This is a genomic window from Frigoribacterium sp. 2355 (assembly GCF_054060695.1).
Window position 1 is genome coordinate 1 of record NZ_JBSSDL010000006.1, and the last position, 54,163, is coordinate 54,163.

58 protein-coding genes (1 of these 58 cut by a window edge) are annotated in these 54,163 nt (G+C 73.2%); 36 read left to right on the forward strand and 22 right to left on the reverse strand.

All coding sequences use genetic code 11. The features are described 5' to 3' along the window. Positions 1–151: 151 nt before the first annotated feature. Positions 152–2,032 (reverse strand): DEAD/DEAH box helicase, encoded by a 1,881-nt coding sequence (locus ACVJ1F_RS08865; protein ID WP_456885662.1) that lies wholly within the window; start codon positions 2,030–2,032, stop codon positions 152–154. Between the two features lie 444 nt (positions 2,033–2,476). Then, on the reverse strand, positions 2,477–2,860 hold the full coding sequence (locus ACVJ1F_RS08870) for a hypothetical protein (RefSeq protein ID WP_456885663.1): 384 nt from the start codon (positions 2,858–2,860) through the stop codon (positions 2,477–2,479). Positions 2,861–3,006: 146 nt separating this feature from the next. Between ACVJ1F_RS08870 and ACVJ1F_RS08875 the strand changes: the two genes are divergently transcribed. Beyond that, on the forward strand, positions 3,007–3,339 hold the full coding sequence (locus tag ACVJ1F_RS08875; protein ID WP_456885664.1) for a hypothetical protein: 333 nt from the start codon (positions 3,007–3,009) through the stop codon (positions 3,337–3,339). A gap of 85 nt (positions 3,340–3,424) precedes the next feature. Here the strand turns inward: ACVJ1F_RS08875 and ACVJ1F_RS08880 are convergent, their stop codons facing one another. Then, positions 3,425–4,024, reverse strand: a complete 600-nt coding sequence (locus tag ACVJ1F_RS08880) for a DUF1684 domain-containing protein (RefSeq protein WP_456885905.1) — start codon at positions 4,022–4,024, stop codon at positions 3,425–3,427. Positions 4,025–4,275: 251 nt separating this feature from the next. Here ACVJ1F_RS08880 and ACVJ1F_RS08885 point away from each other — a divergent pair, with 251 nt between their 5' ends. Further along, positions 4,276–4,779, forward strand: coding sequence for a nucleoside deaminase (locus ACVJ1F_RS08885; protein WP_456885665.1), 504 nt, complete (start codon positions 4,276–4,278; stop codon positions 4,777–4,779). 137 nt (positions 4,780–4,916) lie between these two features. Here the strand turns inward: ACVJ1F_RS08885 and ACVJ1F_RS08890 are convergent, their stop codons facing one another. Beyond that, positions 4,917–5,405 (reverse strand): hypothetical protein, encoded by a 489-nt coding sequence (locus ACVJ1F_RS08890; RefSeq protein WP_056043741.1) that lies wholly within the window; start codon positions 5,403–5,405, stop codon positions 4,917–4,919. Between the two features lie 87 nt (positions 5,406–5,492). Here ACVJ1F_RS08890 and ACVJ1F_RS08895 point away from each other — a divergent pair, with 87 nt between their 5' ends. Continuing rightward, on the forward strand, positions 5,493–6,089 hold the full coding sequence (locus ACVJ1F_RS08895; RefSeq protein ID WP_277960164.1) for a hypothetical protein: 597 nt from the start codon (positions 5,493–5,495) through the stop codon (positions 6,087–6,089). 48 nt (positions 6,090–6,137) lie between these two features. Then, a complete protein-coding gene (locus tag ACVJ1F_RS08900; protein WP_056043735.1) occupies positions 6,138–6,443 on the forward strand; it encodes a DUF427 domain-containing protein in 306 nt (101 codons plus the stop codon). A 272-nt stretch (positions 6,444–6,715) separates the two neighbouring features. Here ACVJ1F_RS08900 and ACVJ1F_RS08905 read toward each other — a convergent pair whose 3' ends face one another. The 8 genes from ACVJ1F_RS08905 to ACVJ1F_RS08940 all read right to left on the reverse strand — a co-directional run bounded on the left by ACVJ1F_RS08905 (position 6,716) and on the right by ACVJ1F_RS08940 (position 13,944). Continuing rightward, on the reverse strand, positions 6,716–7,360 hold the full coding sequence (locus tag ACVJ1F_RS08905) for a CGNR zinc finger domain-containing protein (RefSeq protein WP_123571330.1): 645 nt from the start codon (positions 7,358–7,360) through the stop codon (positions 6,716–6,718). Between the two features lie 73 nt (positions 7,361–7,433). After that, positions 7,434–7,889 carry a SprT-like domain-containing protein gene (locus ACVJ1F_RS08910; protein WP_456885667.1) on the reverse strand — a complete coding sequence of 152 codons (456 nt, stop codon included), beginning with the start codon at positions 7,887–7,889 and terminating at the stop codon, positions 7,434–7,436. A 21-nt stretch (positions 7,890–7,910) separates the two neighbouring features. After that, positions 7,911–9,167 carry a hypothetical protein gene (locus ACVJ1F_RS08915; RefSeq protein ID WP_456885668.1) on the reverse strand — a complete coding sequence of 419 codons (1,257 nt, stop codon included), beginning with the start codon at positions 9,165–9,167 and terminating at the stop codon, positions 7,911–7,913. A 151-nt stretch (positions 9,168–9,318) separates the two neighbouring features. Next, positions 9,319–10,527, reverse strand: a complete 1,209-nt coding sequence (locus tag ACVJ1F_RS08920) for a PQQ-dependent sugar dehydrogenase (protein ID WP_456885670.1) — start codon at positions 10,525–10,527, stop codon at positions 9,319–9,321. 198 nt (positions 10,528–10,725) lie between these two features. Then, positions 10,726–11,130 carry a flagellar assembly protein FliW gene (locus ACVJ1F_RS08925; RefSeq protein ID WP_123571326.1) on the reverse strand — a complete coding sequence of 135 codons (405 nt, stop codon included), beginning with the start codon at positions 11,128–11,130 and terminating at the stop codon, positions 10,726–10,728. Beyond that, entirely contained in the window at positions 11,127–12,011 is an 885-nt protein-coding gene (gene flgL / locus ACVJ1F_RS08930) for a flagellar hook-associated protein FlgL (RefSeq protein ID WP_056043718.1), read from the reverse strand. The genes ACVJ1F_RS08925 and flgL overlap by 4 nt, the downstream gene beginning before the upstream one ends. A gap of 3 nt (positions 12,012–12,014) precedes the next feature. After that, a complete protein-coding gene (gene flgK, locus ACVJ1F_RS08935) occupies positions 12,015–13,439 on the reverse strand; it encodes a flagellar hook-associated protein FlgK (protein WP_456885671.1) in 1,425 nt (474 codons plus the stop codon). Position 13,440: 1 nt separating this feature from the next. Next, positions 13,441–13,944, reverse strand: a complete 504-nt coding sequence (locus tag ACVJ1F_RS08940; protein ID WP_056043714.1) for a flagellar protein FlgN — start codon at positions 13,942–13,944, stop codon at positions 13,441–13,443. 468 nt (positions 13,945–14,412) lie between these two features. On the opposite strand from ACVJ1F_RS08940, the gene ACVJ1F_RS08945 reads away from it, so the two are divergent. From ACVJ1F_RS08945 to ACVJ1F_RS08965, 5 genes are all read left to right on the forward strand, one after another. Further along, entirely contained in the window at positions 14,413–15,234 is an 822-nt protein-coding gene (locus ACVJ1F_RS08945) for a sigma-70 family RNA polymerase sigma factor (RefSeq protein ID WP_456885673.1), read from the forward strand. Positions 15,235–15,350: 116 nt separating this feature from the next. After that, positions 15,351–16,277, forward strand: coding sequence for a flagellin N-terminal helical domain-containing protein (locus ACVJ1F_RS08950; protein WP_456885674.1), 927 nt, complete (start codon positions 15,351–15,353; stop codon positions 16,275–16,277). A 189-nt stretch (positions 16,278–16,466) separates the two neighbouring features. Then, entirely contained in the window at positions 16,467–17,855 is a 1,389-nt protein-coding gene (fliD, locus tag ACVJ1F_RS08955; protein ID WP_456885675.1) for a flagellar filament capping protein FliD, read from the forward strand. Beyond that, positions 17,855–18,331 carry a flagellar export chaperone FliS gene (fliS, locus tag ACVJ1F_RS08960; protein ID WP_123571322.1) on the forward strand — a complete coding sequence of 159 codons (477 nt, stop codon included), beginning with the start codon at positions 17,855–17,857 and terminating at the stop codon, positions 18,329–18,331. Before fliD ends, fliS begins: the two co-directional genes overlap by 1 nt. Next, complete coding sequence (locus ACVJ1F_RS08965) at positions 18,321–18,656, forward strand: hypothetical protein (RefSeq protein WP_056043705.1); 336 nt, start codon at positions 18,321–18,323, stop codon at positions 18,654–18,656. Before fliS ends, ACVJ1F_RS08965 begins: the two co-directional genes overlap by 11 nt. Before the next feature lie 30 nt (positions 18,657–18,686). Here ACVJ1F_RS08965 and ACVJ1F_RS08970 read toward each other — a convergent pair whose 3' ends face one another. Next, positions 18,687–20,216 carry a CitMHS family transporter gene (locus tag ACVJ1F_RS08970; protein ID WP_123571320.1) on the reverse strand — a complete coding sequence of 510 codons (1,530 nt, stop codon included), beginning with the start codon at positions 20,214–20,216 and terminating at the stop codon, positions 18,687–18,689. Positions 20,217–20,511: 295 nt separating this feature from the next. On the opposite strand from ACVJ1F_RS08970, the gene ACVJ1F_RS08975 reads away from it, so the two are divergent. Further along, complete coding sequence (locus ACVJ1F_RS08975) at positions 20,512–22,503, forward strand: ATP-binding protein (protein ID WP_456885677.1); 1,992 nt, start codon at positions 20,512–20,514, stop codon at positions 22,501–22,503. Next, positions 22,500–23,237 carry a response regulator gene (locus tag ACVJ1F_RS08980; RefSeq protein ID WP_456885678.1) on the forward strand — a complete coding sequence of 246 codons (738 nt, stop codon included), beginning with the start codon at positions 22,500–22,502 and terminating at the stop codon, positions 23,235–23,237. The genes ACVJ1F_RS08975 and ACVJ1F_RS08980 overlap by 4 nt, the downstream gene beginning before the upstream one ends. A 188-nt stretch (positions 23,238–23,425) precedes the next feature. On the opposite strand, the gene ACVJ1F_RS08985 is transcribed toward ACVJ1F_RS08980, so the two are convergent. The 5 genes from ACVJ1F_RS08985 to ACVJ1F_RS09005 all read right to left on the reverse strand — a co-directional run bounded on the left by ACVJ1F_RS08985 (position 23,426) and on the right by ACVJ1F_RS09005 (position 27,156). Continuing rightward, positions 23,426–23,959 carry a hypothetical protein gene (locus tag ACVJ1F_RS08985; RefSeq protein WP_456885680.1) on the reverse strand — a complete coding sequence of 178 codons (534 nt, stop codon included), beginning with the start codon at positions 23,957–23,959 and terminating at the stop codon, positions 23,426–23,428. 9 nt (positions 23,960–23,968) lie between these two features. Further along, positions 23,969–24,400: a hypothetical protein gene (locus ACVJ1F_RS08990; RefSeq protein WP_402752784.1), complete on the reverse strand. Its 432-nt coding sequence runs from the start codon at positions 24,398–24,400 to the stop codon at positions 23,969–23,971. 122 nt (positions 24,401–24,522) lie between these two features. Beyond that, positions 24,523–26,418: a WXG100 family type VII secretion target gene (locus ACVJ1F_RS08995; protein ID WP_456885681.1), complete on the reverse strand. Its 1,896-nt coding sequence runs from the start codon at positions 26,416–26,418 to the stop codon at positions 24,523–24,525. Continuing rightward, positions 26,415–26,789, reverse strand: coding sequence for a DUF6507 family protein (locus ACVJ1F_RS09000; protein ID WP_456885683.1), 375 nt, complete (start codon positions 26,787–26,789; stop codon positions 26,415–26,417). Before ACVJ1F_RS09000 ends, ACVJ1F_RS08995 begins: the two co-directional genes overlap by 4 nt. A gap of 91 nt (positions 26,790–26,880) precedes the next feature. Continuing rightward, the gene (locus tag ACVJ1F_RS09005) at positions 26,881–27,156 is read right to left on the reverse strand and encodes a hypothetical protein (protein WP_456885684.1); all 276 of its coding nucleotides are present in this window, start codon (positions 27,154–27,156) and stop codon (positions 26,881–26,883) included. Between the two features lie 193 nt (positions 27,157–27,349). Here ACVJ1F_RS09005 and ACVJ1F_RS09010 point away from each other — a divergent pair, with 193 nt between their 5' ends. The 12 genes from ACVJ1F_RS09010 to ACVJ1F_RS09065 all read left to right on the forward strand — a co-directional run bounded on the left by ACVJ1F_RS09010 (position 27,350) and on the right by ACVJ1F_RS09065 (position 38,310). After that, the gene (locus ACVJ1F_RS09010) at positions 27,350–27,697 is read left to right on the forward strand and encodes a flagellar basal body rod protein FlgB (protein ID WP_055975153.1); all 348 of its coding nucleotides are present in this window, start codon (positions 27,350–27,352) and stop codon (positions 27,695–27,697) included. Beyond that, positions 27,694–28,089, forward strand: coding sequence for a flagellar basal body rod protein FlgC (locus ACVJ1F_RS09015; protein WP_043596823.1), 396 nt, complete (start codon positions 27,694–27,696; stop codon positions 28,087–28,089). Before ACVJ1F_RS09010 ends, ACVJ1F_RS09015 begins: the two co-directional genes overlap by 4 nt. Next, positions 28,089–28,445: a flagellar hook-basal body complex protein FliE gene (gene fliE, locus ACVJ1F_RS09020; protein WP_123571316.1), complete on the forward strand. Its 357-nt coding sequence runs from the start codon at positions 28,089–28,091 to the stop codon at positions 28,443–28,445. The genes ACVJ1F_RS09015 and fliE overlap by 1 nt, the downstream gene beginning before the upstream one ends. Next, on the forward strand, positions 28,445–30,136 hold the full coding sequence (gene fliF, locus ACVJ1F_RS09025) for a flagellar basal-body MS-ring/collar protein FliF (protein ID WP_456885686.1): 1,692 nt from the start codon (positions 28,445–28,447) through the stop codon (positions 30,134–30,136). Before fliE ends, fliF begins: the two co-directional genes overlap by 1 nt. Then, positions 30,133–31,188, forward strand: a complete 1,056-nt coding sequence (fliG, locus tag ACVJ1F_RS09030) for a flagellar motor switch protein FliG (RefSeq protein WP_456885688.1) — start codon at positions 30,133–30,135, stop codon at positions 31,186–31,188. Before fliF ends, fliG begins: the two co-directional genes overlap by 4 nt. Before the next feature lie 128 nt (positions 31,189–31,316). Beyond that, positions 31,317–32,066: a FliH/SctL family protein gene (locus ACVJ1F_RS09035; RefSeq protein WP_456885690.1), complete on the forward strand. Its 750-nt coding sequence runs from the start codon at positions 31,317–31,319 to the stop codon at positions 32,064–32,066. Positions 32,067–32,128: 62 nt separating this feature from the next. Beyond that, a complete protein-coding gene (locus tag ACVJ1F_RS09040; RefSeq protein WP_173154884.1) occupies positions 32,129–33,487 on the forward strand; it encodes a FliI/YscN family ATPase in 1,359 nt (452 codons plus the stop codon). Beyond that, positions 33,487–33,945 carry a flagellar export protein FliJ gene (locus ACVJ1F_RS09045; protein WP_402752780.1) on the forward strand — a complete coding sequence of 153 codons (459 nt, stop codon included), beginning with the start codon at positions 33,487–33,489 and terminating at the stop codon, positions 33,943–33,945. The genes ACVJ1F_RS09040 and ACVJ1F_RS09045 overlap by 1 nt, the downstream gene beginning before the upstream one ends. Next, positions 33,942–34,709, forward strand: a complete 768-nt coding sequence (locus ACVJ1F_RS09050) for a C40 family peptidase (RefSeq protein WP_456885692.1) — start codon at positions 33,942–33,944, stop codon at positions 34,707–34,709. Before ACVJ1F_RS09045 ends, ACVJ1F_RS09050 begins: the two co-directional genes overlap by 4 nt. Then, entirely contained in the window at positions 34,706–36,523 is a 1,818-nt protein-coding gene (locus ACVJ1F_RS09055; protein WP_456885694.1) for a flagellar hook-length control protein FliK, read from the forward strand. Before ACVJ1F_RS09050 ends, ACVJ1F_RS09055 begins: the two co-directional genes overlap by 4 nt. Before the next feature lie 12 nt (positions 36,524–36,535). Next, positions 36,536–36,982 (forward strand): flagellar hook assembly protein FlgD, encoded by a 447-nt coding sequence (locus tag ACVJ1F_RS09060; protein WP_052505459.1) that lies wholly within the window; start codon positions 36,536–36,538, stop codon positions 36,980–36,982. Positions 36,983–37,140: 158 nt separating this feature from the next. Further along, the gene (locus ACVJ1F_RS09065; protein WP_056043669.1) at positions 37,141–38,310 is read left to right on the forward strand and encodes a flagellar hook protein FlgE; all 1,170 of its coding nucleotides are present in this window, start codon (positions 37,141–37,143) and stop codon (positions 38,308–38,310) included. 168 nt (positions 38,311–38,478) lie between these two features. On the opposite strand, the gene ACVJ1F_RS09070 is transcribed toward ACVJ1F_RS09065, so the two are convergent. From ACVJ1F_RS09070 to ACVJ1F_RS09085, 4 genes are all read right to left on the reverse strand, one after another. Continuing rightward, entirely contained in the window at positions 38,479–39,849 is a 1,371-nt protein-coding gene (locus ACVJ1F_RS09070) for a reverse transcriptase family protein (RefSeq protein ID WP_456885697.1), read from the reverse strand. 443 nt (positions 39,850–40,292) lie between these two features. Continuing rightward, a complete protein-coding gene (locus tag ACVJ1F_RS09075) occupies positions 40,293–40,562 on the reverse strand; it encodes a DUF4190 domain-containing protein (RefSeq protein WP_056043661.1) in 270 nt (89 codons plus the stop codon). A gap of 113 nt (positions 40,563–40,675) precedes the next feature. Further along, positions 40,676–41,440, reverse strand: coding sequence for a YitT family protein (locus ACVJ1F_RS09080; RefSeq protein ID WP_456885907.1), 765 nt, complete (start codon positions 41,438–41,440; stop codon positions 40,676–40,678). Positions 41,441–41,678: 238 nt separating this feature from the next. Then, positions 41,679–42,269 (reverse strand): hypothetical protein, encoded by a 591-nt coding sequence (locus ACVJ1F_RS09085; RefSeq protein ID WP_456885699.1) that lies wholly within the window; start codon positions 42,267–42,269, stop codon positions 41,679–41,681. A 255-nt stretch (positions 42,270–42,524) separates the two neighbouring features. Here ACVJ1F_RS09085 and ACVJ1F_RS09090 point away from each other — a divergent pair, with 255 nt between their 5' ends. The 13 genes from ACVJ1F_RS09090 to csrA all read left to right on the forward strand — a co-directional run. Further along, complete coding sequence (locus ACVJ1F_RS09090) at positions 42,525–42,950, forward strand: flagellar FlbD family protein (RefSeq protein WP_456885701.1); 426 nt, start codon at positions 42,525–42,527, stop codon at positions 42,948–42,950. Between the two features lie 2 nt (positions 42,951–42,952). Further along, positions 42,953–43,795: a motility protein A gene (locus ACVJ1F_RS09095; protein ID WP_456885703.1), complete on the forward strand. Its 843-nt coding sequence runs from the start codon at positions 42,953–42,955 to the stop codon at positions 43,793–43,795. Further along, positions 43,792–44,838, forward strand: coding sequence for an OmpA/MotB family protein (locus ACVJ1F_RS09100; protein ID WP_456885705.1), 1,047 nt, complete (start codon positions 43,792–43,794; stop codon positions 44,836–44,838). The genes ACVJ1F_RS09095 and ACVJ1F_RS09100 overlap by 4 nt, the downstream gene beginning before the upstream one ends. Positions 44,839–44,964: 126 nt before the next feature. Further along, positions 44,965–45,912, forward strand: coding sequence for a flagellar motor switch protein FliM (locus tag ACVJ1F_RS09105; RefSeq protein ID WP_056043639.1), 948 nt, complete (start codon positions 44,965–44,967; stop codon positions 45,910–45,912). Then, positions 45,909–46,637 (forward strand): flagellar motor switch protein FliN, encoded by a 729-nt coding sequence (fliN, locus tag ACVJ1F_RS09110; RefSeq protein ID WP_456885708.1) that lies wholly within the window; start codon positions 45,909–45,911, stop codon positions 46,635–46,637. The genes ACVJ1F_RS09105 and fliN overlap by 4 nt, the downstream gene beginning before the upstream one ends. Before the next feature lie 2 nt (positions 46,638–46,639). After that, complete coding sequence (locus tag ACVJ1F_RS09115; RefSeq protein WP_456885709.1) at positions 46,640–47,251, forward strand: FliO/MopB family protein; 612 nt, start codon at positions 46,640–46,642, stop codon at positions 47,249–47,251. Next, positions 47,248–48,285 carry a flagellar type III secretion system pore protein FliP gene (gene fliP / locus ACVJ1F_RS09120; RefSeq protein WP_456885711.1) on the forward strand — a complete coding sequence of 346 codons (1,038 nt, stop codon included), beginning with the start codon at positions 47,248–47,250 and terminating at the stop codon, positions 48,283–48,285. Before ACVJ1F_RS09115 ends, fliP begins: the two co-directional genes overlap by 4 nt. Then, the gene (gene fliQ, locus ACVJ1F_RS09125; RefSeq protein WP_043596053.1) at positions 48,285–48,560 is read left to right on the forward strand and encodes a flagellar biosynthesis protein FliQ; all 276 of its coding nucleotides are present in this window, start codon (positions 48,285–48,287) and stop codon (positions 48,558–48,560) included. Before fliP ends, fliQ begins: the two co-directional genes overlap by 1 nt. Before the next feature lie 9 nt (positions 48,561–48,569). Further along, positions 48,570–49,322 carry a flagellar biosynthetic protein FliR gene (locus ACVJ1F_RS09130; protein WP_456885713.1) on the forward strand — a complete coding sequence of 251 codons (753 nt, stop codon included), beginning with the start codon at positions 48,570–48,572 and terminating at the stop codon, positions 49,320–49,322. Between the two features lies 1 nt (position 49,323). Further along, the gene (locus ACVJ1F_RS09135) at positions 49,324–50,598 is read left to right on the forward strand and encodes an EscU/YscU/HrcU family type III secretion system export apparatus switch protein (RefSeq protein WP_456885715.1); all 1,275 of its coding nucleotides are present in this window, start codon (positions 49,324–49,326) and stop codon (positions 50,596–50,598) included. Next, positions 50,595–52,646: a flagellar biosynthesis protein FlhA gene (locus ACVJ1F_RS09140; protein WP_056043626.1), complete on the forward strand. Its 2,052-nt coding sequence runs from the start codon at positions 50,595–50,597 to the stop codon at positions 52,644–52,646. Before ACVJ1F_RS09135 ends, ACVJ1F_RS09140 begins: the two co-directional genes overlap by 4 nt. Position 52,647: 1 nt before the next feature. Beyond that, positions 52,648–53,856: a hypothetical protein gene (locus ACVJ1F_RS09145; protein WP_456885717.1), complete on the forward strand. Its 1,209-nt coding sequence runs from the start codon at positions 52,648–52,650 to the stop codon at positions 53,854–53,856. Positions 53,857–53,984: 128 nt separating this feature from the next. Continuing rightward, on the forward strand, positions 53,985–54,163 hold the 5' portion of the coding sequence (gene csrA / locus ACVJ1F_RS09150; RefSeq protein ID WP_043596512.1) for a carbon storage regulator CsrA. The gene runs 70 nt beyond the window's last position; only the first 179 of its 249 coding nucleotides appear in the window; its start codon is at positions 53,985–53,987; the stop codon falls past the right edge of the window.

Genomic DNA, 54,163 nt, shown 5'->3' on the forward strand with positions numbered 1-54,163 from the left:
CGCCTCCCCGTTCCCCCCAGCGGTCCCGCACCGCGCCGCCCCCCCCCCCCCCCGGGGGGCCCCCCCCCCCCCCCCCCCCCCCCCCCGCGCCCCCCCCCCCCCCCCCCCGCCCCCCCCCCCCCCCGGTTCGGGGGTGTGGCAGCGGGTCGGGTCAGCGACCGCCGCGCTGGCCACCGCCGGTGCGGGCCTTGCCGCCGACGAGGCCGCCGACCCTGAGAGAGCCGGGACGGCCGCCCTCGGACGAGGCGCGGCGTCCGCCGCTGCGCTGGCCGCCGTCACGCTGGCCGCCCTCGCGCGAGCCGCCGAGCGACGCGGCGAACTCGGCCTGGTCGTTGCGGACGGCGTTGGTGCGGCTCTGGCCACCGTCGCTCTGGGTGCCGCTGCTCTGGGCGCGGCGACCGGTCTGGCGGGTGCCCCGGGTCTCGTCGCGAGCACCGTCGCGCGTGCCACGGGCGTCGTCGCGGACGGGCGTGGACGAACCGCGGCCCGACTCGGTCGAGTAGAAGGTCGAGGCGCCACCGCGGGGAGCGGCGTCGCGGCGGGCGCCGTCGCGGCCACCCTGGCGGCCGCCGTCACGCGAGCCACCCGAACGACCGGCACCGGCACCGGCGCGACCGGCGTCGGAACCGCGACCCGCGCCTCCTTGGCTGGGGCGACCCGAACGGTCTTGGCGGGCGATGGGGTTGCCCTGCGAGTCCTGACGGGCGGCGCGCTTGCGCTGGGCGTTCGCGCCCTGCGAGCGTCCGCCGCCACCCTGCTGCTGCTGGACGGCAGCCTTGGGCGAGGGCTTGACGTAGGCGGCGACCTGGCCGACGAGGGCGTCGACCTCGGGCGAGTTCGGCGTCACGGCCGTGATGGTCGGGCGGATGTCCGCCTTCTTCATCAGCTGGGCGACGTCGCGCTTCTGGCTGGGGATGACGAGGGTGACGACGTCGCCCTCGGCTCCGGCGCGGGCGGTGCGGCCCGAGCGGTGCAGGTACGCCTTGTGCTCGGTCGGCGGGTCGACGTGGATGACCAGCTCGATGTCGTCGACGTGCACGCCACGGGCGGCGACGTCGGTGGCGACGAGCACGCGGGCCGAACCGTCCTGGAAGGCGGCGAGGTTGCGGTCGCGCTGCGGCTGCGACAGGTTGCCGTGCAGGTCGACCGAGGGGATGCCCGACTCGGTGAGCTTCTTGGCGAGCTTCTTCGCGTGGTGCTTGGTGCGCATGAAGAGGATGCGACGGCCCTGGCCGCTCGCGAGCTTCTGGATGAGCGCGTTCTTGCTGTCGACGTCGGGCGTCTCGAAGACGTGGTGGGTCATCTTGGCGACGGGCGAGTTGGCCTCGTCGACCGAGTGCAGCACCTCGTTGTGGAGGAACTGCTTGACCAGCTTGTCCACGCCGTTGTCGAGGGTGGCGCTGAAGAGGAGGCGCTGGCCGTCGTTCGGGGTGGCCTTGAGGATGCGCGTGACGCCGGGCAGGAAGCCCAGGTCGGCCATGTGGTCGGCCTCGTCGAGCACGGTGATCTCGATGGCGTCGAGCTTGACGAAGCCCTGCTTCATGAGGTCTTCGAGGCGGCCGGGGCAGGCGATGATGATGTCGACGCCGGCCTTGAGGGCCTGCACCTGACGGTTCTGCGAGACGCCGCCGAAGATCGTGGTGGTGCGCATGCCGTAGGCCTCGGCGAGCGGGGCGAGGACGGCGTCGATCTGCGTGGCGAGCTCGCGGGTGGGGGCGAGGACGAGGCCGAGGGGGCGACCGGCACGGCGGTTGCCGCCGGCCAGCTTGCCGCCGAGGCGTGCGGCCATGGGGATCGAGAAGGCGAGGGTCTTGCCCGATCCGGTCTTGCCGCGGCCGAGGACGTCGCGGCCGCCGAGCGTGTCGGGCAGGGTGTCGACCTGGATCGGGAACGCGGTGGTCTTGCCTTCCGCGGCGAGGGACTTCACGATCGGGGCGGGCACGCCCAGCGAGCTGAAGGTGACGGCGTCGGCCGTCTCGTCGACGCTCGTGGCGCCGGTGGTGTTCTCGGTGTCGAGGGTGTTCGTTGACATGTGGTGCACCTTTCGGGGCATCGGTGTCGAGCCGGGCCGAGGCTGCCTGGCCGCCTGCTGGTGAGGGGGCACGTCGGGGACGTGCTCGCACGAGGGCGGGGCAGTGCCGGGAGGACGGCTGTCGTAGCCGGGCTCGAGGTGTGGCGACGGTGCAGGTGTGCACGATCGTTTCGCCGCAGAGTGAGCTTCGCGCGCCTGCTGGTCTGCCTGGGTGTGTGCCAGGACGGAGAGGCGGTGAGGGGCGTGCTACGACGCAGGGAGCCGATCGGGCCGGCTCGCAAGTGACCCCAGCCTAGCGGCTGGCGCCGGAAAACGCGACGGGTGTGGTGTGCACGGCCGTGCGGGGCGCCGCGTGGCGGCGCCGGGGACGAGCCGAGGAGGCGCGGGTCGTCCCCTCAGGACGCCTCGCCCCCACCGCGCCTCCTGACCTCCGACGACCGTCCGCTACGAGAACAGGCGCCGGATGGCCTTGCCCAGCGCCGTGCGTCGGCGGTGCCAGCCGTGGGCTTCGAGGGTGCGCTTGACCGGGCCGACGACCTTCGCCGAGTTGAACGTGTACGAGCCGCTGACCGAGCCGCGCTGCCGCTCGACGCCGATCTCGGACCTCTTGTACTCGGAGGTCTCCGGGATCAGGGTGATGCGCAGCCGGTACGACTGCTCCCGGCTGCCGAACGGCCCCGACGCCTTGTCGTAGACCCAGGTGAAGACGATGCGTCCGCCCTCGATGCTCGTGGTGAAGGGATGCTCGGGTCGCGAGCCGAGGTCGAGCAGCGCCTGCGTCACGACCTCTGGGCTCGACGGGGCGGTGGGCGGCGTCGTCGGGGTCATGATCCGACGCTAGTCGACGTGCCCGCGAGGATCGACCTGTCGTTCTACCGGCCGGACGACATGGTTGGCTACACGTCGGGGGCGCGAGGGCCGCGGCTCCGGGCGCACGCACCGCGGTCTCCTCCTCGTCCGGAAGGTCTGCAGCCATGCGCACATCGACAGTCGTCTCGAGCCTGATCACCGCCTCCGTCCTGGCGACGGCCCTGGTCGGATGCACCGCTTCGGCCTCGATCGACCGGACCGTGTCGTCCAGCGCCTTCGCCACCACGGTCGCCGACGCCCTCGAGAAGGAGGTCGGCATGCGCCCCGACGTCGACTGCGGCGACGACGCGGTCTCCGTCGTCGACCAGGCGGAGGTGCACTGCGACGTCAGCACCTCGGGCTCCGACGTCGTCTACGACTCGGTCTCGGTGATCAGCACGGACGGCGGTGACGACTACGGCGTCGCGGTGGAGGTCGACTCCGAGCCGAAGGGCTAGGCGCGCATCCCCCCGCGGGGTTCGAGCGGTGCGCGCGTCCGCTCGCGGGGCTGGAGCAGTGCGCGCGTCCGCCTGCGGGCCCCGATCAGTGCGCGCGCCCGTACCGTTCGCCGACGGGGATCTCGACCGCGACCGTGTTGCCGGGCTGGGCGAGCGGGCAGGCCCAGGCGGGGTCGTAGGCGCAGCTGGGGTTGTACGCGAAGTTGAAGTCGAGCACGATCGTGCCGGGTTCGCCGCCGGCGCCGAGGTCGGCGCCCTTGACCGAGTCGATCAGGTAGCGCCCTCCGCCGTAGGTGCCGCCGGGCTTGCCCGCCAGCGCGTCCTTGACGGGGATGAACAGGCCGCCGGCGTACTGCGCCAGCTTCCACACGTCGAGGCTGCCGACGCCGGGCACGTCGGCCACGCCGACGAGGTCGAAGAGCACGTCGCCGTCGGTGCCGGTCTCGAGCACCATGCGTCGCGTTTCGGCCGGCTCGACCGACACCTCGAAGCGCCAGGCCGGGTCGTACGGCTTCGTCGGCAGGCCGGTGAAGTCGGGGCGGTCCTCGGGCAGCAGCGGGGTCGAGGGGTGCGTCGAGAACAGCTCGTCGCGGGTGCGTCGCCACAGGTCGTGCGCCGCCGCCAGGTCGGTCGCCTCGCGCACGTCGCGGTAGAGCCCGTGGATCGTCCGCCGCCACGAGGCGATGTCGAGCGCTCCCTGGGCGGGCGTCGGGGCGGAGCGGTCGGCGGCGTCGGCCGTGGCCTCGGCAGAGGCGTCGACGCCGGTGTCGGCGGAGGTCTCACCGGTGGACGAGGAGGCGCGGGTCGGGTCGGTCACCTCTGCCACCGTACGCAGGCGGTCGCCCCGCCGCCCGTGGCTCCCTCACAGGCAGGTCGCCCGTCCACAGCTCACCGTCCCGGCCGCGGCGGACGGTGCTCCCTGGCTACGCTCGCCCCATGACGACCGACACCACGACTCCCGACCCCACCGTCACCCCGGCCGACCTGGCGCGGTTGCACCGCGCCATCGAGGTCGCGCAGCAGGCTCGCGACCACGGCAACCATCCCTTCGGTTCCCTGGTGCTCACGGCCGACGGAGACGTGGTCGAGGCCGAGAACACGGTCGTCACCGAGGGCGACCCGACGGGCCACGCCGAGACGAACCTCGTCCGGCTCGTCGCGCAGCGCTTCGACAAGCCGACGCTCAAGGCCGCGACCCTCTACGCGAGCACCGAACCGTGCGCGATGTGTGCCGGAGCGATCCACTGGGCCGGCATCGGCCGGGTCGTCTACGCGCTCGCCGAACAGCAGCTGCTCGGCATGGTCACCGAGCAGGAGGGCGAATCGACGCTCGACCTGCCCTGCCGCGAGGTCTTCGCGCGTGGGGGAGGCGCGGTGTCGGTGTCGGGGCCGGCCCTCCTCGACGAGGCCTCGGCCGTGCACGCCGGCTTCTGGGGCTGACGCGGAGCGGTCGACCTGCCACGGCCGACCCGCGACGGCCAGCCCGGCACGGCCGACCCACGACGGCCAGCCCGGCACGGTCGACCTGCGACGGCCGACCCGCCACGGCTGAGTACCGCTGCGGACCGCGGCCCGGGTCAGACGTGCTTCGGGTGGGTCGACGCCCCGCGCCAGGTCGGGGCGAGGGCCTTCATCCGCAGGGCGCGCCACTGCCAGGTCGCCCAGAGCCCGGGCCAGAGCACGAGGCCCAGCGCCCCGGCGTGGAACTCGAGCCGGTCGCGCAACAGCGTGTGGCCCGGACCGTCCGGCACGACGGCCATCCGGTGGTTGATGCGCATGCGGGCGAACTGGCCGCTCGTGCCCCGTCCGGTGTCTCGCTGGATCCATGCACCGTCGCGCTCGTGCCAGTCGAGGTCGACGTGCGTGCTGCCGAGCGGCAGGACGCCGAGGATGCTCGCCGACACCGGGTGCGCCTCCTCGGTCCAGCGGTCGGGGAAGCCCGACGGCGACTCGGACCGGTAGACCACCAGCGGCTTCGTCACGGCGACCATGACCCGAGGGTCGCGCAGGGCGTCGGTCGCGACATCGACGGGGCAGGCGAGGCGGAGCTTGAGCTGCACGTGCATGCTCCGATCCAACTCCCGCCGCCTGATCGCACGTCACGTCGCGTCACGCACGGACGAGGTCCGAGCGCGGTTGCCTACGCTGGTCGGATGAGTCCGCACGGCCAGCAGAAGTACCAGGTGAGGTTCGACCACGGCGTGGCCGGAGCCGCCCGCATCGCCCCGGGCGCGCACGTCGTCGTCGTGGTCGACGTGCTCGACGGGCACGGCACGCTGACGCGGGACGAGACAGTGCGCGTCGTCGCCGGTCTGCCCGAGGTCGCGAGCGGGGCCGACGTCCTGGTCGTCACCGGCGCCGGGGCGGCGCCCGAGGTGGCCCGGCACGTGGTCGAGCGCCAGGCCCGACGGGGCGACCGTGCCCTCGTGGCGATCGTCGCCGCGGGGGCGGTCGACGCGGACGGGTTCCGGCCCGCCGTCGAGGACCAGCTCGCCGCCGGGGCGGTGGTCGACGCGCTCGCCGCGGTCGGTATCGACTTCTCGTCACCCGAGGCCGCCGTCGCCTGCGCCGCCTCCGGGGCGCTGGCCCGGGCCTCGTCGCACCTGCTGACGGCCTCGGCCTCGGCGGCCGAGCTGGTCGCCACCGACCGGGGCGACGTGGTCGACGCGGCCCGCGCCTCCTCGTCCTCCGCCGCCCTCGCCGTCGTGGCCCCGTCGGGCTCCCGAGGGGAATTCACCCCCTCGGCGTAGCGTTGCGGCCACAGCGACCCGAACGTCGCCCCGACCGCAGGAGGAACCATGAAGGCAGTGCTCACCGACGGAACCGTCGTCGCCGAGGCCCCGAGGGACGAGCTGATCTCGATCGAGGGCAACTGGTACTTCCCGCCCGCGAGCGTCAACTCCGACCTGCTGACCGAGAGCCCCACCCAGTACCACTGCCCGTGGAAGGGCGACACGCAGTACTTCAGCGTCACGTCGGGCGACGACCTGCTGCAGGACCGTGCCTGGAGCTACCCGACCCCGATCCCGACCTCGTTCGACCGCGTCGGCAAGGACTACTCGGGCTACGTCGCCTTCTGGAAGGACGTCTCGGTAGTCGACTGACCGGCCGTCGCCCGTCGCCCGTCGACCCCGCACCTGTTACGCCGCCACGAAGTAAACAGCCCGCCACGCGATTACTTGGCGGGTTGTTTACTTCGTGGCGGGGAGAGCGTGGCGGGGAGAGCGTGCGGGGTGCCGGGTGGCACGCCGGGCTGGGTGCCTGCGCGGAGGCTGAGCGGGTCAGCGGGCTCGGGCGGTGGCCGAGCGGGCCGGACAGGGTGGCCGAGCGGAGCGGCCGAACACCGTGCGCGACTCCGACCTCGGCCGTGGGAGGCTCAGGCGCGAGCGGCGCGGGCCCGGTGCGCCCGCACCTTGGCCCGGTTGCCGCACCGCTGCATCGAGCACCAGCGGCGGCTGCCCGCGCGCGACTCGTCGAAGAAGACGAGTCCGCACGCCTCGTTCGTGCACCGACGGAGGCGCGAGTCCGGTCCGCCGACGAAGCCGACGGCCGTGAAGAGGGTCACCGCGTCGCGCGCGACCGACGCCATCGCCTGCCCGAGCCGCAGGCGCCCGGCCCCGGCCTGGCGTCGGCCGCCCTCGAGCGACGGCGGGACGTCGGGCAGGGCCGCGAACAGGTTGAGGGTGTCGACGTCGTCGGGGTCGGTCGAGGTGCCGTCGGCCGCGGCGACCGCGAGCCGGGCGACCGCGTCGCGCAGGCCCCGGGCGTCGGCGAGCTCTCGGTCGCCCGCCGAGCCCGCGATGCCGTCGAAGCGTTCGCCGATCCAGTCGTCGAGGTCGGCGGGCAGCAGGAGGCCGTCCCAGGGGGTCGACCCGTCGGCGGGCAGGTCGAGGCCCGACTCCGGGCCGAACCGCGACCCGGCACGGAACCCGCCGAGGTACGCGAAGTCGAGGCTGAGCGCGCCCGAGTCGAAGAACCACCGGGTGTCGGTGTCGGATCTGAGCCACTGTCCGGTCTGCACCTGACCACCCTAACCGGTTACGCGCCGCCTGACGGCCTTCGTCCGGCGCGGACCGGGCCCGGGAGGCGCGGCGTCAGACCGCGCGCTTCGTCCAGGTGATGAGGTGGGCCGGGTCGTACCGCCGCGAGCACTTCCCGCAGGCGAGGGGTCGCGCCGGTTGGCGGTAGCGGTAGTGCTCGTGCCCCGCCGGACAGGCCCCGACCCACGGGGCGAGCTCGCTGGCGATGGCTCCGTCGTGCAGGCGCGAGCCGACGTAGCCCAGGTCGGTGGCGACGGCCTTCCACCGGGGACCGTGGCCGGCGCGGGAGCCGGCGAGGGCGTGGGCGACCTCGTGGAGCAGCACCTGGTGGATCTCGTCGTCGTCGTAGCGGCCGGCGAGGTGCCGCGAGACCGTGATGCGCTTGGTCGTGTAGTTGCACAGGCCCGCGCGCGTCTTGGCGTTGTCGAAGCCGAAGGTCCACACGGCGGGGTCGAGGTGCAGGTCGATGAGCGCGGCGGCCCAGCGCCGCACCCGGTCGAGGTCGGCCACGTCGAGGTCAGGAGGCGCGGGTCAGCGCCGCGGGAATGGCCAGGTGGTGGGCTCGTCGTCGCGCGGGAGGCCGTCGACCACGCCGGTCACGCCGGTGCCGCCCGTGCGGGGGCGGTCCCCGGTGCGGCCCTCGTCGGCACCGCGACGCTCGGCGTCGCCCCGCCGCTCGGCGTCGAACTCGTCGGAGTCGCGGTCGCGGTGACCCGCGGCACGCTCGGCGAGGTGGCTGATCTTGCCCCAGAGCCCACCGTCGCGTGGTGCGGCCGGAGCCGTCGCGGCGACCTTCTCGGCGCGGGCGGCGGCGGCCTCGGCCACCGGCGATGCGGCGGCCTCGTCGGGCATGGACTCGGGGTCGAAGCTGATCGCGGCGGTGCGCGCGGCGTCCATGGGCTGGCGGGCGGGGATGACGTCGGCCCCTGCGTCCTCGCCGGAGGCCGCGGACGCGGTGCCCGCGGGCACCTCCGGAGCAGAAGCCGGGGCGGGAGCCGGCGCGGACGCGGGCGCACCACCGTAGAGCGCGGCGATGCCGTCGAAGCGCGGCACCTGGGTCCGGCCCTGGGGTCGGGCCGGGGCCGGGGCAGGGGCCGACGTCGGCGACGCGGTCAGGGGCTGGAGCGGCACCGGGTTCGTGTCACCCACGGCCGGGGCCTCGAGTCGTGGCTGCGGGCCGGTGTCGCTGAGGTAGGCGCGCATGACGCCCTCGATCGCGACACGGAGGCCGTTCGTCCGGTCGCGCGGGGCACCGGACGCCTCGTACGCCTCGAGCGCCTTGGCCAGGGTCTCGCGCGCCTCTTCGTTGCGGCCCAGGTCGTAGAGCGTGTAGCCCTCGAGCTCGGCGGCGGCGGCCTCGAGCTCGCGCCATTCTTCGGTGGCGGCCGTGATGCGGCTGGTGTGCAGGTCGTTCAGTGCACGGTCGAGCTTGCCCTGCTCGCGGAAGATGTGGGCCCGTCGGATGCGGGCCGCCGTCGAGTCGGCCCGGTCGCCGGTGAAGTGCGCCAGGCGGAACGCCTCTTCGGCGATGGCCAGGGCCTCGTCGAGGCGGCCGAGCAGGCGCAGCAGATCGGCGCGCTCGCCGAGGGCGGCGGTGCTGCGGCTCTGGCCCAGGGCGGCGAGGCGGGCCTCGGCGACGGGCACGTCGACGGCCGTGCGCAGGCTGACGGGGTCGAAGCCGCCGGCACCACCGGTCCCGCGCACGACGGGCGCGGCGAAGCCCGGCGGCACGGTCTGGGGGCGGGCGCTGCCGGGTGCTGTCGTGTCGGGTCGGTCGTGCTGGCTCATCGAGTACGAGGGTAACCGCCCGGCCCCCGAACAGGCCGCGCGGCGCGCAGCGTGTGAGCGAGTGTCGGGGCCGGTGTGCGGAACCCGACCCGCGCCTCCTCGGGTCGAGTGCGGAACCCGGCCCGCGCCTCCTCCGGTGGCGCCCGCCGGGTCAGGGGGCCGGGGTGAGGGGGACGCTGACGATGCGGTCGTCGCCGGCGCTCGGCGTGCCGCGCCCGTCCGTGTTGTTCGTCACGAGCCAGAGGGTGCCGTCGGGACCGGGCAGGACGTCGCGGATGCGGCCGAGCGACCGGTCGCCGGCGAAGAGTTCGGTCGGCACGGCCTCGGAGCCGGGCGCCACCTGGATCTCGAACAGCTTCTCGCCGCCGAGCCCGGCCAGGTAGAGCGTCGTGCCGACCGCCGTGAGGCCGCTCGGGCTGGCGTCGTCGGTCGACCACTGCAGCACCGGGTCCGCGAAGCCCGCGACGTCGCCGCGGCCCTCGACGTCCGGCCAGCCGTAGTTCGCCCCGGGCTCGAGGGCGTTGAGCTCGTCGTAGGTGTTCTGCCCGAACTCGGCCGCCCAGGCGGCGCCGGTGGCGTCCCAGGCGATGCCCTGCGGGTTGCGGTGGCCGAGCGAGTAGACGAGCGACCCGGGTTCGGGGTTGTCGTCGGGCACGCCGCCGATCGCGGTCGCGCGCAGCACCTTTCCGCCGAGCGAGCCGGGGTCCTGGGCGTTCGGCCGCTGGTTCGCGTCGCCGGTCGTCACGTACAGGGCCCCGTCCGGGCCGAACGCGATGCGGCCGCCGTCGTGGTTGCTCGCCCTGGGGATGCCCGTGATCACCGTCTCCTGCTCGCCCAGGCCGTACGAGCCGACCTCGCCGGTAATCGGCGCGCGCACCACGCGGTTGTCGTCGGCGGTCGTGGCGTAGGCGTAGAGGTACGACGGCGAACCCGCGAGCACGGCCAGGCCGAGCAGCCCGCCCTCGCCCCGGTGCACGACCCCGCCGATCGTGCCGGCCTCGCGCGTGCTGCCGTCGGCGAGCAGTTCGAGCACGGTGCCGGTGTCGCGCAGGCTGACGAACGACGACCCGGTGTCGAGTCGCACGACCGACCAGGGGGCGGTCAGGTCCGTGGCGACGTCGGTCGTCACGGCGTCGGCCGCGACGGTGACGGCGGTCGCGTCGGTGGTCGGCGCGACCGGACCGGGTCCGGCCGCGGCCGTCGGGTCGGTCGGGGTCTCGGACGCCGGACGCGTGGCGGCCGGACCGCCCGAACCCGGGGCGTCGTCCCCGGTGGAGCAGCCGACGAGCAGGACGGCGGTGACCGCCGCCATCGTGCCGACGGCGAACCGGTGCCGTGTGGTGCGGGGTGTCGTGATCATGATCGCGCCTCCTGCGTCCCAGGCAAGCCGATGGGCGCGACGGCCGCATCGGTCGTCACCACACCGTGACCGCCTTCGCAGCCCGTGCCCAGCCGAGGGGCGAACCCGTGCCCAGCCGAGGGGCGAACCCGTGCCCAGCCGAGGGGCGAACCCGTACCCAGCCGACGGGCGACCCGGTGCCCGACCGCCGGCGGGTGGCTACGCGCGGGGGCTCAGCTCGGCGCGCAGCGGCCAGTCCTGGCCCTCGAGGATCAACTGGGCGCCCGCTCCGGTGCGCACGTTGACCACGATCGGCGCGAGCAGGTTGACCGTCATGCCGGTCGACGCGGGTGTCGCGACGACGAGCAGCAGGGCGTCGGCGGCGTCCTGCAGGTCGAGGGTGGCGGACTGGTCGTCCGACACGACGGGCGAGTAGTCGGGCAGGTGCACCGACGCGTCGAGCACGAACAGTCGCACCTCGGACCCGCTCGCCCGCAGGGCGAAGAGCCCGTGGGCGCCGTCGATGCGCTCGAGCGAGAAGTCGGTGAGCGGCTCGAGACCGAACGGAGGCGCGACGAACGTCACGACGGAGCCCGCGACCTCGCGGGCGGCGTTCGCGCTCATCGGAGGAAGTCCATCAGCGTGGGCTGCAGCACCTTGGCGGTGACCGCGAGGGCCGCCTGGTACGAGGTGTTCTGCATCTGCAGGTCGAGCACGGCCTCGCCGAGATCGAGGTCCATGATGCCGGCGCGCTGCGCCTCCAGCGTGGTCTTGGTGTCCAAGAGGGTGTCCTCGGCTCTCAGGATCTGGGACTGTCGTGCCCCGATGTCGGACTGTACGCCGCGCACGGCCGTCAACCGGGCGTCGACCTCGGTGAGCCGCGTGCCGACGTTGACGCCGGCCCGCAGGTCGGTGGCGATGCGGTCGAGCATGCTGAAGACCGAGTCGGCGCCGGTGCCGAAGGCGGCGGCTCCGTCGGCGTCGACGCGCACGTCGGTCTCGACGCCGATCTGGCGGGTGACCGACGAGCCCGGGGTGCCGGTGTAGCTGAAGTCGGGGCGGAAGGCGACGCCCGCGTCCGACGTGCCGGCGAAGACGCTGCGGCCGTTGTACGAGGTGTTCGCCACGGCGAGCAGGTCGGCCTTGAGACCGTCGATCTCGGTCGCGATGGCGTCGAGGGCGGGTTGCGACAACGCGCCGGTGTTGGCGCCCTGCACCGTGAGGTCGCGCACCTTCTTGAGCACGTCGTCGGTGGACGACAGCGCCGAGTCGGCCAGCGAGAGCCACCCGTTGCCGTCGCCGACGTTGCGGGAGAACTGCACGTTGGCCGCCTGCTCGGCCTTGACCCGCAGGGCGTCCGCCGTGCCGGCCGGATCGTCCGACGGCTTCGAGATGCGGTCGAGGCTCGCGGCCCGCTGCTGGGCCTGGTCGACCCGGTACGAGCTGGTCTGCAGGTTGCGCTGCGCGGTGAGCATCGCCATCTGGTTCGTGGTGCGGGTGATCATCGGTTACCTCCCGACCCGTCCCATGCCGTTGATCAACGTGTCGAGCATCTCGTCGATCGCGGTCATGACGCGGGCCGCGCCCTGGTAGGCGTGCTGATAGGTGAGCAGGTTGACGTTCTCCTCGTCGAGGCTGACCCCGGCGGTCGAGAGCTGGCGCCCCTTGGCGGACGTCGCCGCGAGGTCGGTGAGGGTCGAGCGGTCGGCCTCGGTGCGGGCCGTGGCCCCGATCGTGCTGACGATCGAGCCCCAGGCGCGGTCGGGCGATCCGGTCGAGAGTCCGATCCGGCCGACGGCGCGGGCGATCGACCCGTCGAGGGCGCCTCCCGTGCCGTTGCCCGACGCGATGGTCGAGGCGCCGGTCGGCAGCACGGTGAGGCCGCGCGCCGCGGGCACGCCGGCGGTGAGGGCGAAGAAGTCGTGGCCCGTGGTGCCGTCGGCGGTCGTGCCGGTCGCGTGCACGGTGTTCACCTGGCTGGCGAGCTGGGTCGCGAGGGCGTCGTAGCTCGCGGCGGCCTCGGCCAGCACCCCGCCGGTGCCGCCGGGCGCGGCCGGGGCGAGCACCGACAGCGAACCGGCGATGCTGCCGCCGTCGAGCGAGATCGGGTCGCCGGAGCGGTGGGTCCACTCGAGCGAGACCCCCGAGGAGGCGGTGGCCAGCGTGTAGTCGCCGGTCACCTTCACCTGGCGGGCCGAGTCGCCCGACACCAGGGCGTTGCCGCCGACCAGGACGTCGACCGTGCCGTCCGCGTTGTCGCGCACCGTGCCTCCGGCGAGCGTCGCGATCTTCTCCGTCAGTGCCGAGCGGGCGTCCACCAGTTCGTTGGTGCTGACGCCCTGCTGGGTCGCGGTGCGGATGCGCACGTTGAGGTCGGCCACCTGGGTCGCGGCCGAGTTGAGCTGCGAGGCGAGGCCGTCGAGCTGCTGACGCTGCGAGGTCCACTGGTCGTCGACGGTCTTGTAGCCGGTCGAGAGGGTCTGGGCGATCGTGTTCGCCTGGCCGAGCAGGACGGCCGCGGGGGCCGCGGCCGAGGGGTCGTTCGACACGTCCTGCCAGGCGGACCAGAACTTCGTCAGCTGCGCGGCGATGCCGGTCGTGCTGGGCTCGTTCAGGGACGACTCCAGGGCGGCCGTGACCGACGCCCGCACGCCCTGGTAGCCGGCTGCCCCGGCGGCGCCGCGGACCTGGGCGTCGGCGAACCGGTCGCCGATGCGGGCGATGCCGTCGACCGACACGCCCTGTCCGGGCTGGACGCCGTTCGAGAACACGCCCACGCGGGCGGCCGCCTCGATCGAGGACTGCGTGACCCGTTGCCGCGTGTAGCCCTCGGTGTTGACGTTGGCGATGTTCTGGCCGACCACGTCGAGCCCGGTACGGGCCGCGGTCAGCCCGCGGTAGGCGGTGGCCAGGCTGCCGAAGGTGCTCACCACGTCAGAGCCGCCCGTCGAAGAGGTGACCGCCGGAGGCGCTGGCCGAGCTCGCGTGACCGGTCTGGCCCGTCGCGTCGTACGTCGCGGTCGCGGGGCCCGTGGACGCGGTGGCCAGGGTCTCCTGCGTGGCGCGGGCGGCGGCCCGCAGGAAGCGTTCGTTCTCGTCGCGCAGCTGGGCGATGCGCCCGGTCAGCTCGGTCATGGCGCGGAGGTGGGCGGTGAAGATCTCGCCCCACGGGCCGGACGGTGCCGCGGAGATGATCTCGCGCAGGGGGGCCTCCTCGTCGGTGCCCCACTCGCGGGCGACGGCCGACACCTCGACGCTCCGCTCGAGCCCCGCGGAACGGAGGCGACCGAGCACCTGCTCGACCTCGCGCGTGGCGTGGTCGACCCAGCGGCTGCGGCCCGCGGTGAGCAGCAGTTGCTCCTCCTCGAGCTTGAAGGTCAGCAGCTCGAGCAGCTCGCGCTCTCGCCAGAGCAGCGCGGAGAGTTCGTTCGCGCCCATGGGGGCCTCCTCGGTCGGTCGCATCGGGGTGTCGGGTTCGTCGTCCGTCGGCGAGGAGTGCCCGGCGTCCTCTGCACCGGTGACTATCGGCGGAGGCGCGGGGCCCGTTAGTCATCGGCCCGAACCCTGCGCCTAGCCTTAAAGCACCGCCCGGAGGAAGGGGCGTTCCGACCCAGTACGGGGGTGGGGGCACGGGGTGTGTCCCCCGAAGAGATGACGGTCGTTCCCCCGCACTGGGGGCAGTCCCGGCCTGCCGCCGCCCCCCTCCGGCTCGGTAGCGTTGCAGAGCAGCGACGGGCCCCCGACGGGTCGGTCGCCACGCATCATCTGCGGTCCGGACGACGTCTCGTCCGGTGCACCGCGCCTCCTCGGCGAACCCTGTCGACGTGCCCTGATCAGAGGGCCGTTCGTCGCGCCCGGAGTCACGATCACCGGACCACGAGGTCCCCTATCGCACTGGGAGTCGCGATGAACCGCACCGAACGGAACGCCATGGTGGTGGAGAACCTGCCACTGGTCGGCTACCTCGTCTCGGAGGTGTGCGCCCGCGCCACCCACCTGTCGCGTGACGACCTCGCCTCGGTCGGGGCCGTCGCCCTCGTCCAGGCCGCCGACGCCTTCGACCCCACGCTCGGCATCCCGTTCGGCGCCTACGCCCGCACCCGCATCGTCGGCGCGTTCGCCGACGACATGCGCTCGGGGGACTGGGCCAGCCGCGGCACCCGCAAGCGCATCAAGGAGACCCTGGCCGTCCAGGAGGCGCTCACCGCGACCCTGGGACGCGCCCCGAGCGTCGACGAGATCGCCGGAGCCCTCGGCGTCGACCGCCAGACGGCGGCCGGTGCCCTGACCGACGCGGCCCGCACGGTCTCGGCCCTCGACGACACCGTCGCCGACCACCTCGCGGCCGACCTGCCGCTGCCCGAGGAGAACCTGCTCGTCTCGGAGCGCAGCCGCTACGTCGCCGCCGCGGTCGAGGCCCTGCCCGAGCGCATGCGCCTGATCGTCGAGGGCGTCTACTTCGGCGACCGCACGGTCACCGAGATCGCCGACGAGCTCGGCATCACCCACAGCGCCGTCTCGCAGCAGCGCACCGAGGCGGTCCGCCTGCTGCGCGACGCCCTCGAGTCGCACTACGCCGACGACCCCGACGCCGAGTTCACGCCGGTCTCGAAGACCGCGCCGGCCCGCCGCAGCGCGTACCTGTCGCGCGTCGCGACGAACGCCGCCGTCGGCATCGCCCGCGCCATGCGCGAGCCCGACGCCGTCGGCATCAGCACGGCGGTCTGAGATCGCCCGAAAAAACTTCTGCGGCTGACTTACAGCCGCGGTCGACCGGCCGACAGTAGCCGGTGTCAGCCCACGGATGGGCCGACGAACACCACCCAGTCACGGAGGAGAACACCATGGGTATGCAGATCAACACCAACCTCGCGGCCAACAACACGTACCGCAACCTGAACGCCACGCAGAACGACCTGTCGAAGAGCCTCGAGAAGCTCTCGTCCGGCCTCCGCATCAACCGTGCCGCTGACGACGCGGCCGGCCTCTCGATCTCCGAGGGCCTGCGCTCGCAGGTCGGCGGTCTGACGGTGGCCGCACGCAACGCCCAGGACGGCATCTCGGTCGTCCAGACCGCGGAAGGCGGCCTGACCGAGGTCCACTCGATCCTCCAGCGTGTCCGCGACCTCGCCGTCCAGGCGGGCAACGACTCGAACAACGCCGACGCCCGCAAGGCGATCACCACCGAGGTCACGGCCCTGTCGGACGAGCTCACCCGCATCTCGGGCTCGACCAACTTCAACGGCATCGAGCTGCTGAGCAAGGACAAGAGCCTGACCTTCCAGGTCGGCGCGGGCAGCACGGCCGCCAACGACCAGATCGACGTCAAGCTGATCGACGTCAGCGCGGTCGCCAAGGCCATCGGTGGCACCGTCGGAGCCGGCACGCCGGCCGTCCCCGGCACGACCGACCCCGACACGGGCGACACCACGGGCGGCTCGCCGGCCGTTCCCGGAACCCGCACCGGTGCGCTGAAGTTCGACACGGCCGCTGACGCCCTCGAGTCGATCGCCGCGATCGACACGCAGATCGCCAAGGTCTCGTCGGCTCGTTCCGAGCTGGGTGCCGTGCAGAACCGCTTCGAGCACTCCATCGCGTCGACCAACGTCGCGAAGGAGAACCTCTCGGCGGCCCAGTCGCGCATCCGCGACGTCGACATGGCCGAAGAGATGGTCAAGTACACCCGCTCGAACGTGCTCAGCCAGGCCGGCACCGCGATGCTGGCCCAGGCGAACCAGAGCACCCAGGGCGTGCTGTCGCTCCTCCGCTAGTCGTAGCCGAGGAGGGTCCCGTGCTCCCAGCTCGGGCCTGACCCACCACCTCACCGCGGTTCGAGACCGGGTGGCCTCGACGGTGCAGCTGATCCTGCTCCGTCGGGCCACCCGGTCTCAGCACTCCCCCCCCACTTCGATCTGCCCCACGGTCCGGCCCCGGACACCCCACCTCGACAGGAGCACCAGATGGCCTCGCTCGGCATCGACGGACTCGTCAGCGGGCTCGACACGACGACGCTGATCAACACGTTGATGCAGTCCGAGGCCGTGCCCCAGACCATCCTGAAGAACAAGGCCACGGCCGGGCAGACGCTCGTCACGGCCCTGCAGGGGCTCAACACGAAGATCGCCGACCTGGCGACCCTCGCGACCTCGACCGCCAAGGCCGGCTCGCTCTCCCTCTTCACCCCGACCAGCAGCTCGACGGCGGTGACGGCCACCACCGCCCCCGGTGCCGTCTCCGGCTCGGTCGACCTCGTGGTCGGGGCCACCGCGTCGTCCAAGACCGCGGTGACCGCGGCGATGACGGCGTGGCCCGATTCGCCCGCGACGCTGACCTTCGTCTCGGCCGCGGGCACGACGACCGAGGTGACCGCCGCCTCCTCGTCGCTCGACGACGTCGTGACGGCGATCAACGCCTCCGCCGCCGGCGTCTCGGCCGTCAAGGTCGCCTCGGGCAAGGACGCCTCGGGTGCCGTCCAGTACCGTCTCCAGCTGTCGAGCCAGAAGAGCGGAGCCGAGGGTGGCTTCGACGTCTACCGCGGCGCCGCCGCCGACGTGGCCGCCGGCACCGCCCCCGACCTCATCGCCCAGCCCGGCGCCGCCGTGATCTCGCAGGCGCGCGACGCCTCGATCACCCTCTGGGCGGGCACGGCGGCCGAACAGGTCGTCACGAGCAGCAGCAACACGTTCACCGACGTGATCCCGGGTGTCTCGGTCACGGTCTCGGCCGTGACAACCGAGCCCGCGCACCTCTCGATCACGCGCAACGCGACCGCGGCCACGAAGGTCGCCACCGACCTCATCGCGGGCGTCAACGGCGCGCTCGGCCTGATCAGCAGCAAGAGCGCCGCGACGACGACGACCAGCTCGACGGGGACCACGACCGTCACGGCGGGCGTCTTCGGCGGCGACTCGACCACCCGTGGCATCACGCAGCGCCTGACCGACGCGGTGCTCAGCCCCGTCGGCGGACAGTCGCCGAGTGCGATCGGCATCTCGATCGACGCCAAGACCGGTCAGTTCGCCGTCGACGCCACGAAGTTCGCCGCCGCCCTCGCGGCCGACCCGGCCAAGGTGCAGGCGACGATGAGCGCCATCGCGGCCCGGGTCGCCTCGACGGCCACGGCCGTCTCGGACAAGTTCGACGGTTCGCTGACGAAGACCATCACGGGGCAGCAGTCGGTCGTGAAGGACCTCAACAACCGCGTCAGCGACTGGGACGACCGCCTCTCCGCACGACGCGCGAGCCTACAGAAGACCTACTCGGCCCTCGAGGCCTCGCTCAGCGCCCTGACCGCGCAGCAGAAGTACATCTCGAGCCAGCTCGCCACGCTCTCGACGAGCAGCAGCTGATGGACGCCACCTCGTTCGCCGCCTTCGCCGCGGCCTCGGCCGGCCCCTCGGCCGTCGTGCAGAAGCAGCGCGCCCAGTACACGAGCGACGCCGTGCTGTCGGCGACGCCCGTCCAGCTCGTCACGATGCTCTACGACCGCCTCATGCTCGACCTGTCGCGTGCCGAGGCCGCGCAGGTCGCCGCGAACTGGGCCGCCGCCTCCGAGCAGTTGCTGCACGCCCAGGCGATCATCGCCGAGCTGTCGTCGTCGCTCAAGATCGACGTCTGGGACGGCGGCGAGGGCCTGCTCGCCCTGTACACCTACACGTCGACCGCCCTGGTCAACGCCAACGTGCACCGTGACGTCGCGCAGACCCGCGAGGTCGCCGGGCTGCTCGAGCCCCTGCGCCAGGCGTGGCACGAGGCCGCGGCCTCGTTGCAGGCCGGCGCCGCCTCGTCGGTCCCCGGCCTGGCCGGAGGCGTCGGTGTCGCCTAGGACGGAACGGACGCACGCCGCCTGGCGCGCGGCCCTCGACGAGCTGGAGGCGCTGGTCACCGAGGCGGACGCCTCGCTCCCCACGGGTGACGGTGACCCCACCGCGCTGCCCACGCCGGCCCGTCGGTGGACGCCGCCCACCGGGCTGGGTCCGCTGCCGCAGGAGTTGGCGACCCGCGCCTCCTCGTTGGCCGAGCGCCAGCGGGACGTCCTCGGCCGTCTCGAGGCCGCACGGGTCGCCGTGCTGCAGCACCTCGGAGCCGTCCGCACCGTCGAGGCGTCGCACGAGCCCTCGCGCCCGGTCTACCTGGACGCCACCGGCTGACCCCGCTCGGCTGACCCCGGCCGGGTGGCCTCAGCCGAAGGGGATGACCCCGACGACGACGGCGACCACGAGCATGACGACCGAGACGACGGCCGCCCGCCAGAGCACCTTCTTGTGGTGGTCGCCGAGGTTGACGTTCGCCAGGCTGACCAGCAGCAGGATCGCCGGCACGAGCGGGCTCTGCAGGTGCACGGGCTGGCCGATCACCGAGGCGCGGGCCATCTCGACCGGTTCGATGCCGAACGCCGCGGCGCTCTGGGCGAGCACGGGCAGGATGCCGAAGTAGAAGGCGTCGTTGCTCATGAAGAAGGTGAGCGGCAGGCTGAGCAGTCCCGTGATGACGGCCAGGTACGGACCCAGTTCGTTCGGGATCACCTGCACGAGCCACTGCGCCATCGCGTCGACCATGCCCGTGCCGTTGAGCACGCCGATCAGCACGCCGGCGGCGAAGACCATCGAGACGACGCCCACGATGCTCGGCGCGTGGGCGACGATCTCGGCCGACTGCTGCTTGACCTTCGGGAAGTTGATCAGCAGCGCGACCGCGACGCCCACCATGAACACGTAGGCCAGGGGGAAGAGGTCGAGCACGAGCAGCACCATCACCACGACGGTCAGCGCGAAGTTGAACCAGATCAGCCCGGGGCGCAGGGTCTCGCGGGTGGGGTCGAGCATCGTGTCGGCCATCGTGCCGGTCAGGGGCGTGCCGTTCTCGCTGGCGCCGCTGCCGCCGGGGTTGTCGACCGCGCGCTCGCCGGGGGCGTCCGCGCGGCTGCCGTCGGCGCGACCGCCGCGCAGGCCCAGGGCGACCGTGGGGCTGGTGAACATCGAGACCCCGACGCCGGCCTTGCCCGGTCCGCCCCCACGGGCGGCCGTGGCCAGCTCGCGCGACAGGGGGGACATCTTCTCGGCCGCGGCGGCGAGCACCGAGCCGCCGAGCTCGACGGTGCCGAGGCGGCGGCGCTCGCGCAGGCCCATGAGCCAGGCGAAGGCGAACACGATGACCAGGCCGACGATCAGCGACGGCACGAGGGGCACGAAGATGTCGGACGGTGCGACGTTAAGTGCGGCGGCGGCCCGCACCGTCGGCCCGCCCCACGGGACGATGTTGAGCGTGCCGTTGGCGAGGCCGGCCACGCAGGTCAGCACGACCGGGCTCATGCCGAGCTTCAGGTAGATCGGCAGCATGGCGGCGGTCGTCACGATGAAGGTGGTCGACCCGTCGCCGTCGAGCGAGACGGCCCCGGCCAGCAGGGCCGTGCCGAGCACGATCTTCGCGGGGTCGTTGCCGGTGACGCGGAGGATGAACCGTACGAGCGGGTCGAACAGCCCGACGTCGATCATCAGCCCGAAGTACATGATCGCGAACATCAGCAGCGCCGCGGTCGGGGCCAGGTCGCCGATCGCCTCGATCACCATGTCGCCGATGCCGAGGCCGGCCCCCGCGAACAGGCCGAAGATGGTCGGCACCATGATCAGGGCGAGCATCGGCGAGAGCCGCTTGGTCATGATCAGCACCATGAAGGTGGCGATCATCAGATAACCGAGGATGACGAGCATCAGGACTCCTTCGTCCGGTTCGTGTGTCCGGGCACGCTAGCCGCGCCTCCCGAGCCGCGTCGCGCTTGTGCGCATTGGCCGACTATCGCGCGTTGGCACCGTTCTGCGCGTTCTGCTCACGCCCGGCCTGCCCCCCCGACCCCGACCCCACCCCGGCTTGGCACCGCGTTTCGTGCACCACACCGTGCCTAGACGAGGTGCGATGCACGGGACGCGGTGCGGCGCGTGCGCGAGGGCTGGGCGGGGCCGCGAGGAGGCGCGGGTCGCGTCGGCCGCGCCGGGTACCCTGGCGGGCGTGACCGACGACAGCTCACCACGGGGACGCCGCACGCCGGCGAGCCGTCGGGCGGGTGCGCGATGCGGGTCGGGGCAGGGGGCGGCGCCGCGCCTCCGGAAGCGGCGTTTCGCGACCGAGGTGCTGTTGCTCCAGCTCACCGTCGTCACCGCCATCGTGCTGTTGACCAGTGCCGTCTTCGCGACGATCGCCGTCCAGCGCCTGGCGCGGGAGGCCGAGTCGACCGCGCTCGCCGTGGCGCAGAGCGTCGCGAGCGACACCGACGTCCGGGAGCAGGTCGCCCTGCTGAGCGTCGACGGCACCGAGATCGACCAGGAGGCGCTGGCCCGGGGAGCCCTGCAGCGCACCGCGGTCGCGGCCCAGCAGCGCACCGGGGCGCTCTTCGTCGTCGTGACCGACGATCGCGGGGTGCGGCTGGCCCACCCGGACCCCTCCCGCATCGGCGAGCGGGTGAGCACCAGCCCCGACGCCGCCCTGCGAGGGGAGGAGGTCGTCGCCTGGGAGCGCGGCACGCTCGGCGACTCGGCCCGCGCGAAGGTGCCGATCTACGCTCCGGACGTCGCGGTCGGCGCGGCGTCGGTGGCCTCCGGGTCGGCGGCGGACGTCGTCGGCGAGGTCAGCGTCGGGTACGCGCCGACCCGGGTCTACGACACCCTCGTGCAGGACGCCCTGCCCGTCGTCGGGGTGGCCGTGCTCGCCCTCGCGCTCGGCGTCGTCGCGTCGGTGCTGATCCGTCGGCGGCTCGACCGCGCCACCCTCGGGCTGCAGCCCGAGGAGCTGTCGAGCCTCGTGCAGAACCAGCAGGCCGTGCTCGGCGGGGTCGGCGAGGGGGTGCTGGCGGTGTCCGGCGACGGCGTCGTGACGGTGTGCAACGACCAGGCCGCGCGACTGCTGGGGGTCGACGCATCGACCGCCGTGGGGAGGCCGCTCGCCGGGCTCGGCCTGCCCGAGGGGCTCGTCGCGCTGCTCGGTGCGAGCAGGCCGAGCGGGCCGCGCGACGTCGTCGACCAGGCGTCGGCCGGCACCTCGGCGGGCACCCCGGCCGACACCACGCTCGTGGTCGGCCACCACGTGCTGCTCGTCGACGTGCGTCCGGTGTCGCGCGACGGGGTCGACCTGGGCCGGGTCGCGGTGGTGCGCGACCGCACGGCCGTCGAGGCCCTGACCCGCCGGCTCGACGCCGTCGGCGCGATGACCACGGCCCTCCGCGCGCAGCGACACGAGTTCGCCAACCGGCTGCACGCCCTGTCGGGGATGCTCGAGCTCGGCCGCGCCGAGCAGGCCCGCGCCTACCTCGCCGACGTCCTCGACCACGGGCCGTTGCGCTACCCGGTCGCCCACGCCGACCGGCTGACCGAGCCGTACCTGCAGGCGTTCCTCGGGGCGAAGGGCGTCGAGGCGGCCGAGCGGGGCGTCCTGCTGAAGCTCGGGCCCGAGACGCTCGTGACGGGGTCGGTCGTCGAGCCCGGCGACGTGACGACCGTCCTGGGCAACCTGGTCGACAACGCTGTCCGGGCGGCCGTCGCCGGACGGGTCACGCCCGCCTGGATCGAGGTCGAGGTGCTCGACGACGGCACCGACCTGCACCTGTCGGTGATGGACTCGGGCGACGGCGTCGCCGACGTGGACCAGCTGTTCGACCGTGGGCCACACGGTGCCGACGACGAGCCCGACCCCGCACGCGTGCACGGCCTGGGGTTCGGGCTGCCGCTCTCCCGGGACATCGCCCGACGCCGCGGCGGCGACGTCTGGCTCGGCTCGCCGGGCGGTGGCGGGCACGGCGCCGTGTTCTGCGCGAGGCTCGTGGGCGCGGTCTCGCGCGAGGCGGTGGCGACGGGCGAGGCGGTGGTGACGGGCGCGTCCGGGCCGGCCCGCGCCTCCTCGTCCCATGGCGGCGACGACCCGCGACCGCCCGGCGTCGGCACGCCCGCCGGCAGCGCCCCCGCCCCCGGACCGCCCGCCCCCGACACCCCCGAGAGGACCACCCCGTGACGACCGAACTCACCGTGCTCGTGGTCGACGACGACTTCTACGTCGCCGACCTGCACCGCCGCCAGGTCGAGCAGCTGCCCGGCCTGCGGGCATTGCCGGCCGTCGGCACGGTCGCCGAGGTGCGCCGCGTCCTCGCCGAACGGCACGTCGACCTGCTGCTGCTCGACGTCCACCTGCCCGACGGCAGCGGGCTCGACCTGCTGCGCGAGGTCGACGTCGACGCGTTCGTGCTCAGCGCCGCGTCGGACGCCACGACCGTGCGGCGGGCCCTGCGGCGCGGGGCGCTGGGCTACCTGATCAAACCGTTCGCGTCGGGCACGCTGGTCGACCGGCTGCGCGCCTACCAGCGGTACCGCAACGTGCTCGACGAGCGGACGGCCGTCGACCAGGAGGCGCTCGAACGGGCCCTGCGCATCCTCCATTCCGGCGACGCGGCGAAGGCGGCCTCGCCGTCGCGGTCGGCCACCGAGCAGGCGGTGCTCGAGCAGTTCGGCGCCGAGGCGGATGCGGACGCCGCGGACGCCGACACCGAGGTCGGGGCCGGGGCCGGGGCCGGGGCCGGGGCCGGCGTCGGGCCGCTCGAACTGTCGGCGGCCGACGTCGCCGCCCGGGTCGGGGTCTCGCGGGCCACGGCGCAGCGGTACCTCGCGGCGCTCGCCGCCGACGGTCTCGTCACGATGAAGCTCAGCTACGGCACCACCGGCCGCCCCGAGCACCGCTACTCGCGCCCCTGACCCGACCCGCGCCTCCTGCTCGTCGCCCGCTCGCTCGTCCGCCTGCTCGCCACCGCGTCGCACCGCCCACTGAACATCGCACCGCCCACGTCGGCGGTGCGACGTCCAGTCGGCGGTGCGATGCGCCACCCGCTCGTCGGTGCGCCACTCGCTCGTCGGGGCGGGCCGCCGAGGAGGCGCGGGCCGGCTCAGTCGGAGGGGCCGGTCTCGACCGTCGGTCCGACGACGCCGAGCAGGACGTAGTTCTGCCCGGGGGACGCACCGTTGTCACCGGCCTGCACGGTCAGCTCGAAGCCGTCGTAGCGGTCCTCGTCCGAGGTCAACGTGACCCAGCGGCCTCCCGCGTTCGACGTCTCCCGGTCGAGACCCACCGTCCAGCCGTCCGCGACGCGGGCGTCGATCACGGACTCGGCGACGTCGAGCTGAGGCGCATCGGCCACGAGGTCGACGTACCGCAGCACCCGCCACTCCTGGATGCTGCCGTCGGCGTCGCTTGCGGAGCCGCCGATCGCCGCCGCGCCGTCCTCCTGGGCCTCGACACCCACCACGAGCGTCGGGTCGACCTGGGCCTGGAGGCCGTCGATCAGTTCCGTGGCGACCGTGCCGGTCTCCCCGATGGACAGTCCGTCGTCCGCGTTGCGAAGGCCGGTCGTGCCGGTGCTGCACGCGGTGAGGAGGGCGATGCCCAGCGCCGGGAGGCAGAGCGCTCGTCGATCACCCACGGGGGCGCCTCACTCTGGGGCGCCGCCGTCGGTCTCGACGACCGGACCGTTCACCTGCACGTCGATGAGGCGGCTGAGGGAACTGTCGGGTCCGCCCTGGAGGGTCACGGTGTAGGGCTCGTCCGCACCCTCACCGGGTCCGGTCACGATCCGCCGTGAGCCGCTCGGCGTGGTGTCGTCCTCGAAGACGGTGAAGCCGTCGGCGACGAGGGCGTCGACCAGCGCTGCCGTCGTCGCGTCCCGTGAGGCACCCGGGACGAGCACGACGGAATGCGCGACGGTCCACTGTCGGATGCTGCTGTCCGGGTCGTTCGGCGTGCCGGCCACACCGGCGTCGCCGTCCTCGAACACCTCGACGCTCTCGACGACGGCCGGGTCGACGAGCGCGACCACCCGGTCGACGAGGTCGTTGGCACGTCGGCCGGTCTCTTCGATGGACATGGTCGGTCCTTCCGTGGGTGTCTCGAGGGCATCGTCGGGTGGTGTCGTGCCGCACGCGGTCAGGGCGAGGACGAGTCCCGTGACCGCCAGGGCTCGCCAGGGCGCAGCCATTCGCCGCCGACTCATCGTTCCTCGAGTTCGTCGACATGTCGGGGCGGCGACATCTCGCCGCGTTCCACCAAGGGGAGCTCGTCCTCCGGCGTGAAGATGTACCGGTCGCGGACGTCGAGGTCGGCGGGGTAGGGCACCACGTCACCACCCGACATCACTCCGAAGACCTGGTCGTAGACCGTCGACGCTCCGTGCTCGCCTCGCGCCCAGACGGAGTGACCGGTGAGGGGGCCGCTGCTGGCGCCCTCCTCGGCGCTCAGCCACCCCGTCTCGAGGCGCGTGACCCCGTCGGCCCCGATCGGGCTCGCTCCGTGGCCCATCGGCACGTCTAAAGGGTCGGCGTTCTGACCCTGGATCAGGCCCACGATCTTGTCGCGCGGTGCCAGAAGGGCGTAGTGGGGTGAATCCTTCGTCTCGGGGAACTCGTCGATGCCCGTGACGTCGTGGCCCAGTCCTGCTCCCGAGACGTAGACGACCCGATCGGACGACATGCCCGCTTTCTCGGCCAGCCCCACGACGGCGCTGCCGTAGCTGTACCCGATGGTGGTGCGGGTGGTCGTCGGCGCGACGGGCAGAGAGTCCACGGCTCTCGCGAGCCGCGGAGCGAGGTCCACGCTGGCGGCCGGGAAAACGGCCTGGGCGTCTTGGGGGAAATGGCCTCCCTGCCAGGCGAGCACGCCCACGTGCTCACGATCGCGCGACACGAGTTCCTCGGCCACGTTCGTCGTGTCGGAGAAGGCCGACATCTTGCTGTTCGTCCCCGGCACGTACGTCGCGACGCTCGTGGTCTCGGGAGGTATCGATCCGTCCTCGGCGAGGAACCCCACGTATTCGGCGATCGCCTCCCGGGAGGGGTCGAAGACGATCACCTGGTGGCCCGTCCGCGTCACGACGCCACCCGTCGTCGGGTCGTAGCTCTTCACCGTCTCGGTCAGAAGATCGTCGTAGAGGTCGAGCTCTCGCTTCCAGAGGTCGTACCGTGTCCGTTCCTCGTCGTCGACCTCGGCAGGCTTCGCGGCGATGAGCCGTCGCAGGCGCTCGCTCTCGGACCGCAGGCCGTTGTGGTTCGCCTCGATGCGGCGGTTCCACGGCACCCCGTCCAGGTTGCCGACCAGGAGGGAGGCGCTCGACACCATCAGCGCCTGCGTGGCGGGGTCGACGCCGTTCCACCAGGCCTCGGTGGCCTCGGCCGACGGCGGTGCGTCGATGAGCTGGTGCATGCGCTCCTCGTTGTCGGCGACCCAGGCGTCGAGCTCGTCGCGGTCCATGGCCGCGAGCCGCTCGAGCGTCGTCATCGCCGCGGCGTCGACCTTCGCGTCGAACGTGGTCACCACCGTCTGCCAGGCGCCCGGGCGAGCGATCGCTGCCGCCTGGGCGTCGTCCACCGCGCCCAGCCCGCTGCCCGTGCCTCCGGACACGGCCCCGATCGCGCCGGCGCAGTCGCGTTCGGCGTCGAGGATGGCCGACGTGATGCCGGACGCCGCCCGGCGCAGGGACTGGTCGCGGGCCACGAACTCGGGGTTCGACGTCCACGACTCGGACCCGTTGCCGTCCTCGCCGTGCCAGGTCGCGACCTCGATGCCGAACTCTCCGACGTCGGTGTACAGCCGGTCGCGCAGGACCTTGAGCGGGGCGAGCGCATCGGCGTAGGCGGTGAGGGCGTCGGCGATCTGCTCGATGGACGTCGCCAGGTCGTCGCCCGCGACGCGCACCGGAGCGACCGCCCCGAACAGCACGCCCTGTTCGGGCGCCTCGTAGACGCCACCGAGACCCTGCCAGTGCGCCTCGACGTCCGCGCCCGCCGACCGCAGCGGCTCGGCGGTCGCCCGCAGGGACGTCGCCGCCGATTCGACGGCGGCGGGGTCGTCGGCCATCGGTTCGACGTCGGCCGTCGTGATGTAGCTCATCGGACCCTCCAGACACCGTGTTCGACGCCCGCAGGAGGCGCGCTCCGGTTCCACGCGTCGACGGCCGAGGCGCGGGTGGTCGCGTTCGCCGCCATCTCCTCATCGCCGTCGAGGTAGGCGGTCGTGGCATCGCTCGCCCCACCGATCGCCCGGCGGACGGTCGCGGCCATGCGGTCGGCGACGTCCTCGCGCTCGTCCACGGCGGATCGCAGCGCCGCCGAGACGGTCGGTGCGGACACGGTGGCCACGGCCGACGCCGAGGCGACGTCGAACGCCGACCCCGCCGCGGTCAGGGCTTCCCCGTCGGTCGCGACCGAGGCGAGAACCGCCCGTACCCCGTCGACCGAGATGCTCCACGACGTCATCGTCATCCCCCCTGGATGCTCTGTTGTCCGCCCACTGCCCCGAGCGCTGCCCGTTCATCGTGCCACAGAGCCCCGGCGGACGACACCGAGGGGAGCGTCAGTCCACGAACCACCAGAGCGACGCGATCTCGGCGGGCTGCCGCTGGAGGCCGATCCACAGACCGACCGGCCACAGGAGCAGGGGCAGCACGACCCCGACCGCGACCACCGCGACCACGAGGGCGAGGAACACGAGTCCGACCGCGGCACCGACCGACCGGCGACCCAGAGCGGCCTCCGCGGCCGCCTCGTCGTCGTCCACGACGATCTCCTCGTCCGGGTCGGCAGCGTGCTCGTCCCCGAGGCCCAGCAGCCGTCGACCGTCCTCGTCCATGCGCGCGCCTCCGTCCCCCCGGTCCTGGGCGCGACGCTAGCAGCAGGGGGGCGCCCGCCCCCAGTACGGGGCAGCCGCCTGCGCACCGCTTACGTCGCCCCGCGCCCCGCCGATAGAGCGCCGTGAGCACGGATCGCTCGCACACCGGCCACGGATCGGCCCCTCGCACTCCATCGACCCCACCGGGACAGGCATGCCACTCGAATCCGTGACGCAAGCGGCGCTGCAGAGCGCCCTCGACGGTCTCTCGCTGCGTCAGAAGACGATCGCCGCGAACATCGCGAACGTCAACACCCCGAACTACACCGCCAAGCGGGTGCAGTTCGAGGAGGCGCTGGGCCGGTCGGTCGCGTCCGGCAGCGGAGCGGTCCAGGCGTCCACGTCGCGCAGCCTCGAGCCGACGCGTCTCGACGGCAACAACGTGAACCTCGACACCGAGACCCTGTCGAACGTCGACACCGTGCTGCGGTACCAGTTCGCCACGCAGGCCATGAACTCCGAGCTGACGGCCGTGCGCGCCGCGTTCCGGACGAACTCGTGACCGCCTTCGACGCGATCGGCATCGCGAGCACCGGCCTGACCGTGCACCGCAAGTGGCTCGACGCCGTGTCGGACAACATCGCCAACGTCAACACCGTCAAGTCGATGGACGACACCGCCTTCCAGGCCCGCTACGTCGAGGTGCAGGAGGGCGCCGGCACGTCCGGCGTCTTCGTCAAGGCCGACCGCTACGGCAGCGAGGCCGGCCGCGTCACGTACCTCCCGGACCACCCGCTGGCCGACGCCGAGGGGTACGTGCGCATGCCCGACATCGACCTCGGCGCCCAGATGGGCGACCTGATCATGGCGCAGCGTGGCTATCAGGCCAACGCCGCCGTGGTCGACCGTGCCAAGACGGCCTACGAGGCCGCACTCCAGATCGGACGTGGCTGATGCCCATCGCAGGAATCCAGGCCCTCGGGGCCGTGCAACAGACCGGCTTCGCCGACGTGGGCTCGCTCATGGGGGCCGGCGGTGCGTCCGACGTGACGGGCGTGGCCGGCGCGACCGGCGCCTCCTCGGCCTCGGGCGCGACCTTCGGCGCGACCATGACCGGAGCCGTCGAGGGGCTGCAGCAGCTGCAGTCCGAGGCGAAGACCCTCGCGGTCAAGGCCGTCACCGGTGACCTGACCGACATCCACGACGCGACCATCGCGGCGACGCGTGCCCAGGTCACGCTCGAGCTGGTCAGCGCCGTCCGCAACAAGGGCGTCGACGCCTTCAACGAGATCATGAGGATGCAGGCCTGATGCCGAACGCCGTCAAGGGCCAGCTCGCCAAGCTCGGTGCCGCCCTCCAGAGCTTCACGGTCGCGCAGCGCACGATCGCCGTCATCCTGGTCGCCGCCCTCGTGCTCGGCGTCGTCGCGCTCGTCAGCTGGCTGGGCAAGCCCACCTACACGCCTCTGTTCAGCGGCATCGACCCGACCGACGCGAGCGCCATCGTCGAACTGCTGCAGACCGACGGCGTGCCGTACGAGCTGACCGCGGGCGGCGGCACGATCCTCGTGCCCGAGAACGTCGTCTACGACGAGCGCCTCAAGGCCGCGGCCGCGGGGCTGCCCGCCGCGAGCTCGGGCGGCGGCTACTCGCTGCTCGACACCATGGGCGTCACCTCGTCCGAGTTCCAGCAGAACGTCACCTACAAGCGTGCGATCGAGGGCGAGCTCGCCAACACGATCAAGGCGATGGACGGCGTCAAGAACGCCAGCGTGCAGCTCGCGATCCCCGAGGAGTCGGTGTTCGTCGCCGAGCAGCGCGACCCGACCGCCTCGGTGTTCGTCGAGACCCAGGCCGGTGCGACGCTGGACTCCAAGCAGGTGCAGGCCATCGTCAACCTGACCAGCGCCTCCGTCGACGGCATGAAGGCGACCGACGTCGCCGTCACCGACGCCTCGGGCACGGTGCTCTCGGCCGTCGGCAGCGGAGCGGTCGGAGGCGCGGACGGCGACGCGAGCGACTACGAGTCCAAGGTCCAGGCCTCGGTCCAGGCCATGCTCGACAAGATGGTCGGTCCCGGCAACTCGTCCGTCGTGGTGGCCGCCGACCTCGACCAGAGCTCGGGCACCAAGGTGACCGAGTCGTTCTCGCAGCCGACCTCGGGGCCGATCGCCCTGAACGAGTCGGGCACCACCGAGCAGTACGGCTCCGGGGCGAACGGGGCGAACGGCACCGGTGCGACCGGCGTTCTCGGCCCCGACAACATCGCGGTGCCCAACGGCACGGCGGCCGACGGCACGACCGCCGCGGGCACCGGCGCCGACGGGGGCTACACCAACGAGTCGACCACCAAGAACAACGCCGTCGACAAGGTCACCGAGAGCCTCAACGTCCCGGCCGGCGAGGTCAGCCGCCAGACGGTGTCGGTCGCGCTGAACTCGGCCGCGGCCAACGGGGTCAACATGCAGAGCGTCCGCGACCTCGTCGGTGCCGCCGCCGGCATCGACGCCGCCCGCGGCGACACCGTCCAGGTCGCGCAGGTCGACTTCGACACCTCGGCCGCGGACGCCGCCGCCGAGGCGCTCAAGGCCGCCGACGCGGCGAGTGCCAGCGAGGCGATGTGGGGCACCATCCGCACGGTCGGCATCGTCGCGGCCATCGCGGTCGCCGCCATCGTGGGGCTCATCGTGTTCGCCCGTCGCAGCCGTCGCCAGGACCGCGAGGACGTCGACCTCGGCGAGCTCTCCCCGCAGAACGGCGCCCAGACCTGGGACGCCACGATGCCGCTGTCGCTCGACGACGCCGTCGCCACCTCGCGTCTGACCCTGCCCGGCATGGGCGAGCCGAAGACCGAGCTGCTCGAGGTCGACGCCCCGACGCCGTCGCCCGAGTTCGTCTCGGCCGAGCGCCGCCGGGCCGAGATCGACGCGATGGCCGAGCGCGACCCGGGCAAGACCGCCGAGCTGCTCCGCGGCCTGATGGACGACCGGCAGCCCGCATGAGCCTCGTCCCCACCACCTTCGGCGCCCCCACGGTCCCCGGGGTCGGCAAGCCGTTGACCGGCCCGCAGAAGGTCGCGGTCATCCTGATGCAGATGGACCAGGCCCGCGCGGCCGCGGTCATGAAGGAGTTCAGCGAGGTCGAGGCCGAGGAGATCGCGGCCGAGATCGTCCGCCTGCGTCGCGTCGACCCCGCGCTCGCCGAGGCCACCGTGGCCGAGTTCCACGACCTCAGCGTCAGCGGCCGCTACCAGCGCCGCGGCGGCCACGACGTCGCCGTCGGTCTGCTCGAGGCGTCGTTCGGTTCCGAGCGTGCCGCCGGCGTCATGGAGCGCATGGCCTCCAACATGGCCGGCAAGTCGTTCGAGTTCCTCGACGAGGCCGAGGCCGGTCAGGTCGTGGCGCTCCTCGACGGCGAGCTGCCGCAGACCATCGCCCTGGTGCTCGCGCACCTCAGGCCACAGCAGGGTTCCGCCGTGATGTCGGGCCTCGACGTCGAGCTGCGCGCCGACGTGGCCCAGGCCATCGCGACGATGGGCACGGCCACCCCCGAGTCGGTCGGCATCGTCGCGGCCACCCTCAAGGTGCGGGCCGGCGCCGTCGTCGCCCCACGGGACCAGGTCGAGGTCGTCGGGGGCATCCAGCCGCTGATCGAGATCCTCAACCGCAGCGACGTGGCGACCGAGAAGGCGCTGCTCGAGGGCCTCGACGAACGCGACCCCGAGCTGGCCGAGGAGGTGCGCTCGCGCATGCTCACCTTCGAGGACATCGTCAAGCTCGAGTCGCGCGACATCCAGCAGGTGCTGCGCGGCATCGACGCGGCGATCCTCGCCACGGCGATGAAGGGCGCGCCGGCGGCGGTCACCGAGGTCATCCGCGGCAACGTCTCCGAGCGCAACCGCGAACTGCTGGACGACGAGCTGCAGTCGATGGGTCCGGTCCGCAAGTCGCAGATCGAGGAGGCGCGGGCGTCGGTCGTGCGCGCCATCCGCGAACTCGAGGCGATGGGCGCGATCACCATGCACCGCTCGGACGACGACGCCCTCGTCGAGTAGCCCGGCCCCCCTTCGGGGCAAGGGCTAACGCCGTCCCGGCCGAGGCCGAGAGTCGCCGGTGAGCACGGATGGCTCACCCACCCCAGGCCACGGATCGGCCGTCACCCCCAACGCCGAACGGCCCTGTGATGCTCGATTCCGTGATGACCCCCGAGGGCGCCGCCCCGGCCTTCGCGCGCGTCAGCTACCCGTCCGTCACGCTGCCGGGGTCCGACGCCGCCACCACGCGACGGGCGCACGACGCCCGGGCCGAGGCCCGGGGGCACGCCGCCGGGTACGCCGCCGGCCTCCGCGCGGCCGAGCTCGAACTCGCCGCCCGCCGGGCCGTCCTCGAGGCCGAGCACTCCGACCTGCTGCACCGCCTCCAGGCCGCGACCGTCTCGGCCGTCGAGGCCCTCGCCTCGTCGGCGCGAGCGCTCGACGCCCGCGTCGCGCCCGTCCTGGACGACGCCGAGGAGGCGCTGGTCGCGACCGCCTTCGAGCTCGCCGAGGCGGTCCTCGGCTACGAACTGCGCGCCTCCGAGTCCGTCCATGACGGCCCGCACGGGGCCGACGCCACCGCCCGGGGCGCCGCCGACACGGTCGACCCCCGCGAGGGACGGACCGCCCGTGCGGCCGTCGCCCGCGCCCTCGCCGTGACCGACCCCGGCGACGTCGTGACGGTCCGCCTCCACCCCGCCGACCTCGCCCAACTCGACGCGGCGACCCGCGACTCCGTGGCCGCCGAGGTGGCCTTCGTCGCCGACGCGACCCTGGCCCGCGGCGACGCCGAGGCCGAGCGTCGCATCGGCCAGGTCGACGCCCGCCTCGGCACCGGGCTCGACCGGGCGCGGACGGCCCTGCTCGGGGACCCGGCGTCGGACGGGGGCGCCTCGTGACCCTCACCGCGCCTCCTGCCCTCGTGCCGACGGGTGCCGTCGTCGACGGCGGGCGTCCGCGCGTGCCGGCCGTCCTCGCGCCCCGTCTCGCCGCCGCCCGCGTCGCGGCCCGTCCGCAGCGCGTGGGCCGGGTCAGCTCGGCCGTGGGCCTCGGCCTCACCGTGCAGGGCCTCGACGCGGCCGTCGGCGAGATCGTCGCCGTCGGCGACGCGACCGCGACGTCCGGGGGCACCGCCGCCGGTTCGGACCTCGCCGAGGTCGTCGCGACCACGCCCGACGGCGTGCGCTGCATGCCGCTCGGCCGTCTGACCGGCATCACGACCGGCACGCCCGTCCGGTCGACCGGACGTCCGCTGCTCGTCCCCACCGGCACCGGCCTGTTCGGCCGCGTGCTCGACGGCCTCGGCCGGCCGATCGACGGCAAGGGTCCGCTCGTCGGTGCCGACGGGGGCCGCGTCGACCTCGTGCCGCTCGACCACGAGACCCCGTCCGCCATGCACCGCGCGCGCATCGACACGCCCCTGCAGCTCGGCGTGCGCGTGCTCGACACCCTGACCACGGTCGGCAAGGGGCAGCGCGTCGGCCTGTTCGCCGGCTCGGGCGTCGGCAAGTCGTCCCTGCTGTCGATGATCGCCCGCGGCTCGGACGCCCAGGTCAGCGTGATCGCCCTGGTCGGCGAGCGCGGCCGCGAGGTGCGGGAGTTCCTCGAGGACGACCTCGGGCCCGAGGGCCTCGCCCGCTCGATCGTCGTCGTCTCGACCAGCGACGAGCCCGCCCTGATGCGCCTCCGGGCCGCCTTCGTCGCGACCCGCATCGCCGAGTCGTTCCGCGACCAGGGCGCCGACGTCGTGCTGATGATGGACTCGCTCACCCGCGTGGCGATGGCCCAGCGCGAGATCGGCCTGTCGGTCGGCGAACCGCCGGCGACCCGCGGCTACCCGCCGTCGACGTTCTCGGTGCTGGCCGGTCTGCTCGAACGAGCGGGGACCGACCGCATCGGCTCGGTCACCGGGCTCTACACGGTGCTGGTCGACGGCGACGACCACAACGAGCCCATCGCCGACGCGGCCCGCAGCATCCTCGACGGGCACGTCGTGCTCGACCGCAAGCTGGCCGTGACCGGGCACTTCCCGTCGGTCGACGCGCTCGGCTCGGTCTCGCGCGTCGCCTCGAAGGTGACCAGCCCGCCGCAGCGCGCCGCCGCGACGACGCTGCGCAAGGTGATGGCCGCCCGCCGGGCCGCGCAGGACCTGCTCGACGTCGGTGCGTACCAGCGCGGCACGAACCCGCTCGTCGACGCGGCGGTCGACCACCAGGGCGCCATCGACGCGTTCCTGCAGCAGGGCATGGACGACCGGGCGGCCTCGGCCGACTCGTGGAACGCCCTGGCCTCGCTCACCTCGCGGTTCGGAGCGATCTGATGGCGCGCCCGTTCTCGCTGCTCGGCCTGCTGCGGCTGCGCCACGCCCAGCAGGACCAGGCCGGTGCCGTCCTCGCCGAGGCCAACGACCGTCTGCGCGAGGCCGCCGACGAGCGCGTGCGCGCCAAGCGCACCCTGGCCGACGAGCCGTCCGAGGTCACCGACGCGGCCATGCTGAGCGCACTGGCGGCCTCGCGGGCCTCGTCGCGCGGCATGCTCGCCGAGCTCGACGCCGTCACCCAGCGCCGTCAGGCCGACGCCGACGCCGCCCAGGCCGCCTTCAACGAGGCCCGTCGTGCGGCGATCGGCCTCGAGAAGCTCGAGCACAAGCACGCGGTGGCCGAGGCGGCCGCCGACCTGCGCGACGAGCAGATCGCCCTCGACGAGATCGCCTCGCGCCCCCGACCCGACGGCTCGCCGTCCGGCACCGACCCCGAGAACCCAGGAGGCGCGGCGTGAGTCCCGTGACCGAGGTCCTGTCCCGCATCCAGGACATCCAGGCGACCATCGCCCAGCTGCGCGCCGGCACCACCGGTGCGACGTCCGCGACGGCCACCGCCGCGTCCGCGACGTCGGCCACGGCCTTCGCCGACGCGCTCGCCGGCACGTCCGGCACGGGGGCGACGGCGACCAGCGCCTCCGTGGACGCCGTGGCCGGGTCGGTCGCGAGCGGCAGCGGAGCCGACGGCTCGGACGTGGTCGAGGCCGCGAAGAAGTACCTCGGCGTGCCGTACGTGTTCGGCGGCGAGGACCGGACCGGCATGGACTGCTCGGGCCTCGTGCAGACCGTGTTCGGGGACCTCGGCGTCAGCATGCCGCGGGTCGTGCCCGACCAGGCGAAGATGGGCGCCGAGGTGCCCTCGCTCGCCGAGGCGAAGCCCGGCGACCTGCTCGTGCCGAAGGGCGAGGGCCACATCGTGATCTACCTCGGCGACGGCAAGGTGCTGCACGCACCCCGCCCGGGCAAGGACGTCCAGATCGTCGACAACTGGTACAAGGACTCCGACCTCAGCACGATCCGGCGCATCGTCCCGGCCGAGGGCGCGACGGGTGCCGCCTCGGCGTCGTCCGCCTCGGCGTCGTCCGCCTCGTCCGCGTTGTCGAGCCTGTCGGGCTTGTCGGGTCTCTCCGGTGCCGCCGGTGCGTCGGGCGCATCCTCGTCGGGGACCGACCTGATGACCGCGGCCCTGCAGAAGCTGATGAGCGCGGGGGTGGCCTCGTGACCCTGTCCCGCACCCTGCCGTTCGCGCCTCCTGCCCTGTCCGATGCGTCGTCGCTCCGCCCTTCCGCGGGGTCGCGGGGCCCGGGGGCCGGCACCGCCCGTGACGCCGACCGCGCGGCCACCGGCTTCGGTGCCGCCATGCGCGACGAGGGCTCCTCGACGCGAGACGCCAACCGGAACGCCTCCGTCGCGTCTCCTCCTGCCCCCACCCCGGCTCCGGCGTCCGCCTCGGCCGTGACCGGGTCGTCGTCGCTCGACGCCCCGTCCGTCGTCCCATGGCGCTGGCCCCTCGCCGAGGCGACCTCGGCACCGACCGCCCCGGTCGACGAGTCCGACACCGCGACCACCACGACCGAGGCCGCCCCGACGACCGACGGCACCCCCGCCGTGCCGGGCGCCGTGCCGAGCGACGCGTCCGTCGACGCGTCGGTGGCCGGGGGCTCCGTACCGGTCGAGGTCGCGACGTCGGCCGCCCCGGCCGAGACGGTCGCCGCCGCCCTCGCCGCTCTGCTGCGGCCCTCCGCCCTCACCGCTCCGGTGCGCGTCGCGTCGCCGGCCGCCGGTGGCGCCGGGGCCGAGCCGCTCGACCCCGCGCGCGACGGATCGGCGCCCGATCCGTCCGCTGCCTCCGCCGCCGCTCTCGCTCCGACGGCACCGGCTGTGCCGACGGCACCGGCTGTGCCGACGGCACCGGCTGTGCCGGCAGCACCGGCGGTGCAGGCAGCGGCAGCCCCCGCCGCAGCCCTCGCCGTGACCGCCGTCTCGACCGTGCAGCCCGCGTCCGCTCCGGCCCCGGGGCCCGTCGGCACGTCCGCCACCGCGGCGAGCCCCGCGGCCGCCGGCGCGGGTGTGCCCGTCGCGCCCGGCGAGCCGACGCCGTCCGCTCCCGGTGGTGCGGCCCGCGCCGAGTCGGCCGCCGGTCCCGACACGGCCGCCGTCGTCGGCGACTCGGCCCGGAACGGTTCGCCGATGCGGGCGCCCGCTCCCACCCCCGTCCCGGCAGCGGTCGACCGCCCCCTCGCGCCGGCCGCCCTCGTGGTGCCCGGCACGCCCGGTCCGTCGAGCGCGACGACCGGCGCGCCGTCCGCACCGTCCGCGACGCCCTCCGCTGCTCCTCCGGCCGGAGCCTCCGCCCCCGCGGCCTCCGCGGCGACGCCCGCGGCGTCCACCTCCGCACCCACCCCGGCACCCACGACCACCGACCCGATGGTGTTCGCCGCCCCCGCGGTCGGCGCGACGTTCCCCGTCGCCGCGACCGCCGCCTCCTCGTCCGCGACCCCGTCGCCGGTCGCCACCCCGCCGGCCCCGTTGACCTCGCAGCTCTCCCGGCCCCTGTTCACGCTCGCCGCGGCGGGCCCCGGGGTGCACGTCGTCACAGTCGACGTCGCCCCCGAGGCGCTGGGCCCGGTCACCGTCCGGGCCCACGTCTCGGCGCACGGCACGCACGTCGAGATGTTCGCCGCGTCGGACGCCGGCCGTGACGCCGTGCGGGCGATCCTCGGCGACCTGCGCCGCGACCTCGCGACGGCCGCCTCCACGACCGCGGGAGGCGCGGGTCACCAGACCAGCGTCGACCTCTCGTCCCAGGACCAGCCGTCCGACGGCCGGGGTGACCGCTCCGGTCAGCTCGGCTCGACCGGGGCGCAGGCCGGTGCCGACGGAGGCGCCGGGCGACGGGCCCGTGACGCCGCCGAGGCGCGCGGCACCACCGGCCGCGCGCCGCGCGACGGAACCGACCCCCTCGACGCGACGGGCGCGGTCGACCGTGCCCGCGCCTCCTCGTCCCTCTCGACGTCCCTCGACGTCCTGGCCTGAACCGGAGACCCCATGCCCTCGATCGACCAGATATCGGGAACCGTCGACGTCGCGACCCAGATCGCCGCCGCCAACGCCGCGAAGAGCGGCTCGAGCCGTGCGACGGCGAACACGATGGACAGCGAGATGTTCATGAAGCTGCTCGTCACGCAGCTGAAGAACCAGGACCCGTCGACCCCGATGGACACCAACGCCATGATGTCGCAGACCACCCAGCTGGCGATGATGGAGCAGGTCACCGCGCAGACGACGACGGCCAACGAGAACTTCTCGCTGCAGATGCGCATCGCCGCCTCGAACCTGGTCGGCCGCGAGGTCAGCTACACGGGACCCGACGGCGTCGAGGTGAAGGGCACCGCGACGAGCGTGTCGTTCGCCGAGGCCGTCCCCAAGGTCTCGGTCGGCGGGAAGGAGGTCGCGTTGGATCTCATCTCGGGCATCGCCACCACGAAGGCGTGACACGCGTCCCCGACGCGCACCCCGCAGCACCACCGGCACCACCCGCACGACCCGCACGACCCGCACCACCCCTCGAACCACACCGGGAGCAGGACGCGACCGGCACCACCCGCGCAGGACGCGCCTCCAGATCTCTCCCCAGCTGAAAGGCAGCACCCATGCTCCGCTCCCTCTACTCCGGCATCTCGGGCCTCCGCTCGCACCAGACGATGCTCGACGTCACCGGCAACAACATCGCCAACGTCAACACCGCCGGCTTCAAGTCGTCGACCACCCAGTTCCAGGACACGCTGTCGCAGATCACGCAGGGCGCCGGCGGCCCGCAGACCGGCATCGGCGGCACGAACCCCGCCCAGATCGGCCTCGGCGTGCAGGTCGCCGGCATCTCGACGAACTTCGCCCAGGGGTCGGCGCAGGCCACGGGCAAGGCGACCGACCTGATGATCTCGGGCGACGGCTTCTTCGTCACCCGCCTCGGCAACGACACCGTCTACACCCGCTCGGGCGCCTTCGACTTCGACGCCGACGGCCGTCTCGTGTCGTCCGACGGGAAGATCGTGCAGGGCTACTCGGCCACGAACGGCGTCATCAACGACGGAGGCGCGCTCGGCGACATCACGCTGCCCCTGAACGCGGCGGCCCCCGCGACGGCGACCTCGAGCGCCACGGTCGGCGGCAACCTGCCGAGCGAGTCGGCGGTCGGCGACAAGATCGTCCGCGACACCAAGGTGTTCGACGCCAACGGCCTCGAGCGCACCCTGACGCTCACCTTCACCCGCACGACGGCCGGCTGGGACGCCTCCGCGACCGACGGCAACGGCGGCGCCACGGCCTCGCTGGCCTTCGCCGACGGCAAGCAGGCGGGCGCGGCGTCGCTGCGACTCAACGGCGTCACCGTCGACCTGTCCGGCATCACCGGGTTCGCGGCGCTCAACACGACGTCGATCACCGAGCAGAACGGCCGTGCGGCCGGCACGCTGCAGGGCTTCTCGCTGTCGAAGGACGGCACGCTCATGGGCCAGTTCAGCAACGGTTCGACGGTCGGCCTCGGCCGCGTCGTCCTCGCGACCTTCACGAACCCCGGCGGCCTCGAGAAGGAGGGCAACTCGGGCTACCGTGCCACCGCCAACTCGGGTGCCGCGACCGTCGGCGCCCCCGGCTCGCCCGGCATCGGCTCGCTGTCCAGCGGTTCCCTCGAGATGTCGAACGTCGACCTGTCGCAGGAGTTCACCAACCTGATCGTCGCCCAGCGCGGCTTCCAGGCCAACGCCCGCATCATCACCACCTCGGACGAGGTGCTGCAGGAGCTCACCAACCTCAAGCGCTAGTCCGCTGCTGCCCGCGGCTGCCGCGGCAGCCGCGGCACCCTTCGCACCGCGTTCCGTGCACCACACCCGATCTCGTCGCGGTGCGGTGCACGGAACGCGGTGCGTTCGTCGTCAGGAGGCGCGGTGTCGGTCAGGAGGCGCGGTGTCGGTCCGGAGGCGCGGTGCCGGTCACCGGGGGACGCGCGCGAAGGCGGCGCGCAGCCGGGCCCCGCGCCCGGGGTTCAGCTGCTCGACCCAGCCGATGCGCCCCCAGAGCTGGGCCGCGAAGTCCGGGTGTCCGGCCCGGTTCTGTGCCTCGAGCCCAGTGGTGGCGGCGTTGTGCAGCACGGCCCGCAGCCGGTCGTACTCGGAGCGCATCGTGTTCGTGCCCGCGTTGACCACCACGCCGGTGACGACCTGTCGCGTGGCCGCTCCGCGCACCCGGGTCTTCGTCGGGTTCAGCAGGTGTCCCTCGTCGCCGACGATGCGTCCGACGCCCCGCACGAACGCGTCGGCCCGCCCCGCCAGCGTGCCGTCGCCGCTGAACGCCAGGTCGTCGGCGTACCGCGTGTAGGTCGCTCCCGCGGCCCGGGCGTAGCCGGCGAGCCGCGAGTCGAGCCTCCGGACCGCCACGTTCGCGAGGGTCGGCGAGGTCGGCGCCCCCTGGGCGAGGTGGGCGGCCGAGAGCGCGTGACGCAGGGCGAACCGCTGCTCGGGGCTGCCGCCCGGCGGCATGCGCGACAGCACGCCCGGCGGCACGGAGGTCGTGCAGAGCCCGGTGAGCACGTGGGCGACGGCGTCCGGCAGGCCCTCGCGGCGCAGCGCGCCGAACACCTGCCCGGCGGTGACCCGGGCGAAGAACGAGGTCAGGTCGAGGGCGATGACGACCTCTCGGCCGACGTGCCGTCGGGCGCCGGTGACGGCGCTGCGCCCCGGGACGAAGCCGTGCGCCGCGTCGTGCAGCGGCACCGCCGCCAGCACCTCGTCGAGCACGACGCGTTGCAGGTCGCGCAGGCGGAACCCTGGCACCTCGAGCAGCCGCGGCGTGCGTCCGGGCCGTGCCCGCCACTCGTACCGGTGGTGCTGCAGCGGACCTCGCTCGATCCGGCGGTTCCACCGGCCGGGGTCGGCGAACCAGTCGAGCTCGCCCACGGTCAGGTGCAGCAGTCGGGCGACGTCGGCCACGGTGCCCAGACGCAGGAGGCGCGGGTCGGCCGAGCGCGCCTCCTGCGTCACGGGCACGTGGTGGACGATGCGCAGGGGCCGGCCGCGCCTCCCGGCCTCGGCCACCGCCTCGGTGAAGGCCGGATCACGGCGGATGAGGGCGGTGAGCGTGCGGGGGTCGTCGTGCGGTGCCCGGGGCAGGGCGCGGACGAGGTCGCGGGCGAGGGGACGCCAGAACCTTGCCGGTCCGTCGACGGCCTCGCCTGCGGCGGCGGCCAGTGCGCCCACGGTCCACTCGGCCGCGAGCAGGGCGTCGGCGAGGGCGGTCGCGACGGCATCGGGGCCCGGGTCGGGCTCGCGGGCGCCCACGGCGGACGCGGGGGAGTGGGCGGTCACCCGGTGGTCGTCCGACCGCCGGCCGCGCGGGTCGCGGTCGGGTGCCGCCGGGGCGGGTGCGGAGTTCGTGTCGGGGGTGACCCGCCTGCGTCCGCGGCGGGTGCGGTGGGGTGGCTGCGGCGGTGCCTCGGCGACTCGTGCATCGGTGCGGGCCGCGAGCCGCGCGGAGCGCGGTCACCGGCCTGCGGAGCGGTGCCGTGGTCGATCTGCGTGCCCCGGGGTGGCCCCGGAGAGGACGGCACAGCGCGTGTGCCCTCCACCTCGCCGAGACACCGTCGCATGCCCACACGCTAACGGCGACCCCCGACGACCGCGATCCCCCGCAGGGCTGAGCCCCCCGGCGCGATGAGGGCTACGGGCCGCCGACGCGAAGGAGGCGCGGTGCCTGCCCTGCAGACACCGCGCCTCCTGTGCTCCCCGGCTCGTGCGCCGGGCCGATAGACCTAGTAGGTCTGGACCGACGCCATGCCGGCGCTGAACGCCGAGATGCCGATGATGATGCCGCCGACGAGGAAGACGGCGCTGAGGATCACGCCGGCCAGGGCGAGGCCGTGGCCGCGCTCGCCGGTCTTCTTGATCTGCGACAGGGCGATCAGGCTGACGATGAGGCCGGCGAGGCTGAAGACGAAGGCCAGGATGAACCCGACGATCGCGAGGACGTTGTAGCCCGCGGCGGTGCCGGCGGACTGGGGCATGGCGGTGTTGTTGGACATGGGGCTCCTAGGTGGTGTGACGTCCGGGGACGTGCAAGAAGAAAGTGACCGCTTCGAGACGAGAATGCCTCAAACAGACCGGTCGTGCACGGAAGTCTGGCAGAAAGGTGTGATCACGTGTGTCCGACGTACCGACCGGCCTTGTGGTTCATCGCGAGCACGAGGTTCAACACGACGGCGCCGAGGGCCGAGAGCAGCACGATCCACGGCGAGACCACGGTCAGCGAGGTCAGCACGATGACCACGTCGAAGCCCATCTGGACGTAGCCGGCGCGCAGCCCGGCGCGTTCCTGCAGCACCAGGGCGAGGATGTTGATCCCGCCGAGGCTGGCCCCGTGCCGGAAGAGGATGAGCAGGCCGACGCCGACGAGCAGGTTGCCCGCGAGGGTGCCGTAGATCGGGTCGATGCCGTCGATGTCGAACATCAGCGGGTGCAGGTACGAGAAGGCGGACAGCATGACGACGGTCAACACCGTGCGCAGGGTGAACGGCCAACCCTTCTTCCACACGGCGAGCGCGAAGAACGGCACGTTGACGAGGACGAACAGCACGCCGAAGGTCCAGCCCGTGGCGTAGCTGGTGAGCAGGGCGAGACCGGCCGTGCCGCCCGACACGGCCCCGCTCGTCTTCAGCAGGAAGAGTCCGAACGAGGCGAGGAAGACACCGGTCACGACGCCCATCACGTTCTCGGCGAGCGTGTGTTTGTTGACGTCGACGGTCTCGATCGAGCCGGTCAGGGCCGGGTCGTCGATGCCGTGACGGGCGGGGGCTGCGGCGTCCGGGGTCGCGGCGTCCGGCAGGCCCGCGGGGGAGGACTCGGGGGCGGGCCCGTCGTCGCTGCCGACGGCGTTCCGCTCGGAGCTCGCGGCGCGGGACATGCTCGCGGTCGGGGTGGGGGAGGAGGTGCGGGTGACGTCGTCGGCGCGGGCGGCGGGGGTGGTGCCGGGGCGCGACTCGTCGAGGGGTTCGTGGGTCACCGGCACATCCTGCCAGCCCCCTGTTTCGCGCACGTGACGCGCCGCGCGCCCGCTTGTCAGCCTGCCGCACCGTCGAGTGGACGTGACGCCGCCGCATGCCGCGGTGTCTCGTCCACACGGCGGTGTCCTTCCGGAGCGATCAGGCCGCGCCGCTCATCACCATGGCGATCGGCACGACGACGGCGATCAGACCGGCGACCGCCACGAGGGTGCAGAGCACCGGACGGCGGGTCGTCAGCGGGATGACACCTGGCACGATGGCGGCGGCCTTCTTGCCCGAGAAGACCTGATCGGCCGGCATGATCGTGAGTCGTGCGTGCTGGGCGATCTCGAGCAGTTGTCCTCCGGGCCAGTTGGCCTCGGTGAGGACGAGTCGGCGGCCCGTGCCGTCCCGGACGGCGAGGTATCCGAGCGTCTGCACGCCCTGGTTGAGCATGCAGAGGATGCCCCGGTGGTCGCCGTCCAGGGCGACGGTCGTCGTGCGTCCCCAGCGCCGACGGGCGACCGCCGTGCCCGAGATCGAGAGGGTCGTCGTCCGAAGGTAGATCCCCAGGCCCACGGCCATCACGACCACCCCCGCCACGAGGTAGGGCAGGGCGGAGACGCCCATCCGGTTGATGCACACGAGGAAGGCGAGGGGGACGAGGAACACCCTGGCCTTGGCCTTCGACCAGAAGTGCGACCACGTGGGCCGGTAGGTGACGGGGGTGCTGAGGGGAGTGGTGGTCATCGTTCTTCTCTCCGGTCGGACGAGGCGTGGGGGCTGCCCTGCCGGTCGGAGCGCGTCGCGGCGTTCCGTCGTCCGACATGAGCAATGTCACCAACCTACCGAGCGTCGAGCCGGGCACGGCAGGGCTGTGGACAACCGCGACCCGCACCTAACGCCCCGCCACCCCTGGCCGATAGTCACCCGTAGCCGCTCAGGACGAGCAGCGACACCTGCCCCCACGGACGGAGGCAGGAGACACAGACCTAGGACGGGCCGATGATCGTCGTCACGCGACTCAACGACAGCAGATTCGCTGTCAACCCTGACCTCATCGAGCGCATCCACGAGACGCCCGACACGGTCCTGATCATGGTCGACGGCGCCAAGTACGTCGTGACCGAGCCGATGGCCGAGGTCATCGAGATGATCGCCCGTTACCGGGCCCGCATCGTCTCGCTCGCCTACGACGAGCCGTCCGCCACCGCGCCGACGGCCCAGGCGCTCGGCAACCGCACCTCGACCGGTCCGCAGCTCGGCATCGTCCGTGGCTCGTCGGGTGCAGGAGGCGCGGGTCGCGTCACCGAGTTCCGTCCCGCCGTGCAGGCTCCCGCCGTCCACGCGCCGACCGCGCCGTCCTTGCCGGCCGCGCCGTCCGTGCCGGCTGCGCCGGCCGCATCGGCCGACACCACGCAGGGACGCTGACCGTGGATCCCGCAACGATCATCGGCATCGTCCTCGCCCTGGGCGCCCTCTTCGGCATGATCCAGCTCGAGGGCGTCAGCATCGCCGGGCTGCTGTTGCCCGCCCCGATCATCCTCGTCTTCGGCGCCACGATCGGCGTCGGCATCGCCGGCACGACGATCAAGGACGCGATCCTCAGCTTCAAGAAGATCTCCCGCGCCTTCACCGGCAAGGTCGTCCCCCCGCAGTCGGTCATCGACGGCGTCGTGTCGCTCGCCGAGAAGGCCCGCAGCGAGGGCCTGCTCTCGCTCGAGCAGGAGGCCGAGAAGCTCGACGACCCGTTCATGAAGGGCGCCCTGCAGAACATCGCCGACGGCACCGACGGCGAGGAGCTGCGCATCCTGCTCGAGGACGAGATGGAGTCCCGCCTCGCCGCCGACCGCACGGCCAGCAAGTTCTTCATGAGCCTCGGCGGGTACGCCCCGACGGTCGGCATCGTGGGCACGGTCGTCAGCCTCACCCACGTCCTCGAGAACCTCGCCGAGCCCGACGAGCTCGGCCACATGATCGCCGCGGCGTTCGTCGCGACCCTGTGGGGCCTGCTGACGGCGAACTTCCTCTGGCTGCCGCTCGGCGCGCGCCTCAAGAAGCTGGCCGACCTCGACGAGCTGCGCATGACGCTGCTGATGGAGGGGGTGCTGGCGGTCCAGGCCGGAAGCCAGCCGCGCCTCCTCGGCGAACGCCTCAAGGCCATGGTGCCGACGCACGCGCTCGACGGCGGCGACGGCAAGGGCGGCAAGGGTGGCAAGGCCAAGGCCAAGGCCGGCGCCAAGACCGGTGGCGACGACCAGGGGCTGGCCGCATGAGCGGGGCACGCGGAGGTCGCAAGAAGAAGGGGCACGCCGAGGACGAGCACCCCGACGAGCGCTGGATGGCCTCGTACATGGACATGATCACCGTGTTGATGTGCATGTTCATCGTGCTGTTCGCCATGTCGAACGTCGACCAGGACAAGTACATCGCCCTGCGCAACTCGCTCGCGACCGGCTTCGGCCAGACCGACGTGGGCAAGGTCGACACGGCCTCGGGCACCGTCGTGAACGCCGCCGACGTGACGAAAGAGGGCAAGGGCTACTCGTCGGGCGACGAGACCGACCTGAGCAAGGCCGCCGCCTCGGGGGAGGCCCAGACCGCCGAGCAGGCCGCCGCCGCCACGGTCGCGGCCCAGGGCGAACTGGACGACCTCACCGCCATCAAGGCCGCGATCGCCGCGAACCTCGAGGGCTCGGGGCTCAGTGCCGACGTCGAGTTCGCCGTCGACGCCCGGGGTCTGACCGTCCGCCTGATCGGCTCCGAGACCTTCTTCGGCACGAACAGCGCCGACCTCAGCGGCACGGCCGTGAACGTCATGAACGCCATCGGGCCGGTGCTGAAGACCTCGGGCCACGACGTCTCGGTCGAGGGCCACGCCGACCAGCGCAGCTCGACCGCGCCCTTCGCGACCAACTGGGAGCTCTCCTCCGCCCGCGCCACCCAGGTGCTGCGCGACCTCGTCGAGCGGGGCGGCGTGGGTGCGGACCACATCCAGTCGGTCGGCTTCGGCTCGTCGCGTCCGCTCAGCACCGGCACGACCGACGCCGACCTCGCGTCGAACCGCCGCGTCGACATCGTCGTCCTGTCGAACCAGTCCGACGCGGTGAGCGCGCTGCTGCCGCAGCTCGAGCAGGCCGCCGCCGCCGCGGGAGGCGCGGTGACCGACGGTCGCAACCCCACCGTCCAGCAGGCGGCCGACACCTCGACCACGGCCGAGTCGGGTGACGCGTCGACGGCGGACGCCGCGGCCGAGACGAAGACCGAGAAGAAGACCGAGAAGAAGACGGAGAAGAAGGAGGAGTCCTCGGGCCACTGACCTCCGCCGGGCCCCGCCGGCCCGGGAGCGCGACCCCGCGCCGCAGCACGACGACGGCAACCCAGTCCGGGGGGTACGACCGATCCTGGGCTAACGCCCAGGTGGGGCGGGCCGATAGCTCCGTCCGTGACACTCCTCGACGCCCCGACGGGCAGCAGCGCACCGACCTCGACGGTCGGCTCGTCGACGCGCCCGCAGAAGACCGTCGAGGTCTACGACTTCCGCCGTCCGACGACCCTCGCCCGTGAGCACTCGCGCGTCCTCGAGCTCGCCTTCGACACCTTCGCGCGGCAGTGGGGCACCCAGCTCACCGCCAAGGTCCGGGTGCTCTCGCAGGTGACCTGCGACCAGGTGCAGATGCTCACCTACGACGAGTACGCCTCGTCCCTGCCGCCGACCACCGCCATGGTGCTCTGCACCCTCGAGGGCGTCTCGGCGAAGGCCGTCATCCAGTTCCCGTCGTCGGCCGCGCTCACCTGGGTCAGCCACATGCTCGGCGCCGTCAAGCCCGCCACGCTGCCCGAGCGCACCTTCACGCCCATCGAGCAGGCCCTCGTGCGCCGCCTGATGGACGACGCCCTCGACGACCTCCGCTACTCGTTCGGCACCATGCTCGCCGACCCGATCAGCGTCGGCGGGTTCCAGTACAACTCGCAGTTCGCCCAGGCCGCCCAGAAGTCCGACCTGATGATCGTCGCCTCGTTCGAGATCCGCGTCGGCGAGCGCGTCGCGCCCGGCACGGTCGCGATCCCCGCCGACGTCCTGCTGTCACAGCTGGGCGAGTCCAACCCGACGATCGACGCCGCCGACGCCCGCGACCTGCTCGGCGCCCAGCTGGCCTCGGTGCCGGTCGGCGTCTCGCTGACCTTCGCCCCCGCCGCGGTGCTGCCGAGCGTCGTGCTCGGGCTGGCCGTCGGCGACCTGCTGCCGCTTCCCCACCCGCAGCACCGCCCGCTCGAGATCAGCGTCGACGGCCAGCCCGTCGGCCGTGCCGCCGTCGGAGCCGCCGGCTCCCGTCTGGCCGGCATCGTCGTCTCCACCTCCCTGACCGGCACCGAAGAAGGAACCTCATGACCGGCACGACCATCACCCTGCACACCGCGGCGGTCGAGGCGCTGGTCGCCCAGCTGCCGACGCCCACGCCCCTGCGTGCCGTGGCCGTCGATCCGGCCTCCGCGCACGGCCTCCGCCTCGCGGGTCCGTCCGTCGTGGTCACGTCGTTCGTCGGGTCGGTCTCGGCCGACACCGCGGTCCTGCTGGCCGACATGGACCAGCTCGCCGCCGCCGCCGCGGGCACCGACAACCCGATGGTCTCGGTCTCGGACGTCCTGCGTCCCGCGCTCGAGGCCGCGACGGGCGTGCTCGGCACCGGCGTGCTCGGCGAGAGCCGTCGCGAGTCGGCCGACGCGCTCCTGACCGACCCCGAGACGGTCGTCTTCGAGCTGACGGCCGCGGGTCAGCCCGCCGGCTGGTTCGCCCTGCGCCTCCGCGAGACCGGCACGATCGGCGGCTCGTCGCCCGTGGCTCCGACCGTGGGCGCGGTGTCGACCGGCAACCTCGGTCGCATCAACAACGTCGAGATGGCCCTGACGGTCGAGATCGGCCGCACCCGCATGTCGGTCCGCGACGTCCTGGGCCTCGAGCCCGGTGCCGTCATCGAACTCGACCGCTCGGCCGGCGCCCCCGCGGACGTGCTGCTCAACGGTCGCCTGATCGCGCACGGCGAGGTCGTCGTCGTCGACCAGGACTACGCCGTCCGCATCACCAAGATCCTCGACGTCGCCGACGGCATCGCCTGATCGTGGACACCGTCGTCGTCGGCCTGCGGGTCGTCCTCTCGTTGGGCGTCGTCCTCGCCCTGCTCTGGGTGCTGCAGAAGCGCCTGGTGAAGGGCGGTCGTGCGGGCTCCCGCGCCACGTCGCAGGTCTCGGTCGTCGCCCGTCAGGGTGTCGGCGCGAAGGCCAGCGTCGTGGTGGTCGACGTCGAGGGCGAGCGTCTCGTGCTCGGCGTGACCGAGTCGTCCGTGACCGTCCTCGCGGCCGCCGACCGTCCCGTCGACGCCGGCGCCCTGACGCTCGTCCCCGAGCCCGAGGAGTCCGCGACCGAGTCCGTCACGCAGGAGGCGCGGGTCACGTCGATCGCCCCCGCCGCGTTCGCGTCCGTCCTCTCCGCCGAGGGCGCCGCGGCCCGCGACGAGCTGCCCGCCCGCCCGGCCGACGCGACCCCCGTCGCCGCGACCCCCGTCGAGTTGCTGCGCCCCCGCGGCGCCGCCCGCCGTGCCGCCGTCTCGCGTCCTCGTGACCTCGACGCCCGTCGTCGCGGTCGCACCGCCAAGTCGATCGAGGGCTCGATCCTCGCACCCGACACCTGGCGTCAGGCGGCCGCGGCCCTGCGCAGCGGACGAGTCGGATGACCGGCCGCCGGTCGTCCGCGTCCCCGACCCGCCCCTCCTTCGCGTCCGCCCTGCGTCGCCTCGCCCGCCCGACGCTGCGGGACGGCCTGCACGGGGCCCCCCTCGGCCGCTCCCTGGCGGCCGCACCCGTGCGCTTCGCCGACACGCGCTTCGCCCGGGCCGTCGTCGTCACGCTGCTCGCGCTCGTCGTGGCGTCCGCCCTCATCATGTTGATCGGTCAGCAGGCGAACGCGGCCCCCGTCTCGCCGACGGCCCCCACCGCTCCCACCGCCCCGGCCACGGACGGCACCGACGCCACCACCGGCACGACCCCCACCGACTTCACCGACACCGACCAGACCACGTCGGACGGCACCGGCTCGGGCGGCCTGAGCATCGACATCAACGGCCCCGACGGTGCGCCCAGCCAGGCCGTCGTCACCCTGATCGGCATCACGCTGCTGAGCGTGGCGCCCGCGCTGCTGCTGATGATGACGTCGTTCACGAAGATCTTCGTGGTGCTCGCGATGACGCGGAACGCGCTCGCGCTGCCGTCGATCCCGCCGAACCAGGTGCTCGCGGGGCTGGCCCTGTTCCTGAGCCTGTTCATCATGGCTCCGATCCTGACCCACATCAACACGGACGCCGTGCAGCCCTACCTCGACGGCCGCCTCGACCTGCAGGGCGCGATCGACGCCGGCATCGCGCCGTTGCGGGAGTTCATGCTCGCCCACACCCGCGAAGAGGACCTCGCGCTGATGACCCGGTCGGCGAACCAGCCGAACCCCGACAGCCAGGCCGACGTGCCCATGCTGACGCTCATCCCGTCCTTCATGATCAGCGAGCTGCGCGCCGCGTTCATCATCGGCTTCGTGATCTTCATCCCCTTCCTCGTCATCGACCTCGTCGTCAGCGCCGCGCTCATGTCGATGGGCATGATGATGCTGCCGCCGGTGATGATCTCGCTGCCGTTCAAGATCCTGCTGTTCGTCCTCGTCGACGGCTGGGGCCTCATCATCAAGAGCCTCATCGAGAGTTACCAGGTGGGTGCCTGATGGATTCCAACGCCGTCCTCGACCTCTCGATGCAGGCCCTGATCATCACGGGCAAGCTCGCCGCGCCCGTGTTGATCACCTCGCTCGTCGTCGGTTTCGCGATCTCGCTGCTGCAGTCGATCACGCAGATCCAGGAGGTCACCCTCTCGTTCGTGCCGAAGGCCGTCGCCGTCGGCATCGCACTCATCGTCACCGGACACTGGATGATCAGCGAGATGGTGTCGTTCACGACCATGGTGTTCGACCGCATCCCCCAGCTGCTCAGCGGCGGGTAGGGACGCACCGTGTCGTTCGACCTCAGCTGGCTCGAGGCCACCCTCCTCGCCGCCGTGCGCATGACCGCGTTCCTCGTGATCGCGCCTCCGTTCTCGTACCGGGCCTTCCCGGCGAGGGTGAAGGCCATGCTCGGCATCGGGCTCACGCTCGCCGTCGCGCCCCGCGTCGCCCCCGGCTACGTGTCCCTCGAGACGGGACCGTTCGTCATGGCCCTCGTGCTCGAGCTCGTCGTCGGCGCCGTGCTGGGCTTCCTGGTGTTCGTCGCCTTCGCCGCGGTGCAGGCGGCCGGCAGCCTGATCGACCTCTTCGGCGGCTTCACGCTCGCCCAGGCGTTCGACCCGCAGTCGATGGTCAACGGCGCGCAGTTCACCCGGTTGTTCCAGATGACCGCGCTCGCCCTGATGTTCGCGACCGGGGGGTACCAGCTGATCATCGGCGGCCTCACGCGGTCGTTCGACGCCGTGCCGCTCGGGCTCGGCATGGACCTCTCCCGTCCGGTCGAGCTGCTGACGACCGGCGTCAGCCAGCTCTTCCTCTCGACCATCCAGATCGCCGGGCCGCTCTGCGTCGTGCTGTTCCTCGCCGACGTCGGCCTCGGGCTGCTCTCCCGCGTCGCGCCGGCCCTCAACGCCTACGCGATGGGCTTCCCGCTCAAGATCCTCATGACGGTCATGCTGGCCGGCGGCGTCTTCCTCGCCCTGCCCGGCGTCGTGGCCTCGTTGACCGGCGACGCCGCCGACATGCTGCTGGGGGTGGGCTGACATGGCGGACGACTCCGGCGAGCGCTCCGAGGCCGCGACCGAGAAGCGGATGAAAGAGGTCCACTCGAAGGGCCAGCTGTCCCGGTCGCAGGACCTCAGCGCCTGGGTGGGCGTCGGCGCCGCCGCCGTGATGATCCCCTCGACCATCGAGCGCGCCTCCTCGGCGGGCGTCGACCAGATGTTCTCGATCCGCCAGGCCATCACGCACCCCGACTCGGCGACCGTGGTCACCGAGCTGATGCAGGGCGCGGGTTCGATGGGGGCCACGATCGGGCCCATGCTGGCCGTCGTCGGCGTGGCCGTCCTCGCGACGGCGATCGTGCAGGGCGGCGTGCACATCAAGCGCATGACCGGCAACTACGAGCAGTTCAACCTGCTCAACGGCCTCAAGAACACCTTCGGCACGCAGGCGCTCTGGAACGGCGCGAAGGCGTTGATCAAGACGACCGTCGTCGGCCTCGTGCTCTGGTTCGCGATCCAGGGTCTGATGCCCGTGCTCATGAGCGGCGGCGGCCTCAGCGTCTCGGCCGTGCTCGAGGAGGCCAAGGCCGGCACCGGCATCCTGATCAAGGCCGCGATCGCGGCCGGCCTGCTGCTCGCCTTCGCCGACGTGTTCGTCGTCATGCGCCGCAACCGCAAGAAGACCCGCATGACCAAGAAAGAGGTCAAGGACGAGAACAAGTCGAGCGACGGCGACCCCCTGGTCAAGTCGCAGCGGCGTTCCCGTCAGCTCGCGATGAGCCGCAACCGCATGATCGGGGCCATCGCCGACGCCGACGTCGTCATGGTGAACCCGACCGACTACGCCGTGGCGGTCAAGTACGAACCCGGCAAGTCGGCTCCGCGCGTCGTCGCGAAGGGCGCCGGCACGGTCGCCGCCCGCATCCGCGAGCAGGCCACCGCCGACGGCGTCCCGCTCGTCGTCGACGTCCCGCTGACCCGAGCCCTCCACGCCGCCTGCGGCCTGGGCGAGGAGATCCCCGTCGACCTCTACACGCCGGTCGCCCGGGTGCTCACCTTCGTCATGGCGCTCAAGGCCCGCGGCACGCTGAAGGGGACGCACACGCCGCCCCGCGTCACCACGGCCGACGAGGTGGCCGGCGTCCTGGCTCCCGAGTCGCTCGAGGCCGACGCCGTGCCCCGCCGCCTCCGCATCGCCCGCGAGGCCGCGACCGGCGCGACCGGCGCGACCGGCACGACCTCCGCACCGTCCCGCACCGCGCCTCCTGCGCTCTCCCGCTCCGTCCGCCCCGCCACCCCTGGAGGCACCCGATGAAGTCCACCCTGCCCAAGCTCGCCGTCCCGGTCGGCATCGTCGGCATCGTGCTGCTGCTCGTCGTGCCGGTGCCCGCGCCGATGCTCGACGTGCTGATCATCCTCAACATCCTCTTGGCGCTGGTGATCCTGCTGACGACGCTCTTCGTCAAGAAGCCGCTCGACTTCTCGGTCTTCCCGTCGCTGCTGCTCGTGGCGACGCTGTTCCGCCTCGGGCTCAACGTGGCCTCGACGCGCCTCGTGCTCGGCGACGGCTTCGCCGGCGACGTCATCGCGGCGTTCGGGCACGTCGCCGTGAGCGGCTCGATCATCATCGGCTCGGTGATCTTCCTGATCCTCGTCGTGATCCAGTTCGTGGTCGTGACCAAGGGTGCCGAGCGCGTCGCCGAGGTGGGCGCCCGGTTCACCCTCGACGCCATGCCGGGCAAGCAGATGGCCATCGACGCCGACCTCAACGCGGGCCTCATCACCGACGAGGTCGCCAAGCAGCGTCGCGCCGACGTCAGCGCCGAGGCCGACTTCTACGGCGCCATGGACGGTGCGTCGAAGTTCGTCAAGGGCGACGCGATCGCCGGCATCATCATCATCATCATCAACCTGGTCGGCGGCATCGCGATCGGCGCGCTGCAGAACGGCATGGCGATCGGCGACGCCCTCTCGCACTACGGACTGCTCACCATCGGCGACGGCCTGACCACGCAGATCCCCGCCCTGCTGATGGCCGTCTCGACCGGCATGATCGTCACCCGCTCGGGCGCCGACACCGAGATGGGCGCGCAGGCCGCGTCGCAGCTCGGCCAGTCGCGCATCGCGCTCGCCGTGGCCGGGACCGCCGCCATCGGCATGGGCTTCATCCCCGGCATGCCGATCGTCGCGTTCCTGCTGATCGGTGGGGCGCTGCTGCTCGTCGCCTACCGACTCGGCGTGGCCGCCAAGGCCGAGGAGGCGCGCGCGGCCCTCGCGGAGCAGCAGGCGGCGGTCGTCGCCCCCACCGACACGACCGACGACCTGCTCGAGCAGATGCGGGTGCACGCGCTCGAGATCCTGCTCGCGCCCGACCTCGTCGACATGGTCGGGGGAGCGTCGGACGACCTGCTCGGCCGGGTCAAGGCCCTGCGTCGCAAGATCGCGGTCGACCTCGGCATCGTCGTGCCGCCCGTCCGCACCCGGGACAGCGTCGACCTGCCGCCGGCCACCTACTCGATCCGCATCGCGGGCGTCGAGGCCGGACGCGGTCAGGCGCCGGCCCGCTCCGTGCTGGCCCTCGGCGACGCGCTCGACGGCCTGCCCGGCACCGCCACGGTCGAGCCGGTCTTCGGCCTCGCCGGCAAGTGGGTGCCCGCCGAGATGCGCCACAGCGCCGAGATGACCGGCGCCACGGTGATCGACCGCGTCTCGGTGCTCGTGACGCACCTGTCGTCGATCATCGCCGACAACGCCGCCCGACTGCTCACCCGCGAGGACGTCCGCGTGCTGACCGAGGGCGTCAAGCAGGTCAACGCCCCGGCCGTCGACGACCTCGTGCCGAACATGCTGTCGCTCGCCGAGCTGCAGCGCGTCCTCCAGGGCCTGCTGTCGGAGCGCATCCCGATCAACGACCTCGCGCGGATCTGCGAAGGGCTGACGTTGCGCGCGAAGGTGTCGACCGACCCGGAGGGACTCGTCGAGGCGGCCCGCGCCTCCCTGGGCCCCGCGCTCACGGCGCAGTACCTCGACGGCCGCGTGCTGCGGGTCATCATGATCGACCCGACCCTCGAGCAGTCGATGCTCGAGGGGCTGCGACCGAGCGACCAGGGGACGCAGATCCTGCTCGACGGGCACCGTGTCGAGCAGGTGCTCGGGTCGCTGCGCGAGGCCGTGCAGTCGGTCGAGGCGCAGGGTCTCAGCGCGGTGCTGGTCTGCGCCCCGGCGTTGCGACCGGCCATCCACCGACTCGTGTCGGCGCAGCAGAACGGCCTGCCGGTGCTGTCGTACCAGGAGGCCACCGCCGCCGGCTCGACCATCGAGACCGTAGGCGTCGTCCGCGCGACCGACTCGATCGTGGCCTGAGATGCCGACCACGATCGTCATGACCGGCGAGACGCTCGACGGGCTGCGCCGCGAGGTGCGGGCGACCCACGGGGCCTCGGCGCGCATCGTCGCGGCGCAGAAGGTGACCGTCGGGGGAGTCGGCGGCTTCTTCGCCCGCAAGCACTACGAGGTCACCGTCGAGGTGCCCGACCCCGCGATCGACCTGCCCGTCGCCCGGGTGCGCATCACGACGCCGGTGCCGGCCGAGCGTGCGGGCATCGCGGCGTTGCTGGCGTCGGCCGACGAGGCCGAGGACGCCCTGCAGGCGGGGGCTCCGGCAGCCCGGGCCGCCTGGTCGGCGTCGCTGGCCGCGGGGGACGCGGCCGCGACGGCGGCGACGCCCGCGCGCGACGGCTTCGACGACGTGCTGACCGGTTCGGCCGTGCCCGTGAGCCCGCGTCGGGCCGCCCGCGCCGCGGCGGCCGCGGCGACGGGTCCCGGCGAGGCCTCGGCCTCGCCGTCGAGCGCAGGAGGCGCGGTGCCGGTCGCGTCCCCGGCCGACGTCTCGACGCGCACCGACGCGTTCGCCTCGATCATGGACGACCTCACCTTCAACGGCATCGCTCCGGCCGCCGGTGCCGCCGCCGGCCTCGGAGCCGGTGTCGCGGCGACGGGCCCGGGCTCCACCGCTGTCGCCGACGGTGACGCCGCCGACCCCGACGCGCCGCACGGGGCCGCTCCCCGTCGGACGGCGGCGTCGCTCGCGGCCGCTGCCGACGCCCTCGCCGCGCAGGCCCGGGCCGTGGCCTCCCCGGGCGTGCCGCCCGCCCCCGACGTGTCGCGCGGGGCAGGCGACCTCGTCGTGGTCGTCGGCCGCCCCGGCGACGCCTTCCGCGTGGCCGCCCAGATGGCCTCGACGTTCGGGCTGCGCTCCGTGGACGTGTCGGATCGCCGGAGCGGCATCCTGGCCCGGGCCACCGGCGTGCACGAGAACTCGGCCGTCGTGACGGCCCTCGCCTGGGACGCGGCCGCTCCCGCCGCCCTCGAGGCGATCGCCGCCGACCAGGTCTGGGTCGCGGTCGACGTCGGCCGCAAGCACGACGACACGGCCCGCTGGGTCGAGGCCGTCCGGGCGGTCGCGCCCGTGGTCGCGGCCGCCGTGGTCGGCGAGGACGACACGGCGACCCCGGGCACGGTGCACCTGCTCGGCGTGCCGGTGGGCTGGCGCGAAGGAGGCGCAGGCCGCTGAGCCGCGCCTCCTGCGGTGGTCGTCCTCCCGCGATGGTGCCTCGTGGCCGGTGTCGTCCCGCGATAGCCGACCCGCGCCTCCTGCCTGTCGTCGCGACCGGAGCGCCCCGCGCTCGGTAAGCTGGTCCGATGCTGGTGCTGACACGCAAGGTCGGAGAACGCATCGTGATCGGCGACGACATCGTCATCACGGTGCTCGACTCCCGTGGCGACGGCGTGCGCATCGGGATCGACGCACCGCGCGGGGTCAAGATCCAGCGCGAAGAGGTCATCAAGGCCGTGACCGAGGCCAACGTCGAGGCGGCCAA

What these genes read in the sequence shown, in the direction of transcription:
- fliS (WP_123571322.1), top strand. Translation starts at nt 17,855, where the DNA reads ATGGACGCCACCTCGTTCGCCGCCTTCGCCGCGGCCTCGGCCGGCCCC.
- ACVJ1F_RS08990 (WP_402752784.1), bottom strand. Translation starts at nt 24,400, where the DNA reads ATGTCCATCGAAGAGACCGGCCGACGTGCCAACGACCTCGTCGACCGG.
- ACVJ1F_RS09045 (WP_402752780.1), top strand. Translation starts at nt 33,487, where the DNA reads ATGGCGCGCCCGTTCTCGCTGCTCGGCCTGCTGCGGCTGCGCCACGCC.
- ACVJ1F_RS09075 (WP_056043661.1), bottom strand. Translation starts at nt 40,562, where the DNA reads ATGTCCAACAACACCGCCATGCCCCAGTCCGCCGGCACCGCCGCGGGC.
- ACVJ1F_RS08925 (WP_123571326.1), bottom strand. Translation starts at nt 11,130, where the DNA reads ATGAGCGCGAACGCCGCCCGCGAGGTCGCGGGCTCCGTCGTGACGTTC.
- ACVJ1F_RS09010 (WP_055975153.1), top strand. Translation starts at nt 27,350, where the DNA reads ATGCCACTCGAATCCGTGACGCAAGCGGCGCTGCAGAGCGCCCTCGAC.
- ACVJ1F_RS09135 (WP_456885715.1), top strand. Translation starts at nt 49,324, where the DNA reads ATGGCGGACGACTCCGGCGAGCGCTCCGAGGCCGCGACCGAGAAGCGG.
- ACVJ1F_RS09140 (WP_056043626.1), top strand. Translation starts at nt 50,595, where the DNA reads ATGAAGTCCACCCTGCCCAAGCTCGCCGTCCCGGTCGGCATCGTCGGC.
- ACVJ1F_RS09085 (WP_456885699.1), bottom strand. Translation starts at nt 42,269, where the DNA reads ATGACCACCACTCCCCTCAGCACCCCCGTCACCTACCGGCCCACGTGG.
- ACVJ1F_RS08945 (WP_456885673.1), top strand. Translation starts at nt 14,413, where the DNA reads ATGAACCGCACCGAACGGAACGCCATGGTGGTGGAGAACCTGCCACTG.
- ACVJ1F_RS09005 (WP_456885684.1), bottom strand. Translation starts at nt 27,156, where the DNA reads ATGGACGAGGACGGTCGACGGCTGCTGGGCCTCGGGGACGAGCACGCT.
- ACVJ1F_RS09100 (WP_456885705.1), top strand. Translation starts at nt 43,792, where the DNA reads ATGAGCGGGGCACGCGGAGGTCGCAAGAAGAAGGGGCACGCCGAGGAC.
- ACVJ1F_RS08970 (WP_123571320.1), bottom strand. Translation starts at nt 20,216, where the DNA reads ATGCTCGTCATCCTCGGTTATCTGATGATCGCCACCTTCATGGTGCTG.
- flgL (WP_056043718.1), bottom strand. Translation starts at nt 12,011, where the DNA reads ATGATCACCCGCACCACGAACCAGATGGCGATGCTCACCGCGCAGCGC.
- ACVJ1F_RS08865 (WP_456885662.1), bottom strand. Translation starts at nt 2,032, where the DNA reads ATGTCAACGAACACCCTCGACACCGAGAACACCACCGGCGCCACGAGC.
- ACVJ1F_RS08920 (WP_456885670.1), bottom strand. Translation starts at nt 10,527, where the DNA reads ATGATCACGACACCCCGCACCACACGGCACCGGTTCGCCGTCGGCACG.
- fliQ (WP_043596053.1), top strand. Translation starts at nt 48,285, where the DNA reads ATGGATTCCAACGCCGTCCTCGACCTCTCGATGCAGGCCCTGATCATC.
- ACVJ1F_RS08895 (WP_277960164.1), top strand. Translation starts at nt 5,493, where the DNA reads ATGAGTCCGCACGGCCAGCAGAAGTACCAGGTGAGGTTCGACCACGGC.
- ACVJ1F_RS08870 (WP_456885663.1), bottom strand. Translation starts at nt 2,860, where the DNA reads ATGACCCCGACGACGCCGCCCACCGCCCCGTCGAGCCCAGAGGTCGTG.
- ACVJ1F_RS08900 (WP_056043735.1), top strand. Translation starts at nt 6,138, where the DNA reads ATGAAGGCAGTGCTCACCGACGGAACCGTCGTCGCCGAGGCCCCGAGG.
- ACVJ1F_RS09060 (WP_052505459.1), top strand. Translation starts at nt 36,536, where the DNA reads ATGCCCTCGATCGACCAGATATCGGGAACCGTCGACGTCGCGACCCAG.
- ACVJ1F_RS08885 (WP_456885665.1), top strand. Translation starts at nt 4,276, where the DNA reads ATGACGACCGACACCACGACTCCCGACCCCACCGTCACCCCGGCCGAC.
- fliD (WP_456885675.1), top strand. Translation starts at nt 16,467, where the DNA reads ATGGCCTCGCTCGGCATCGACGGACTCGTCAGCGGGCTCGACACGACG.
- fliP (WP_456885711.1), top strand. Translation starts at nt 47,248, where the DNA reads ATGACCGGCCGCCGGTCGTCCGCGTCCCCGACCCGCCCCTCCTTCGCG.
- fliN (WP_456885708.1), top strand. Translation starts at nt 45,909, where the DNA reads ATGACCGGCACGACCATCACCCTGCACACCGCGGCGGTCGAGGCGCTG.
- ACVJ1F_RS09000 (WP_456885683.1), bottom strand. Translation starts at nt 26,789, where the DNA reads ATGACGATGACGTCGTGGAGCATCTCGGTCGACGGGGTACGGGCGGTT.
- fliG (WP_456885688.1), top strand. Translation starts at nt 30,133, where the DNA reads ATGAGCCTCGTCCCCACCACCTTCGGCGCCCCCACGGTCCCCGGGGTC.
- fliE (WP_123571316.1), top strand. Translation starts at nt 28,089, where the DNA reads ATGCCCATCGCAGGAATCCAGGCCCTCGGGGCCGTGCAACAGACCGGC.
- fliF (WP_456885686.1), top strand. Translation starts at nt 28,445, where the DNA reads ATGCCGAACGCCGTCAAGGGCCAGCTCGCCAAGCTCGGTGCCGCCCTC.
- ACVJ1F_RS09145 (WP_456885717.1), top strand. Translation starts at nt 52,648, where the DNA reads ATGCCGACCACGATCGTCATGACCGGCGAGACGCTCGACGGGCTGCGC.
- ACVJ1F_RS08875 (WP_456885664.1), top strand. Translation starts at nt 3,007, where the DNA reads ATGCGCACATCGACAGTCGTCTCGAGCCTGATCACCGCCTCCGTCCTG.
- ACVJ1F_RS09035 (WP_456885690.1), top strand. Translation starts at nt 31,317, where the DNA reads ATGCTCGATTCCGTGATGACCCCCGAGGGCGCCGCCCCGGCCTTCGCG.
- ACVJ1F_RS09090 (WP_456885701.1), top strand. Translation starts at nt 42,525, where the DNA reads ATGATCGTCGTCACGCGACTCAACGACAGCAGATTCGCTGTCAACCCT.
- ACVJ1F_RS08950 (WP_456885674.1), top strand. Translation starts at nt 15,351, where the DNA reads ATGGGTATGCAGATCAACACCAACCTCGCGGCCAACAACACGTACCGC.
- ACVJ1F_RS08940 (WP_056043714.1), bottom strand. Translation starts at nt 13,944, where the DNA reads ATGGGCGCGAACGAACTCTCCGCGCTGCTCTGGCGAGAGCGCGAGCTG.
- ACVJ1F_RS08995 (WP_456885681.1), bottom strand. Translation starts at nt 26,418, where the DNA reads ATGAGCTACATCACGACGGCCGACGTCGAACCGATGGCCGACGACCCC.
- ACVJ1F_RS08890 (WP_056043741.1), bottom strand. Translation starts at nt 5,405, where the DNA reads ATGCACGTGCAGCTCAAGCTCCGCCTCGCCTGCCCCGTCGATGTCGCG.
- ACVJ1F_RS08915 (WP_456885668.1), bottom strand. Translation starts at nt 9,167, where the DNA reads ATGAGCCAGCACGACCGACCCGACACGACAGCACCCGGCAGCGCCCGC.
- ACVJ1F_RS09065 (WP_056043669.1), top strand. Translation starts at nt 37,141, where the DNA reads ATGCTCCGCTCCCTCTACTCCGGCATCTCGGGCCTCCGCTCGCACCAG.
- ACVJ1F_RS09080 (WP_456885907.1), bottom strand. Translation starts at nt 41,440, where the DNA reads ATGTCCCGCGCCGCGAGCTCCGAGCGGAACGCCGTCGGCAGCGACGAC.